Source organism: Mesorhizobium sp. RCAM 05104, assembly GCF_059683645.1.
In genome coordinates, this window is record NZ_CM185033.1 from 7,135,663 (window position 1) to 7,191,911 (window position 56,249).

Sequence of the window (56,249 nt, forward strand, 5' to 3'; positions counted from 1 at the left end):
TCGCTGGGGTCGCAAGGGCCTGATCGTCGCCGGAATGTGGACCCAGGCCGCCGGCCTGTTTCTTACCGCCGCCACGAGCCGGTTCGAATGGTGGCTTATCGGCAGTCTTCTTCTCGGCCTTGGAACCGCAATGGTCTATCCAAGTCTGATCGCGGCCGTTTCCGACGCCTCGCATCCAACCTGGCGCGCCCGCTCGCTCAGCGTTTATCGATTCTGGCGCGATCTCGGCTACGCGATCGGCGCGCTCTCCGCAGGTCTCATCGCCGATCGCTTCGGGCTCTCATGGGCGATCACATCGATCGCCGCATTGACGTTTGTCTCTGGAGCCATCGTCGCGCTCGTCATGCGCGAGCGTTCGGGTGGCCTTTCTTGATCTCGCGCAAAATACCGAGCCGCCAAGCGGAGTAGCATAACTGAGGAAGCAATCCGCCGGTGTCGGTCGTCACGGAGCAAGCTGATGGAAAAAATTCTGACCAAGAATTTCGCCGCGGCGATCGCGGTTCTGGTCCTCTTGCCTGGTCCAACATGGGCACAGGCACCGGCAGACACGGATAGATACGCTTATGGCCCGCACATGATGTGGTGGGGTGGAGGCTGGTACGCCATGATTTTCGGTCCGCTGTTCATGATCCTGATGCTTGCGGTGCTGATTGCCGCCGTAGTCGTTCTCCTGCGTTGGATAGGCGGTCCATGGCAGGCAGTGCTCCCACATCACACGCCCCCGGGCCGCACATCGCTCGACATTCTCAAAGAACGCTTTGCGCGCGGGGAGATCGACAAGGACGAGTTCGAAGAGCGCCGACGCGTGCTCGGTGAATAGGCCACCTTCGCCGAATGGTTGAAGGCTGCAGAAGTCGCTATTCGACGGAAGTGCTTTCGACTAGCCGAAGAAAGGACGCTTGTGCAGATATTGCTCATCCTTAATGACCGCCTTACGGTACCGAACGTTGCTACAATGGTCTTCGGCTTGCTCTTGCTCTCATCAAGAGCGAGCCTGAAACCATGATCACCGTGTTTCTGATGGCCGATGCCGTGGCGGCCGCGAAAGCGGGCCAGAAGACTCCCGACGGCAACTACAATGTTGAACGCATGCTAAAGGGGTGGTTGTCGGCAAGGGACAGGTTCTGCTGTGTGGCACCTGCATGGAAGCGCGCGGCCTCGCAGACACCGAGATGGTGCTAGGCGCGCAACGCAGCAGTATGGCGGAACTCGCTGCCGCCACGCTCGCCGCCGACAAGGTTCTGGTATTCTGAATAGCTGCCGAGGAGTCACCGGACATGGCTTTGAACTAACTCGACTATAACGCCAGCACGCCAATCAATCCGGCGGTTGCGGCAGCCGCCTCAAAAAGCCGATTGCATGAGTCCGGCGCGGGTGACGGATTCAGACCTCGCTCGATGGAGCGATACCTCACCGGCGCAGCGCGCTTCGAGTGTTCGTTCACGTGTCTTGGGGCAAGGACGCGCGAGGCTGGTGTCGTGGCTCAGCGGCGAGATGCCCAATGGATGCTCTACCGCATCGCCGATCTCCCCGACTGGGCACGAACAGTTGTAAATGGCGCGCTTGACGGGATCGAGTTGGAGCCCGAGCACCAGAATGATCTTAATCGGATGGCCGGAGCCCCGGACGGGACCTAGCCGTCGAACAGGAGTCCGGGTCACCATCGGCAATTACCTGTCTTGGCAGGCGAACGCGGCTGACGGGTCTGGTAGCGCATCGAAACTGGCGTTCCTGTGGTCAGTTGCCGGGGCGCGCCCAACTGTCGCCACGCTGTCGTTTATCGATTAAGATCGTGCTGGCGACTAAACGGCCGTCATTGGGAGGAATACTTGACTCATGATGCGCGGCATTGCGTGCGGCAAGGCAATGCACCGAGCCGGCGTGCCCTTTTGAAGGGGACGCTAGCGGGGGCGGCCTCGCTCGCTTTCCGTTCAAGCGCTTCGGCAGAGGACGTTGCGTTCAAGTTTGGCCTCACGCCAGTCTTCCTGTCGAACGATCTCGAACTTCTCGGCCATTTGCAAACGTTCCTGTCGTCCAAACTCGGTGGCCCTGTCGAACTTGTGACGCGTCGCACTTATCAGGAAATCACCGCGCTGCTCGTGTCGGGCGAGATCCATTCAGCCTGGATTTGCGGCTATCCCTACGTCCAATTCAAGGCCGACCTCGATCTGGTCGCAACGCCGGTCTGGCTTGGCAGACCCCTATACCAATCCTACCTGGTTGCATCTGCCGACCGCGTCGTCGAAGACTGGACCGGGCTTAAGGGCGATGTCCATGCGTTTTCCGACCCGGATCCGAACTCAGGCTTTCTGGTCACCCGGACGCTTCTCGCGAAGAACAAGCTCTTGCCCGAGGCTTTCTTTTCGCGGAACTTTTTTACTTACGGGCACCGCAACGTCGTTCGCGCGGTGGCAGCTGGCCTGGCGCAATCGGGCAGTGTCGACGGCTACGTCTACGAGGTGATGCGCCAGACGGAGCCTGACCTGATCAAGCAAACCAGAATTGTCAGGCAATCGGAATGGCTCGGCTTCCCGCCAGTGGCATCGCCAAAATCCCTTGCGAGCGATGCCCGGGTGAAGGCCCTGCAGCAGGCCCTTGTTTCCATGAAAGACGATGCCGAAGGCAAGAAAGTCCTCGACCTTCTTAGACTGGACGGCTTTCTGGCAACTGACCCATCGCTCTTCGACACGATTGCGGCCGAGGTCGAAATCGTGAGGCAATTCGGATGACCATGATCCGCCGCTTCAGGTCGATCCCGGTCACCTATCGCGTGCCGGCAATCGTTGCGTTGCTGATGGTTGTGATCAGCGCGGTGATTTCGGAACACGTTCTAGACCGCCTCTCGCGCACGCAAGAGGGCTCCCTGAACGGCCTTGCTGAAACATACCTCGACGGCCTCTCGTCCGCTGTCATCCCTTCGGTCCTGAGAGGAGATGTTTGGGAGGTGTTCGACGCACTTGACAGGTCCAAGTCGTCTTACGCGGCTCTGTCTCCGATCGAAACGGTCGTGACCGGGTCGGATGGTCGGATCCTGGCAGCGACGGACCCCACTCGAATGGCGACGTACTCGCAACTTCCGGACAGTTATCTGAGCCGCTATGGTCCTGGTGTCGTGACGATCGACGAATCCGCTCTGACCGGCTTCGCCAAGCGCGATCTCATCTATCAAGGACAGCCTGTCGGGACCATCCACGCCACTTTCGACGTCTCGCGCCTGTTCGCCGAGCGTCGCGAAATCTTGTTCACCCTGCTGGTCACCAATGGCTTGCTGGCTGTGCTTTTTTCGCTCGGCGGCTTTCTCATCGTCCGGCAGATGATCGCACCGATGCGCGTCCTCGAAAACCACATGCGATCCGCCGCGCATGGTGCGGCCGAGCCAATTTCACCGGGCGAAATTCCAGCAGGAGACTCGGAGGTGGCGGGGCTTTTCCGCGGCTACAACACCCTCGTCCATGCCGAGCGTGAGCGCGCGAATTTTGCCATGCAACTGGCCGAGGAAGAAAAGCTGTCCAGCCTGGGTCGGCTGGCATCCGGAATGGCCCACGAAATCAACAATCCCTTGGGGGGCCTCTTCAACGCCCTGGATACATTGAAGAGGCATGGCGAAACCCCAGGTGTTCGCGATACATCGATCAGCCTGATCGAGCGCGGCCTCACTGGAATTCGCGACGTCGTCGAGGCCGCGCTTGCGACCTACCGTCCAGAGCGGTCGCAACGGCTTCTCACTGCGGAAGACTTCGATGACGTCCGCCTTTTGCTCAAGCCTGAACTGCGCCGCCGACGGCAGAGCCTGGATTGGGACATGGCATGGAACGGCGCCGGGGAGCTTCCGATCAAAGGAGGTCCCGTGCGCCAGGCCGTGCTCAACCTGCTGCTCAATGCGAGTACCGTAACGCCGGAGGGAGGGGTAGTCTCATTGAAGGCAGGGAGCCGGGGCGACCGATTGCACATAGAGATCGGCGACCAAGGCCCTGGAATGCCGGCGGACATTGCCGCAATACTCACGCACGATGACCCTGGCCCTGCGGTCCGGGCTGGCCGGGGTCTCGGCCTGTGGATGGTCCGCCGTGTCGTTGACGATCTTGGCGGCAGTGCCAATATCACTGCCAAACAAGACGGAGGGACGGCGGTCACGCTCGAAATTCCCTTCGGTGGGGAGACCGTCAAAGCCAATGCTGCCTGACCGCCCACGGATAGGACTTGTCGAGGACGATCCCGTCATGGGTGGATCGATCCTTCAGCGCCTGGAGCTCGAAGGTTGGCAGGTGACGTGGTGGCAGTCGGGAGGTGAGGCGATCAACGGCATACCTGTGCTTGCGGATACGCTCGATCTCCTCATCTGCGATATCCGGTTGCCCGACATTTCCGGCGAGTTGGTCTTCAACGCCGTGGCCAAGATCCCGAACGCGCCGCCGTTCATGTTCGTCACCGGGTTCGGCGAGGTCGACCAGGCGGTGCGGCTGATGCGGTCGGGGGCGGTCGATTTCATGACCAAGCCCTTCGCCATGGACGAGTTCCTGCGGCGCATCGAGGCGGGGCGCAGCACGACCAACGCGGAGCTTCGGCTGAAAGGCTATTTTCTCGGCGAGTCGCGCGGCATCCAGTCCGTGGAAGACCTCCTGCATCGTTATGCGCGACACGACATGCCGGTCCTGATTACTGGTGAAACCGGAGCTGGCAAGGAGGTAGCGGCCCGGCTGCTGCACCAGATATCGCCGCGAAGCGCCGAACCGTTCGTGTCCGTGAACTGCGCGGCCATTCCTGCAGAGCTACTCGAAAGTGAGATTTTCGGTCACGAGAAGGGCGCCTTTACGGGGGCGCAGCGACGCCACCTCGGTTATGCGGAACGCGCCGGCAAAGGCACGCTGTTTCTTGATGAGATCGGCGACATGCCGCTGTTGCTTCAGGCAAAGATGCTTCGGCTGATCGAGGAAGGGAGCTTCCATCGCGTCGGCGGCGAAGCGCCGGTTACTCTTGGCGCGCGCATCGTGACCGCGACCCATCGCGATCTTGCAATTCGCGGCGGAGCGACGGGCTTTCGCGAGGACCTGTATTTCCGGCTGGCGGTCCTGCCGGTGGAGATCCCGCCGCTCAGACAGCGACCGGAAGACATCGACTGGCTCATGGACCGGTTCCTGGAAAATGCCGTGAGCCGTTCGGACATGCGCATTCGCGGGTTCAGCGCGCTGGCAGAGGAGGCCGCCCTTGCCCATCCCTGGCCAGGCAATGTCCGGGAACTCAGAAACCGCGTCGAACGCGCCGTGGCCCTCTCGACCAGCGAATGGATCATGCCCTGCGACCTGTTCCCCGACAGCGCGGCCAGGACCGTCAGCGCTTCGTTCGCGCCGCTCGCCGATGTCCGCGACGCCGCCGAGCGCCGCCAGATCGAGCGCGCGCTCGAAGAGACTGGCGGACAGATCGCCAAGGCGGCCAGCCTTCTTGCCATATCCAGGACGACGCTGTGGGAAAAGATGACCCGCTTTGGCCTGACAGAAGGGCCACGTTCGGAAAGCTGAACCTTCGGCGCTGCAACATGTTCGGAATTTCGAACGTCGCGTCCGGTCCAGCCGGATGGTTCAATGCACTTTCCCTAATGAAATGAGAGACCTGCTCGCTTGGCACAGGTGTTGCACGGCTCCTGGCGGAGAAGACTTCGCCAATGGGAGGAATGCATGGATCGCTGCAACAAGCTGGTCGACGTCGGCCGCCGTCAATTTCTGAGGGGAGGGGCATTTGCCGCCGCAGGGATGGCCACGGCAGTGGCCTTGCCGGCGCAATCTCAGGCCAAGGCCGCACCGGGTCTCGCTCTGGTCGAATACCCTTCGAACAAGTTGGCCAACGTTGCCGACCTGAAGGTCAACGAACCCCTGGAGGTCAACTATCCAGACGAGAACGCGCCCGGCGTGTTGCTGAAGCTTGGAACCAAAGTGGAAGGCGGCGCCGGCGCTGAAGGCGACATCGTCGGGTTCTCGACCGTATGCCCACACAAGGGATTCCCGCTCAACTACAACGCCCAGGATCACTCCTTCAACTGTCCTGGCCACTATTCGCGTTTCGACGCGGATGCCGGAGGGCAGCAGATTTGGGGCCAGTCGACGGCGAACCTTCCTCAATACGCGCTGCGCATCGACGCCAAGGGCGACATCTATGCCGAGGGAGTCGACGAACTCCTCTATGGCCGCCTGAGCAACGTACTTTAAGGGAGGATCGGATCAATGGCTTACAAACGTCACATCGACCGTCTGCCGATCATTCCGGCCGACGCCAAGAAGCACAACGTCACCTGCCACTATTGCATCGTCGGCTGCGGCTATCACGCCTATACCTGGCCGACCAATAAGCAGGGTGGCACCGATGCCGCCTCCAACGCTTTCGGGGTCGATCTTTCTCAGCAGCAAGCCGCCGAGACCGACGCCTGGTACGCGCCCGCCATGTACAATGTGGTCAAGCAGAACGGCCAGGATGTCCACATCGTCATCAAGCCGGACAAGGACTGCGAGGTGAATTCCGGACTGGGATCGATCCGTGGCGCCCGCATGGCTGAAAATCGCTTCAGCGCCACGCGCGGAACACAGCAGCAGCGCCTGACCTCGCCGATGGTCTGGCGATATGGCCAGATGCAGCCGACCTCCTGGGACGACGCGCTCGACCTCGTCGCAAGGGTGACGGCCGCCGTGGTCAAGGAGCAGGGTGAAGATGGGCTGTTCGTCTCCATGTTCGATCATGGTGGCTCAGCCGGCGGCTACGAGAACACCTGGGGCACTGGAAAGCTCTATTTCGGCTCGATGAAGGTCAAGAATGTCCGCATCCACAACCGCCCGGCCTACAACTCCGAAGTTCACGCCACACGCGACATGGGCGTCGGGGAACTGAACAATTGCTACGAGGATGCCGAACTGGCCGATACGATCATGGCTGTTGGCACCAACCCGCTCGAGACCCAGACCAACTATTTTCTCAATCACTGGATACCCAATCTGCGGGGTGCGACGCTCGACAAAAAGAAGGCGCAAATGCCCGACGAGCCGCACGCAGCGGCGAGGATCATCATCGTCGACCCTCGTCGCACGGTCACGGTAAACGCTTGCGAGGCGGAAGCCGGGAAGGACAATGTCCTCCATCTCGCTCTCAATTCGGGAACGGACCTTGCGCTCTTCAACGCGCTGTTCACCTACATCTCCGACAAGGGATGGACTGACAACGACTTCATCAAGAACAGCACGGTCCAGGAAGGCAAGCCACGGCCAGCGCTCTACCCGGCACGCGGCGAGGCTGACGGCAAGCCCGGTCACCTGACAAACTATTCAGGCGCGGTGGAAGGCTGCAAACTCTCGATCGACGAGGCTGCCAAGATCACGGGCCTGAAGGCAGAGGATATCGTCAAGGCGGCCGAATGGATTGCCATGCCCAAGGAGGGCGGCAAGCGGCGGCGCACCATGATCGGCTACGAAAAGGGCCTGATCTGGGGCAATGACAACTATCGCACCAACGGCGCCCTTGTGAACATCGCGCTGGCGACAGGCAACATCGGACGCGAAGGCGGTGGCGTAGTTCGCCTGGGCGGACACCAGGAAGGTTACGTGCGTCCGTCCGACGCGCATGTCGGAAGGCCAGCGGCTTATGTCGACAAGCTCCTGATCGAAGGCAAGGGCGGCGTTCACCACATCTGGGCCTGCGACCACTACAAGACCACGCTGAATGCCCATCAGTTCAACATGGTCTACAAGAAGCGCACCGACATCGTGAAGGATGCGATGAACGCCGTGCCCTATGGCGACCGCGATGGAATGGTCAAGGCAATCACGGCTGCGATCAAGGCCGGAGGTCTGTTCTCGGTCGACGTCGACATCATTCCCTCGAAGATCGGCGCGGCGAGCCATGTTTGGCTGCCGGCCGCGGAGTCCGGTGAGATGAACCTCACTTCCATGAACGGCGAGCGCCGTATGAGGCTTGTCGAGCGCTATATGGACCCGCCTGGCAACGCCAAACCCGACTGCCTGATCGCGGCCGGAATCGCCCAGCACCTGGAGAAGGTGCTACGCGACATGGGCGACATCAAGTATGCCGACCAGTTCAAGGGCTTTGACTGGAAGACCGAAGAAGACGCCTTCATGGACGGCTATCATCAGAATGCTGGCGGCGGCAAGCACGTCACCTACGAGCGGTTGAAAGCCATGGGCAACAACGGCTTCCAGGAACCGGCCACGGCCTTTACGGACGGCAAGATCGTCGGCACGAAGCGTCTTTACGCCGATGGCGTGTTTTCCGGGGAGGGCGGCAAGGCCCACTTCATGGATGCTCCATGGCGCGGCTTCCAGGCGCCCGGCAAGGACGCGCAGAAGGCGAAGTTCAAATATCTGATCAACAACGGGCGGGCCAATCTCATTTGGCAAAATGCCTTCCTCGATCAGGCCAACGACTTCGTCATGGACCGCATGCCGTTCCCCTACATCCAGGTGAACCCGGACGACATGGCCGAACTGGGGGTCAAGCCCGGTGATCTGGTTGAGGTCTTCAACGACGATGGCTCGACCCAGGCTATGGTCTATCCGACGCCGACGGCCAGGAAAGGCGAGACCTTCATGCTGTTCGGATTCCCGACCGGCGTGATGGGCAACGTCATCAACGACGGCGTCAACGAGTTGGTGATTCCCAACTACAAGCAGACTTGGGCGGACATCCGAAAGATCTCGGACGCGCCGGAAGGCGTGAAGCATTTGACGTTCAAGTCGTTGGAGTATCGGGCGTCATAGAGTTCTGCACTCGCTCCGCCGCGGGCCTGGCGTTCGCAAGCCCGCGGTGGAAATTCCTTGGACCTCGTCGACTTCCAAAAGGGAGAAATGGAGTGAAGTTCGAAAGCATTTTCGTTGCCGTCTCCGTTCTGACTGCGTGTGTCACCGCGGCCAACGCGCAGGACGTTGAAGCAGGCAAAACGGTTTTCAAGAAATGCGCGGTCTGCCACGCGGCCGACAGCACGACCAACAAGGTGGGCCCCCATCTCGGCGGTCTGATCGGCCGCACGGCGGGAACCGTCACAGGATTCAACTATTCGAAGGCGATGACCACAGCGGGAGCAGGAGGCCTGGTTTGGAACGAGGAGACGCTGGCCAAGTATCTCGTTGAGCCAAAGGCGATTGTCCCGGGCACGAAAATGGCGTTCGCCGGGTTGAAAAAACCCGAGGACATTCAGAACGTCATTGCATACCTGAAGAGCATTCCCAATTAGAGGCCACATGGAACCAGCCATCGCTTTGACAAACGAGACCTGCCAGGCGGGTGCCGACGGCAGGGTTATCTCTGTCGATATCGCCGCCGCCAAGGCAGTCGCGGTCGCCAGGACCGTGCGCGAAACGGAGCATGTGTCGCTGATGGCGGCGAGGGGCCGAATCCTCGCCCACGACCTCTTCGGATCGATCGACCTGCCGCCGTTCGATAATTCGGCGATGGACGGCTACGCGGTAAGGCTGGCTGATTTTGTCGGGGCTGGTCCCTGGAGGCTCTCGGTCAGCGGCAGGATCGCGGCAGGTGAGTGCTCGCCCGGACAGCCATCCGCTTCGAAAGAAGCGCTGAGCATATTCACTGGTGCACCCGTGCCCGGAGGGTTCGACGCCGTCGTCATGCAGGAGCACTGCGAACGCACGAACGATGCCGTCGTCATCACAAGGCTCCCGCGGCGCGGAGAAAACATTCGTAACGCGGGCGAGGATGTGCGGGTGGGGAAGCGCCTGATGGGCGCTGGAGACCAACTGTCGCCTCAACGGCTTGCGCTTTTGGCGGGTCAGGGAATGGCCGAGGTGGAGGTGCTCCGGAAGGTTCGCATCGGCCTGATCTCCACGGGGACCGAACTTAAGGAACCCGGTGAGATCCTCGATCCCGGACAGATCTACAATTCCAACCGCGTCATGATCCGGGCTATGCTGTCGGCAGCTTCCTGGGCCGAGATCATTGACTTCGGCATCGTTCCCGATCGGCGCGACGCGCTGGCTGCGACATTCGGCGAAGCGGCGTCGCGTTGCGACGTACTCGTCACCACAGGTGGCGTTTCCGCAGGCGAAGAGGATCACGTCGTGTCGGCGCTCGGACAGCGCGGTGGCACGCTGGATATTCTCAAGGTGGCAATGCGGCCGGGAAAGCCCGTGAAGATCGGAATGATCGGGACAATGCTGTTCGCTGGACTCCCCGGCAATCCTAACGCTGCTCTGGTGACCTTTCGCCAGATCGCGCTGCCAGCGATCCGGGCGATCGCAGGACTGCGCAGCGTGGAAGCTGACTGGTCACCGGCGGTGGCAGGATTTGCCTATGAGAAACGGCTCGGGCGGACCGAGTTCGTTCCTGTCCGGGTCACGGGCCGTGACGAATTCGGACGTCCCGTTTTGGATATGCTTGGTCGTGGCTCGTCGGCAAGTCTGATGGCGATGGCTCTCGCTGATGGCATCGCCATGCTTCCGCCTGACGTCGGCTCGATCGAGCGCGGCATGCCGCTGCGCTTTGAATCCTTCTGTTGCCAGTAGGTTTCGACGGCGATGGCCGGAGAGAATCCCATCATCAATGCAATTCTTGCGCGGCGTTCGATTTCGCCGCGAAGATTGACGTTGCCTGGTCCGGACGAACACCAGATCGGGCTTATGGTGGAGGCCGCCGTTGCCGCGCCGGATCACGGCCGGCTGCGACCGTGGCGGTTCATCTTGATCCACGACGAGGACCGCGAAGCTTTGGCTTCGGCCTTCCGCGATGCGGCGCTCGAACTCGACCCGAACAATTTCGGCGACTCCGCAAAGCGCGAGGCGGAAAAGGCCTACAACGCGCCCTGCCTGATCGCGGTCGTCGGCCGCGTCGAGACAGCACATCCGGTGATACCCGAAAGCGAACAATGGATTTCGATCGGAGCCGCAATCCAGAACATGCTGCTCGCGGCCGAGGATCTCGGCTTCAGCGCCATGATCGTCAGCGGCAAGAAGGTCGACACCAGCGCCCTTTCCCGATCGTTCGGGCTCGGAACCGAGGAGAATTTGGTGGGATTCATTGCGGTCGGTTCCTACGTGGGGCCGCGTCCCTCACATGAACGTACAGCTGCCGAAAGCGCCATTGCTGACTGGCTTCCTGACGGGCAGCCCGGTCACGAGTAGCGAGATGATTGGCCAACGCTGAAGTGAGATAATGAGGCGCGGGTTTCCGGAGCCGACTGATCGGCAAATCGCCACGTTGTTCCCACGAGGGAGCCGCCGACAGCCCTATTGGGACGCTCTTTTGCCGACGATATTGACCGCTCCATTGCGAACGTTCGCTGCGATATCCGTGACCCTTATTGTCCGATGCGGCGTCCAATTTGCCTGGGGTTCTTGGAAGCTTTTCGAACTTTCTGTCATGCGCCTCCAGCTGAATTGCGCGCGCTTGTGGATGAGATTGAGTATCAGGACACGCCATGAGGCAAGCTTGATCGAGCATTACGATACTCGCGCGCGGCCTTCGATTGATCCATCCCGCTTAGCAAGAGCATCTGACCCAAAAACCGGGCTGGCAGAGCCAACCCGGCCTTTTGTTTTGCAAGCCTACTTGGCCTGATGAATACTCGAAACCGAAAGCTTGCCGGCCTTGGTGGTGTAAGTGACACTCACCTTTTCACCGACTTTCAGCGTCTCGGCTTCGATGCCTTCCGGGAGGGTGAAGGTCTGCCCGTCGGACAACGTGATCGAGTCACCATTCTTGTCGACGCTGGTGATCGTGCCCGTGGTTGCTTTGGCAAAGGCTCCCGTGGAGGTGGCGACTGCCAGGATCATAGCGGTAGCGATGACTGACTTCTTCATTTTCTTCCTTGTTGGGTTGTGATGCTGCAACGGGCCTCGAGCCCAGAGCGGCAGCCAGGGCGATCCGGAGTAGCTCGGCTCCCGGATCATCTCTCTCACCTCGAGAGGATGGAGTGAGCATAGGCTTGAGAGTTTTCACGGTGTGTTTCGGCGTGGAATAAGGACCCCGTTTCAGGGGTGATCGGCGTCCAAAAAGGACCCCTGTAACGCGGGGTTGTCACACTGCCTCCGGGTTCATCGGAGGCATTTGTTTTGGATGTTGGTTGTGGAGACGATTGCGAAGATACGCCGGCTGTCGCTGGTTCATGGGAAGTCGATCAAGGAGATTTGCCGCGAGTTGCGGATCTCCCGGAAGGTCGTCCGCAAGGTTCTGCGATCTGATGCGACTGAGTTCCGTTACGAGCGCGAGCGGCAGCCGATGCCGAAGATCGGTCCCTGGCAGGGTCAGCTCGATGGATTTTTGAACGGCAATCACAGCAAGGTTGGGCGCGAGCGGCTAACGCTGATCCGGATCTTTGAGGAGCTTCGCGGTCTCGGATACGACGGCAGCTACGATGCGGTTCGCCGATACGCCAAGAGCTGGTCGAAGGCGCAGGGATCAGCGACGGCGGAAGCCTATGTGCCGTTGTTCTTCCCGCCGGGCGAGGCCTACCAGTTCGACTGGAGCCACGAGATCGTCCTGATCAATGGCGTGACTGTGACCGTGAAGGTCGCCCATGTCCGGCTCTGCCACAGCCGCATGATGTTCGTCAGGGCCTATCCGCGCGAGACGCAGGAGATGGTGTTCGACGCGCACGACCGCGCTTTTGCCTTCTTCGGTGGTGCCTGCACGCGCGGCATCTACGACAACATGAAGACCGCGGTGGAGACGGTGTTCGTCGGCAAGGACCGCCAATACAATCGCCGCTTCCTGCAGATGTGCAGCCATTATCTGGTGCAGCCGGTCGCCTGCACGCCGGCGTCGGGCTGGGAGAAGGGTCAGGTCGAGAATCAGGTCGGGCTGGTGCGCGAGCGCTTCTTCACGCCGCGGCTACGCTTCAAATCCTATGACGAACTCAACGCCTGGCTGCTCGACAAATGCATCGCCTACACCAAGGCGCACCGTCATATTGACCAGCCGGAGCGCACGATCTGGAACGTGTTCGAGGAAGAGCGCGGCAAGCTTGTCGAGTATCGTGGGCCCTTCGATGGATTCCACACGGTCCCCGCCTCGGTGTCGAAGACCTGCACGGTGCGCTTCGACAACAACAAATACTCGGTGCTCTCGACGGCCGTCGGCCGCCCCGTCGAGGTCCAGGCCTATGCCGATCGCATCGTCATCCGTCAGGACGGCAGCCTCGTCGCCGAACATGTCCGCTCGTTCGGGCGCGGCGAGACGATCTACGACCCCTGGCACTATGTCCCAGTGCTTGCCCGCAAGCCCGGAGCGTTGCGCAATGGCGCGCCGTTCCAGGGCTGGGTTCTGCCATCGGCAATGGAGCGGGTCCGGCGCAGATTGAAGTCCGCGGACGACGGCGATCGGCAGATGGTGGCGATCCTGGCTACCGTTCTCAGTGACGGTCTCGACGCGGTCGAGGCGGCCTGCCAAGAGGCACTCGACCAGAACGTCTGCTCGTCAGCCGTCATCATCAACATCCTGGCACGGCAGCGCGATCCGGCGCCGGCAATCACCGTTCTTACTCCGGACGCGCTCCGCCTGCAGCATGAGCCGCAGGCCGACTGCGCCCGCTACGACAGCCTCAGGAGGGCAAGCTGATGGAACGCACCCAGGTTCTGGATCTTATGGGGACGCTGAAGCTCTATGGCATGCGCAGCGCCTACGACGAGGTCATGGCGACAGGCATCAAGCGCCAGCACGAGCCGCCGAGGATCGTCGGCGATCTGCTGTCGGCCGAGATCGCCGAGAAGCAGGCCCGCTCCATCAAATACCAGCTCACTGTCGCCAAGCTGCCGATCGCCAAGGACATCGATGAGTTCGACTTTGACGGCACGCCAGTCAACGAGGTGCTGGTCCGGGACCTTGCCAACGGCACCTTCGTTGCCGATCAGCGCAATGCCGTTCTCATCGGCGGCACCGGAACCGGCAAGTCGCATCTGGCAATCGCCATTGCCCGCGCCCTGATCCGCAACGGCTCACGTGGCCGCTTCTTCAACGTCGTCGATCTCGTCAACCGGCTCGAGATCGAGCACCGTGGCGGCAAGCAAGGCCGCATCGCCGACTACCTCACCCGGCTCGACTTCGTCGTGCTCGACGAGCTCGGCTATCTCCCGTTCGCCCAGGCCGGTGGGCAGTTGCTCTTCCATCTGATCAGCCGGCTCTACGAGCGCACATCGATCATCGTCACCACCAACCTGGCATTCGGCGAATGGCCCGCCGTCTTCGGCGACCCCAAGATGACCACCGCGCTGCTCGACCGTCTCACCCATCACTGCGAGATCATCGAGACCGGAAACGAATCCTGGCGCTTCAAGAACCGCGCCTGATCACCCCATCACGCCGATCCGCACTCGCCGGGCTGCGCAACCCAGACCAGCTCCGCCCGGCGAGCGCTGACCATTGTGCCTCAAAAAAGGGGTCCCTTTTGCGAGCCGATCCAGGGTCCCAATTGCGGGCCGATTGACACCTACTGCCTGATCAGAGTTATGCGACCCGGGAATGAACCCGCCCCGAGGACTTTGATACTTGCGCGACTGCTAAAATAGTGAAAATTTCGCCTGGAACCCGTTGGGGAATGGGAACCGGATTGGGGCGATGTATTTTCCGCAGTTTCTGGTGGGGATGTTCACCACGTCTGCCCTCGTTGGGGCTTGGGCCTATGTGGCCACGGGATCTATCTGGAAGGCTGTTGCCTGGGGCATCATCACTGCGATTCTGTTGCAGGTCGGGTACTTCGCGCTTGTGTTCAGGCTTGTCTACGTGCGGCGAGCCACCGAGCAGGAGGTGGAGGAAAATCCGGGCGCCACCAAACAGCCGGTCGTTCCGAGTCAGCCACTTCACGGAGACGGTCGCTAAAAAAGGCCTGAAGCTCCACGACCGCTTCGGCCCGGATGCTCCGGCAATGGAATGGGGCATTCGGCCGAAGCTGCGGTGCGCCAAGTGCGGCGGGAAGAAAGTCGGGCTGGTCTACGCGCCCGATACCAGCCCGAACGCTTATGGCAAGACTGAGGGCGGCCGATATCGGATGGAACATTAGAGGCTGCTAAGAGTTCGTGCTGGGCGGCAGATAACGATCCGTCGGAATCTGCTGAAGATCGGACAACAAAACCTCATCGGCCTGCGCTCTCCGCCACGAGGCGCGGGCTTTCAGACTGGCCAGGGAAAAAAAGTGCTGCCTCATAAACGAATGTATTAGCAGGGTCTAATGTGCTATATTTGCGCATGTGAGGGCTTTGCAATGACAGTTTCGCAAAGGTATATTGTCTCCCTGATAGGGCTAGTTTTGTCTTTTGATGCGGACGCTCACGATTGGTATTCCGACAAAACGGACCCGGTCCTTCATTTTAAGTGCTGCGGCAACCGTGACTGTCACCCGCTCGCTTCCAGCGACGTCAGGACGACCAAAGACGGCTATTTTGTAAGACAGCCTCAACCCTATGCTCGGAACGACCCGCCGACGGGGGAGTGGTTCATTCCCCGAGACCGCGTCCAAGCGGCGCCAGATGAGCGTTTTCATATCTGCGAGCCTTTGATTCCAACGTTCCGTGTCGGCAGATACCGGATGCGGTGGACGTGCTTCTTCGCTCCGATGAGCACAGGTTCAATCGCGCCACGCCGCTAAAGCCAATTTGGCCATGCTCTGGTGCAAGATGTTAGGAATGATTTGTCGCAACGAGACAATAAAGGAGGAAAGACCATGTCGGGCAAAATTCTGCAAATAAACTACAAACTTAACAGCCCAAGGGCTGAGTATGAGAAAGAAAACTTGCCATATGCACAACCCATCGCGGATATACCTGGCCTGCGCTGGAAGGTCTGGATTATAAACGAGAGCCAAAGCGAAGCCGGCGGGATTTACCTGTTCGACGATGATGCCGCCGCGCAGTCCTTCGTGGACGGGCCAATTATTGCGGAGATGAAAGGTGACCCGACGTTGAGCATCAAGGCGTTTGATGTGATCGCGGAATTGACGACCATCACCCATGGCCCGGTGATGTAGTAGTATCATCTTCGACGTGACCTGAGACCCTTGTTCCCTCCATTTCAATGGAGAGTCCGGCGCTTCATTTCTGGCCTCATGCGGCCTGTTTTTCCAGCGCCATTTTTATGGCGAATTCGATGGGCGTGATGTTGCCCAGGGCTGAGTGTGGGCCGAGATCGCCCGTGGTGGCTATGTGGCCCAGGCGTTTGCCTCACCCGGACAGCGTATGATCGAGATCGATGGTGCGCCCACGCCGCGCAACATGGACGTGCGGCTTTATACTTATGATGGCCAGGTGTTGCTCGCGGCCGCGCGCTTATACCAGGGCCAGACAACCAATTTCCGGACACCCGGCAGCGGGTTTGCCCCGGTGCTAGTGATCTAAGGATGCAGGGATCGGGAAGCCCACCATTGCGCATCATCGTTGTGGCGGCCGCGATCTTTCCTGATCGGTGCTCCAAATTCGGTCAAGCAGTGTAGGATGGGGGCTATGGCCAGTGCTGCAGGGCTTCACAACCCTTGTGATGCGGTCAATCGGCGATCGTAACCCTTACAACGGCTGCGGCAGCGGCCGTAGTAGGTTCCAACTGTTTACTTATAAGCAGATTAAGGAGTGCCAACATGATACCTCAGTTCTCGAGTATGAGCAGATACGTTGCGGTTCTCTGCGGCCTCGTCTTCACGCTTAGTGCAGGGGAGGCGCGATCTGACGTAAAACTCGACGTCACCTATTCGACCTATCAATTGCGGGGCCTTAGCCGGCAGGCGATCCATGACGACCTGCACCGTGTGGCCAAGAGGGACGGAGACGGTATTATTGAAGGCGAGGTCGCAGATCTCTGGGATTGGAATTTCAGGTTTGCGGCGACCGGAAACTCCTGCCGGGTCACGTCGGATGAAATCGTACTCAAGCTCAGAATTCTACTTCCGACCTGGGTAGACGATGCGCGCGCCGATCCAACCACGCGCACGGCCTGGAACAATTACTTTCAGGAGCTGAAGGCCCATGAGGATGGCCACAAAGCGATTGCGCTGGAGGCAGCTAAACAGGTTAGCAAGTTGACCCACGGCGCCACGGCCCCGGGAGCATGTACAGCTCTGGAGCGGTCACTAAATCGCGCTGCCAAACAGATTGTCGAGAATTCAGAAAAGGCGCAGGATCAGCATGAGGCCAGCCTCCCGTCGTATACGCTCGAATAAATCGACGTTCGATTTCCAAGGAAGGGTCGTCCAGTAGGGAAAGATAACTGCGGACACCTTGGCGGCCATCGAGACACCCCCCATTGCTGTGGTTCTTGGCTGCATGATCCCTTGCTTGCAAGTTTTCGCGTTTCTGCCTCTATCTCAATCTCGACGCAACCGGTCTGGCTTACAAGGGATACGCATATGGCTACTGGCACCGTGAAGTGGTTCAACAGCACCAAGGGCTTTGGATTCATTCAGCCCGACGACGGCGGTCAAGATGTGTTCGTTCATATTTCCGCAGTCGAACGCGCGGGCCTCTCAACCCTGGTTGATGGCCAGAAGATTAACTATGAGGTCGAGCAGGATCGCCGTACCGGTAAATCTTCTGCTGGCAGTCTCAGCAAAGCAGGCTGATTTTCTGTCTGGGCAGAAGCCTGAGCCCCGCGAAGAGCGTCGGTAGCTGGGTTCGGTCGACATTGATTGGGGTTCGTTTCCTCCGCTAGATCGGTTGACTGCCTGCGGCGGCGATACATCGTGCTGAGCTAAAGTGGCCTCGATGTGATGTAAGCTCACACACGGAAGGTCTGATGCAGGATGCAACGCCGCAACGGCTACTGATGCCACGCGCGGCCAGCTTCTTTCACCCGGTTCATCCGTGATAGTCGTCCTGCCCGAGTTGAACCAGATCGCGAGACCATGAGCATCCTTAAGCGGACCGCATCCGTTCGAGATCAATCGAAGCGAATCGTCGCCATCGACGTCCTGCGCGGCATCGCGTTCATCGCCATGGCGAGCTACCATTTCACCTGGGATCTGGAATTCTTCGGCTACACTGATCCGGGCCTGACCGCCTTCGGCTGGTGGAAGATCTACGCGCGCTGCATCGCCTCGACCTTCCTGTTCCTGGTCGGCGTCAGCCTGTACCTCGCCCATGGCCAGCAAATAGGCTGGAGCGGCTTCTGGAAGCGTTTCGCCATGGTTGCCGGAGCCGCGATCGCCGTCTCGGTCGTCACCCGCATCGCCATACCGGACGGCTTCATCTTCTTTGGCATACTGCATGAGATCGCGCTGGCAAGCCTGCTGGGTCTCGCCTTCCTACGCCTTCCGGCGCTACTGACGCTTGCCGTTGCCGCGCTTGTCATCGCGGCGCCCGTCTATCTGCGCTTCGAGGCCTTCGACCGTCCCTGGCTATGGTGGGTCGGCCTTTCCCGCCACAGCCTCGCCTTCTACTTGATCCACCAGCCGCTGCTGATCGGCTGTGTCTGGCTGTTTTCGCAAGTGATGCCGGCCAAGGTTGAAACGCCACAGGTTAACTTCCAGAAAACCTGCCAGCTATCGTGCGAACAGTCGCGCGGCAGCAAATTCTGCTCCAGCTATTGTGGCTGCATGCTCGATACGCTGGAGGGCGAGGCCTCGCTTGATCGGCTCTACAACAACAACGATCAGACTGCGGAATGGAGGGCGCACCTGGGTGACCTCGTCCGCATGTGCACCGCCAGCACAGACATCAAAATGGAGGAAGGCGCCAAATGACCGACAGGCCACTGACCAGGGCTCGTACGTTGGCCCGCGCCTTGCCCTGCATGATCTCGCGGATGAGATGCCGGTCCGAGGCGAAAGAGCCGGGTAAGGTGGGCTCACCGCTGCACGACGTCGTCATCCTCGTTAGAGGGCAGCATCTCCGTCGTGGCCCACAATTACGCATTGAAACATCATCGGTGTGTCTCATATGTGCGCCGTGTCGGATATCTCCTCCCATTCGTTCCGGCGCGTTCCCCACTGGAGGTTCCAAACCTTCATAGTTGGCCGGGCTCTGACAGTTCGACTTTTTTATTGGCAAACGAGCCTGTCACCACATCGGACTGATGCGACGCGTCGGTGCATTCTCATGTCAAGCATGAGTGGCTATTCGCGGCTATGTCTGGTTGCACTGCAACAAATTGACGGCAATTGGTCTTGACAAATCTAGCGAACACTTGTCCCAAGGGGGCTTGATGAGAAACCTCGGCCGAACCTCGATTGCAGGAATTGCGCCCCTCCGCGCGGTGCTGGCGGTCGTGTTTCTGGTTATGTCTTCTCTCCAGCCAGGGCTTTTCGCTAACGCGAACGCCACCGGTTTTCACAGCGACTCCGGGCTGACGCTTCAGGTCGAGAAATCTCCGCACGACACCGGCGACCACGTTGGCCACCACGATGCGGCGGCGGCGGCCGAAACGGATGTGGACGAGAAACATCCCGGTGGTGAGAAATCGTCAGATGAGAGCTGCGAAGTCCACTGCGCGCCGCTGCATGCCGTGCCGGTCGACTGTCCTGACCTGGACCGCGCTGTCTCCCGCTGCTTTGCGGCCGTCGTTACCGAAGCGTCGGCGGGCGGCGAGTATACGGCGCATATAAGGCCTCCCAGACACCTGAACTGACGCCGCCCCATCGAGGGCGTTCGCGCGCAGCGTGCGGAATCCGTTCCGGCGCGGCCTAACGCACACGTTTAGCTTCAGGTCTACAATGAAATTCGCAAGCCTCGCGATGCTCGCATCGTTTTTGGTTGCCGGATGCGCGGCAACCACTCCACCGGACGTACTTCCGGCTTTCAATCCTTCTGATCCAGTGATGGGCATCCGTGATGCGCACTATCACCCGGTCGTCGCCAATTATCACCAACGGGAGCCCGTCGATCCGCAGAACTGGCGGCGTCTCAATGAAAAGCGCTCCCCTGCAAAAACGGGAGCCGGATCATGAAGCGCCGGTTCCTGAACATAGCTACGGTCATCGCCATCCCGCTGATCGCTGCCGGATGCACGACCACCGAGGCCCTTGACGGCGTTTCCGACCCCGTGGCTGGCTTCACGACTGTCGCGGCACGAGCCGGAGCGGTGACCGGCAAAAGAACGGCTTGGGTGCAGTCACGCGAGGACGCGCAGGCGCTCTCCGCGCAGGTAAAGAGCCTGGTTCAGAAGAAGACCATTGGTCCGGACGTCGCGGTGCAAGTTGCCCTGCTCAACAACAAGGGTCTGCAGGCCGCCTACGCCGACGTCGGCATGTCGGCGGCCGATGTCTGGCAGGAAACGATGCTCGTCAATCCGACAATCTCGGTCGGCATGATAGGCATCGATCCGGTACGTACGATCGAAGGGGCGGTGGTCAGCAACATCCTTGCGCTAGCGACTCATCGGCGGCGCGTCGCAGTCGCGGATGCGCGTTTCCGTCAGGCCCAGCTCCGCGCCGCCGAAGAAACGCTACGGCTCGCCGCCGACACGCGGCGGGCCTGGATCAACGCTGTATCGGCTTGGGAAAGCGTTTCCTATTTGAATAAGGCGCAAGCCGCCGCCGACGCTGCCTCCGAACTCGCTCAAAAACTTGGGGAGACGGGTGCCTTCACAAAGACCGGCCAGGCTCGCGAACACGTCTTTTATGCCGAGATCGTCGGTCAGGCAGCGGAGGCGCGGCTCGCCGCCAGGACTGCCAAGGAAGAACTCACCCGCCTCATGGGTCTATGGGGGCCTGACCTCGATTACTCGGTCCCCAACATGCTTCCAGCCCTGCCGAAGGGTACCAAGGCCAAACGCGCGATCGAGGCGGAGGCGCTAGGAAATCGTGTCGACCTCGAGATCGCGAAGCTTGAGCTTGAGGCGTTGGCGAAATCCTATGGTCTCACCGAAGCGACGCGCTACGTCACCGATCTCGAACTTCTCTCCGGGGTGGAAGTGGAACGGGAGGAGTCGGAGGAGGGCGGAACGGAGACGAGCGTCTCTCCCACTCTGGAACTCGAGTTTGTGATACCGATTTTCGACACCGGCAAGGCCCGCATGCGCAAGGCCGAACTCGCCTACATGCAAGCCGCAAACCGGATGGCGGAAAAGGCGGTCAACATCCGCTCCGAGGCCAGGACCGCCTATGACGCCTACCGTTCGACCTATGACATTGCTCGGCATTATCGGAACAGTGTCGTGCCGCTGCGAACAAAGATCGAGGCGGAGTCGGTCCTCACCTACAACGGCATGATCACCAACACGTTCGAGCTGCTGGCGGACACCCGCGCGAAGATCAGCTCGATCATGCTTTCCCTCAACGCCAAGCGCAACTTCTGGCTGGCCGACGTCAATCTCGGAACCGCCATCCACGGTGGCGGCGCAAGCGCGCCCGGGGGCGGCGACGCACCGGCCGCAGCCGAAGCGGGCGCCGAAGGCCACTGAACTCAAGGAGAAGAAAATGCTTTCAAGACGTCAATTACTCGGCGCGGGAGCCTTGCTCGCCGGCGCCACGGCATGGACCAAGACCTCTGCGATGGGCTTGCCGGATGCCGCTGTCATGGAATCGCCGGACATGCAGCCACCGATATTTCCGACGAGCGGGCCGGACTACCAGCCGGTGGTGACGCTCAACGGTTGGACGCTGCCCCACCGCATGAACAATGGTGTGAAGGAATTCCACCTCGTCGCCGAGGCGGTTGAGCGGGAGTTGGCGCCCGGCATGACCGCCTATCTCTGGGGTTATAACGGCCAGTCTCCCGGTCCCACCATCGAGGCAGTCGAGGGCGATCGGGTCCGTATCTTCGTGACCAACAAGCTGCCGGAGCACACCACCGTGCACTGGCACGGCATGATCCTGCCCTCGGGCATGGACGGCGTGACCGGCCTAACCCAACCCGGCATCCCGCCCGGCAAGACGTTCGTCTACGAGTTCGATCTCGTGAAGAGCGGCACCTTCATGTACCACCCGCACGCCGATGAAATGGTGCAGATGGCGATGGGTATGATGGGCTTCTTCGTCATCCATCCGAAAGACCCGAAGTTCATGCGGGTGGACCGCGACTTCGTGTTTCTGCTCAACGCCTACGACATCGAGCCCGGATCGTACGTCCCGAAAATCATGACCATGACTGATTTCAACCTGTGGTGTTGGAACAGTCGCCTGTTCCCCGGCATCAGCCACCTTGTCGTGTCCAAGAACGACAAGGTGCGGGTCCGGGTCGGCAACCTGACCATGACCAATCATCCGATCCACATGCATGGCTACGATTTCGAGGTGACCTGCACCGACGGCGGCTGGACCCGCCCTGAGGCTCGCTGGCCCGAAGTATCGATCGACATTCCGGTCGGCGCGATGCGGGCCTACGAGTTCGATGCCAAGTACCTGGGCGACTGGGCGATCCACTGCCACAAGTCGCATCACACGATGAACGCCATGGGTCATGACGTGCCCACGTTTATCGGTGTCGACAACTCGAAGGTCACCGACAAGATCCGACGCGTTCTGCCGGACTACATGGCGATGGGAGACAAGGGCATGGCTGACATGGGCGAGATGGAAATGCCGCTTCCTGACAACACCATTCCAATGATGACCGGTTGGGGTCAGTTCGGCGCTATCGAAATGGGAAGCATGTTCTCGGTCGTGAAGGTCCGTGAGGGCCTGTCTGCGAACGATTACGCTGATCCCGGATGGTACAAACATCCGGAAGGAACCGTGGCCTACGAGTGGACCGGTGATGTTCCAGCCCCCACAAAATCAGGCGACGCAAAAACGATGGCTCCGGCAGTGCACGGCGGTCACGGCAAACAGGGATGAGAAACCGAAACCCCTCAACCTCAACAATGAGAGAATATGCAGCATGAAACGTATATTAGCAGCGGCCGTTTTGATGGCGGTCAGTTCCGGAGCAGCTCTTGCCAGTGGAACCCACGCCGGAGGACATGGCGACAAAGCCGCCACGATGGCGATCGGCAACCCCGGCGAAGCTGGCATGGCAAAGCGTACCATCAACATCTCCATGTCGGAGAAGGACGACGGGACGATGTTGTTCCAGCCGGCCGTGCTCAAGGTGAAGAAGGGCGAGACCGTTCGCCTGAAGTTCGTCAACAAAGGGCAAGTCGACCACGAATTCGTCATGGATGTTCATGAGGGGATCATGGACCACAAGGCGCTGATGGAAAAATTCCCAGAGATGGAACACGCCGATCCCAACTCGATCCGGCTGGCGCCCGGCGCCAGGGGCGAGATCATCTGGACCTTCGCCAATGCCGGCGAATTCGGTTTCGCCTGCCTGGTCCCGGGGCACTACGATTCCGGCATGAAGGGCGACATCAGCGTCGCCAAGTGACTATCAAAACCGCAAAGGAAGACACCATGAGACTATTGGCAAAAGCACTCTCGACACTCGCGCTGATGTTCGTCATTGGCGGCATCGCGCTTGCGCAGGAATATGTGAAAGGCGAGGTCATCAAGGTCGACGCCAAACAGAAAAAGCTGACGATCAAACATGAGCCGCTGACGAATCTCGACATGCCCGCGATGACGATGGTGTTCGTCGTGGCGGAGGAGGGCCTGCTTGAGAAAGTCAAAACGGGTCAGGCGATAGAGTTCACAGCCGATCGCGTCAACGGACGCATCACGGTTACCGGTATCAAGTGATCCGGGACTGGCGCCGCGGGTTGATTTTCAACCCGCGGCCGCGGTCTGATCGGCCCATGAGCATAGGAGTCAGGATGACGGAGCCGCGCAGAATGTGACCCAAAGATTTTCTTTCCAGTCGTCATGCGCGGAGTGGTTCAGCAGAGGCATCTCGATCGCATATCTTCGCGTGCCGACGCTCACATACGCCGGATAATTACAGCGAACGCGGGCACGATGCCTGCCGGTATCTTCATACCTGATGGCACCACTCGCATCGGTCTCGATTAAGCCAATAGCGACATCAAAGTCATAGTCCCCATCTCGCGACACACTATTGTTCAGGACGCTGAGCTGGACCGACGTGGCATCTGGAAAGTTGGCAGCGTAAAAGATCAGTTGCTCCGCCGCCATCGAGGGCGTAGCCACCAACACGCCGGCAAATAGTGCAATGGCGCGCATTTCCTCCTCCCGAGGATCCGAGACGATGCTATCACCTATAGCATCCATGTTCGAATCGAATCTCTGTTTCGGTAGCGGGCCGCACCAAAAGGCTCGGCGATTGACCGTATTGCCTGACGGAAACGTGAGCGCTCATGGCTCTTTTCTTGCACTGCACCATATGCCATACAGCTTGTGTGAAGTTCTGGACCGTCTTCCCCCGTTTGCTTACGATTCTCGCTGTCGTGAGCCTTCTGACCGCGCCGATGGTGACACCGTCTGCTGCCGCCATGATGGTTGTCGATCCTATGGCGGCGTCGAAAGGCCCTCTCGCTGCTGGTCGGTGAGCAGGGAGCGCAAATGCTTATCCAGACCGCGCCGCTTCAGATCGTCCTTGCTTGTCGATCGATCGTTCCTTTTGCCATGTCCGGCTCTATTCAAAGAAATTTCAGGTCGAGTGTTCATTTCCGGACGTTCACAGCATCCTGTTTGTTGACAGAATTCCGCACACTGTGTCCGATATCGAACGCCATGTCACGTTAATGAGCGATGACTTCGGAGGCAAGCCTGCTGCCGGCCCTGATAGCTCAGAGGACACAATGGACCACGAACGTTATCGTCGCATGCATGGCGGCTCGGGCGCTTCGATGAAGAAGGCTTCATTCGAAGTGGCTTTGAAGGGCAAGACGCAGATCGCGCGAGACAGCTGGGCTTTCGTGTTCGAGAGACCGGACGGCTTGCGCTTCAAGGCCGGCCAGCATGTGCGGATGACGCTCATTGATCCTCCCGAAACGGACCGCGAGGGCGATAGCCGGTTTTTCTCGCTCGCCAGCACACCTCAGGAGCCCGATTTGGTTATCGCCATGAGAATGCGCGACACGGCATTCAAGCGCGTTTTGGGTCGCCTGCAATTCGGGGACAAGGTTCTCATGCAGATGCTGCTGGACGTGCCGCACAGGGCGTTTGCCTTGCACGAGGATCCTTCACGGCCAGCCGTTTTTCTTGTCGGGGGCATCGGCATCGTTCCGGCGTTCTCGATGATAAAGGACGCGATCGAGCGAAAGCTGTCGCACAGATTGTTTCTGTTCTACTCGAACCGGCGCCCGGAGGACGCGGCCTATCTGGAGGAGTTGCAGAGGCTGGCGGAGCAAAACCCGTCTTTCAAACTGATTGCGACGATGACTGAAGCGGCGCGGTCGGTCCTTGCATGGACCGGCGAAACGGAGCGCATAACCCACTAGATGCTTGCAAAGCATGTCGATGACCTGCTGCTTCCCGTCTACTACATTTCCGGGTTGCCGGAGATGGTCAGCGGCATGAAGACGATGCTCGGCGGTTCAGGAGTGCACGAGGCCAGCATACAGGCCGGGACGTTCACCGGATTCGATCTCAACATAATCGGCGGTGTCCCTGTTCGCAGGTGGAGGCGGTTCATTCCGGTGGCCGCAGCGGTTCTGACCGTAACCGTGCTGGTGATCCTGCACGTCGGCGCCGCCGTCTCGATATTTCGCAATGGCCTCGGTGGAATCTCCGGGGCGAGCCTGATCTGGTATCTAACGATCGGGATTGTTCTTGTACTTGCGCTGCTCAAGATCAGGTATTTTGCCGGTCGCCATCTTTCTGGCAGGGACAATGTTGGCAACGTTTTCCTGGGGCAGGGCGATCATACAAAACATCGGCAGGATGGCCCTACGGGACCTTTGTAGACTGTTGCAACACAGCACTTGGCCATATTGGAAGTCATCTCACGAATGCCGCCAGGCTACCGCCGCAACGGAGTCAAGCGAGCTAGGTCGTTTCGGATTGTAACGGCGACGACACCGCCTTGTCCCATGGCATAGGAGAGCTGATCGAGCCCGCGCACCACGTCGCCCGCCGCATATAGACCCGCTACCGAGGTTCTCTGGTGGTTATCGACGATAAGACATCCGTCGCGCGAGACTTCGGCGTCCAGCCGAGCCGCAAGTTCCGAACGGATATGGGACCCTAACGCTGGATAGACCGTTGCGAACGAGCGGCGGCCAGTCGGTGTTGCTATCGCGATGCCATCCTGCATCAGTTCAAAGCCGAGACATGGACCATCAACCGTTTGAATGGCACCGTTCTTGAGGCGCGATCTTTGCGCTGCGTCGAGCTCATGACTGCCCGTCGGTGCGATCAAAGTCACATCGGCGGTGTAACTGCGCAAGAACTCCGCTTCGTTCGTTCCGTGTTCGCCGGTTCCGATGACCGCGACCGCACTATCGGTCACCTCATACCCATCGCAAATCGGACAATAACGCAATAACCCACGCGCCAAAGCCTCATCGTGGACATTGGCAGGCATGCTCGGTCTCCGGTTGAAGACGCCCGTTGCCATCAGCACGGTGCGTGCTTGAAACACCCCTTCCATTGCGTGGGCCGCAAACATGCCAGGCCCTCCCTGCAAGGAGACCACCTTTCCAGCCCAATGGCGTGCCCCGTAGCGCTGTCCCTGTTCCCGCATGCGCGTGAGAAGGGCGGATCCCGAGATCCCATTGGGAAAACCAGCAAGGTTGCGGGTAAGCGGAATCAGGTCGGCCCGGCTCTCACCACTATCGGCCACCAGGACCGAGAGATGGAAACGAGCAAGGTATATGGCCGCCGTCAAACCGGCCGGTCCTCCTCCAACGATCAGACAATCAAGCAGCTCGGCCGCGTCGGCTGGAACGCCGGTGATTGGGGGCATCGATCAAAAACCTCGGCCGCCGCTACTTGACATCGATGACCATTGTGAGGCCGCCGCCGCCCTTCTCTTCGACATTGTTGTTTGTCGTGTGATGCGGGATGTGGCAATGCAACAGCCACTTGCCTGGCCGAAGCGCCCGCCACAGGACGTCGAACCTCTGCCCAGGCCCGACATTGACGGTGTCGGCCGTATACCGGGCGTTTTGGGGCAGCGTCGCGCCATCGATGGCGGCGACCTCGAACGGGCCGCCGTGAATATGCATCGGATGGATGGCCGTGGTGTTCGATCCCACGAAACGGATCTTGAGCAACTGACCCACCTTCATGTTGATCGTCTCAGTCGCAGGGTAAGACTTGCCGTTGATCGTGAAGAAATTAGGGAAGCCGCCGTCCATCGGCATGGACGGAAAGGTCAGCCCTTCCCGTTTCAGCCATTCCTGGAGTTGAACGGTGTATTCCAGGTCGGCGGTGATTGCGTCGGCTGGATTTTTCGGGTCGATGATCAGCGCGCCATAGAGGCCGAGCGCCTGCTGACGGTCGACATGATCATGGGTGTGATAGAAATATGTGCCGGATTGTTCAACGGTGTATTCGTAGGAAAAGGTTTCACCCGGCTCGATCGGCCTCTGCGTCACGTAAGCCGGGCCATCCATCGCATTGGGTACGTCGAGGCCATGCCAGTGCACGGTCGTGCTTTCGGGCAGCCGGTTGGTGACGTTGATGCGAACGCGATCGCCTTGGGTAACGCGCAGCGTCGGCCCGGGAACCTGCTTGTTGTAGGCAAAGGCCTCGACAGTCACTCCGGGAAGAATCGTCCACTGGATAACCGAAGCTTCTAGATCGAATACTTTAACGCCGTTGTCGATTCGCGGTTCGAGGACCGCGCCTCCCTGTGCCGCGGGATCAGCCTTGAAACTCACCAGCCTAGGGTCGACAGCCGCCATATCGCGCATGGCAGCGGCGGGCGTGTCGCGATCCATGATCATGCCGGGGGGCATAATGGCTCCGCCAACCTCGCGGGCCGACAGCGTCAGGTTCAGCCAGTTCGCCGGCGCCATCATGCCGATCGCCAGCGCAATTAGGGAAACTGCACTGAGCGCAGCAATCTGAGGCGTCGTGGCGTCCGTCTCCATTTGGTGGCCGCCGCTCTTTCTGCCCTTGTGGGAGGCCATGTCATGGCCTGTCTGAGCATGATCGTCAGTGTCGGCATGATGCATTTGCATCTGCGCGTGTTGGCCTTTGGTGGGTTGAGCCTGTGCTGCATGAGAAGCACCATGGTCGTGCGGCCGCATGCCGACAACATGCCCGAAAACCATCTCGCCGCCGTGCCAGCCGGTGTAGCCGAGCAGCACAACGACCGCGGCCGACATTATCAGCCCCCATGGCAACACGGCATCTGTCGGACCGAGGGAAAGGCGCACGGCCACGCTGATTGCCGCGATGGCCAGCAGGATGAGGTTGCCGACGAGGTGATAGCGGGCATGGTAGAGCTTGCGAATTGGCGGACTGCCGAGGAAATCCGTCAAGCCGGCCGCGGCGGCGGCGAGGCCGCCCACCAATCCCGCCGCGATGAGCCAAATGGAGGCGGTCGCCCAGAAAGGATTGCCATTGATCCAGAAAGCCAGATCGGACAGAAGGCCTCCGACGAACAGCCCGATCGGCAGCGGAACCAGCATCGGATGAATGGGATGGCGGCCGATCGTGGCCACGGCGGGAATTTCCGGGTGGCCCTGCATCGGCTCTCCGGTGTTGCCGCCGTGAACATAAGAATGATCCGCCGCCACTTCCGCCGGTGCCTTCGCCTGTGCTGATGCCTTCACCTGTGCAAGTGCCCTTGCTTTCGCCGGAGCTTTCGCAGGCGCGGTCTTCCCGGTATGTCCGGCATGGCCTTCTTCCGCCTTGTCGGATTCCCCGCCATGCGCGTGCTTTGTCTCCGGATCGGGTTCGGCGGTTTGCGGGCGCTGCGTCATCAGCCCATGCTTCAGCTTGCGTGCGACCAGCCAGACATTGGCAGGGTAGGCGAGCGCAAAGCCGGCAATGACGCCGATCGACATCACGCCCCAGAACAAAAGCTCCGTCGGCTCCATCGCGCGCATGTCGCGGCCCATCATCAGAAAGCTCATGACCGGGGCCATGCCGGCCATCATGAAATTCATGGAGATGAACTCGGGCAGGAAGCTTTTACGGACGTTTTCCCAATAGGTGCCGCCCATCATCGATTTCATGAACAGCGACTGGAATATGAACAGCCCGAAGGCGAAACCGGCCAGATATTCGACGATGAGATCGAGCCACATCGGCAGACCGAGCGTCGCCGTGATGACGGCGGCGAGGATGATGCCGGTCGCATCCCCGGCAACGCAGTGGATCGTCGAGCCGACGCCCTGCTTCCACAGCGGTCTTGTGAAATCCTCATGCTCGCCCGGGCGGGGTTCCTTGTCTGCAAGCACATAAAGCAGCAGTCCAAGCGGACCCATATAGAGGGTCACCAGGATGAAACCCCATTTCATCACCACAGGTTCAGGATTGTTGCGGTACTGATCTAAACCGACATAGAGCGTCGAGGCGGCGGCAATCGCGAACCAGGCAACGAGAAAATAATCAATGGGTTGGATGAGCATGAGGGTCCGCCCTTGGTTTCTCGCCGCATTCTATCAGACGGCCCAGCGTACCAAGCCTCAGTGGAATTGAACGCGGCCGGCGCGTTTATGATCCGCACCGACCGCGCCTGATATCTTCAGGCCGCCAATTTCTCGTTGTCGTAGCCGGCAGACTTGATGACGTCGCGGATAGCGTCGTCGTTCGCCCTGGTTTCCACGGCGACCGTCGATGCGCCGAGGTCGACTATGACCTTAGCTGCAGGGTCGACACTTCTTACGGCTTTTTCGATCGTGCCGGCACAATGGCCGCAACTCATATCCGGAACTTTCAATTTCAACACGGCAGCTCTCCTTCTATTGCTGATATACACTTTATGGGGCTTCCCATCATTGGAAGGTCAAGGGCCTATTTTTTCGTCGTGCAATCGTCGCGGTTGCGCTCTGGTGCTGATTGAAATTTGCCCCTTGACCTTCCTATCATGGGAACCTTTATATGATGTGGCAGCCAACCGGAATGGAGTTGCAATGCCATGAACGCCGTTACCCCGCACACGCCAGCCGGACCCGTTTCGGTTTCCGGTTCCACAATTCAGATTGGCATCGAGGGCATGACGTGCGCCTCGTGCGTGCGGCGCGTCGAAAAGGCGATCGCCTCCGCGCCGGGTGTCGTCGGGACATCGGTCAATCTGGCGACCGAACGTGCCCAGGTGACCTTTGCCGGCAAGCCGGACCTCGCTCCCGTCATCGCGGCGGTGTCGGCCGTTGGGTACGAGACGCGCGCGGATACGATTGAGCTCGCCCTCGAAGGAATGACCTGCGCCTCCTGCGTCGCACGCATCGAAAAGGCGCTCAAGGCCGTACCGGGCGTAACCGAAGCCAGCGTCAATCTGGCAACGGAGCGTGCCACCGTCCGCATCATCGCGGGCACCATCGAGGCTGCCTCGCTTGAAAGAGCGGTGGCGACCGCCGGCTACGAGGCGCGCCAGATCTTGCCGGACACAGACAAGGACCACGACCGCGACGGACGCGAAGCTGAGATTCGGACGCTCCGTCGTTTGCTTGCGTTGGCCGCGCTTCTGACGCTGCCTGTCTTCATTCTCGAAATGGGCTCCCATCTCGTGCCCGCATTCCATCACTGGGTGATGACGCTTGGCGACTGGAACTGGCGCCTGCAATTCGTCCTGACCACGATTGTTCTGTTTGGTCCGGGCTTGCGTTTCTTCAAGAAGGGAATGCCGGCGCTGCTCAGGGGCGCACCAGACATGAACGCGCTGGTCGCGCTTGGGTCCGGTGCTGCCTGGGCCTACTCGCTCGTCGCGACTTTCCTTCCCGGTGTTCTGCCGGCAGGCACAGCCAACGTCTATTATGAAGCAGCGGCCGTGATCGTGACGCTGATCCTGCTTGGACGCTATCTCGAAGCGCGGGCCAAGGGCCGGACCAGCGAGGCTATCAAGAAACTCGTCGGACTGCAGCCCAAGACGGCGCGCGTCGTCAAGAACGGCATCACGGTAGAGGTGCCGCTCGCCGAAGTGCGGGTCGGTGACATGGTCATGGTTCGGCCGGGTGAAAAGATCGCGGTCGATGGCGAGATCGTCGGAGGATCATCCTTTGTCGACGAGTCCATGATGACTGGCGAACCGCTACCCGTCGCCAAGGATATCGGCTCAGAAGTAGTCGGCGGCACCATCAACAAGGCCGGCAGTTTTTACTTCCGAGCCACCAAGGTGGGTTCGGCGACGCTGCTCGCCCAGATCATCCGCATGGTTGAATCTGCGCAAGGCTCGAAGCTGCCGATCCAGGCGCTGGTTGATAAGGTGACTGCGTGGTTCGTGCCGGCTGTCATCGTGGCCGCCTTGCTCACCTTCGGAGCCTGGCTTGTGCTGGGTCCGGAGCCGGCCCTGTCCTTCGCGCTGGTCAACGCCGTTGCCGTGCTCATCATCGCCTGCCCGTGCGCCATGGGCCTCGCCACGCCGACCTCGATCATGGTTGGCACGGGGCGGGCGGCGGAACTCGGCGTGCTCTTTCGTAAGGGCGAGGCGCTGCAGACACTGCGTGATGCTACAGTCATTGCTCTCGACAAGACCGGAACGCTCACCGAGGGCCGGCCCGAATTGACCGATTTCGTCGTGACAGACGGATTTGTCGAAGCCGACGTGCTGCGGCTCGTCGGCTCGGTGGAGGTGCGCTCCGAGCATCCGGTGGCCGAGGCGATCGTGCGGGCGGCCGAACGGCGCGGCCTTGTGCTTACAGACACCCAGAACTTCGAGGCTGTTCCGGGCTTTGGCGTCAACGCAACCGTCGAAAACAGCAAGGTCGAGATCGGCGCTGATCGCCTGATGACCCGGCTCGGCCTGGACATTTCAAACTTTGCGTCGGCGTCAGCGAGACTCGCCGACGAGGGCAAGACCCCGCTCTACGCGGCCGTCGATGGCAAGCTTGCCGCAATCATCGCGGTCGCCGATCCGATCAAGGCATCGACGCCCGCGGCCGTTGCCGCCCTGCATGCGCTCGGTCTCAAAGTGGCCATGGTGACCGGCGACAACCGGCGCACGGCTGAGGCGATCGGGCGGCGGATCGGCATCGACGAAATCGTCGCCGAGGTGTTGCCCGACGGCAAGGTCGAGGCCGTGAAGCGGCTCGCCGCACATGGGGCTCGTGTTGCCTTTGTCGGCGACGGCATCAACGATGCGCCGGCGCTGGCAGCAGCGGATGTCGGCATCGCGATTGGCACCGGCACAGATATCGCCATCGAAAGTGCCGACGTCGTTTTGATGTCGGGTGATCTGCGCGGAGTGGCAAATGCCATCGCGCTCTCCAAGGCGACGATCCGCAACATCGGCCAGAACCTGTTCTGGGCCTTTGCGTACAACATCGCGCTTATACCCGTCGCCGCCGGGGCGCTCTACCCGATCTCGGGCACGCTTCTTTCGCCGATGCTGGCGGCTGGTGCGATGGCAATGTCCAGCGTCTTCGTTCTGACCAATGCCTTGCGCCTCAGGCGTTTCCGGGCACCGATCGACGAGAGGACACAGGCCGATCAATTCTCCGTTCAGGTCGTATGACAGATTTGATGCCGATATGTTTTATCCTAAGCTCCGGATGTGATGTCGCCGGGACTGCCAACCTGCAGGAATGCAATTATGAACATAGGTGAAGCTGCCGGGGAATCAGGCGTCTCGGCCAAGATGATCCGCTACTACGAGTCGATCGGGTTGATCTCGAACGTTGCCCGAACCGACGCTGGCTACCGGGTCTATTCCGGCGACGACGTTCATACGCTCCGCTTCATTCGCCGGGCGCGTGATCTTGGCTTTTCGGTCGACCAGATGACCGCTCTGCTTGCTCTATGGAGCGATCGCTCGCGGGCGAGCGCCGATGTCAAGCGGATTGCGATGGAACATGTCGCGGAACTCGAGCGGAAAATGCGCGAACTCCGCGATATGTCAAAGACGCTGCGTCATCTGGCGGAGCACTGCCAGGGGGATGGTAGGCCGCACTGCCCGATCATCGAGAACCTTTCCAGCGGTCACGAGGCCGGACCAGCCAAGTCGTCCAAGCGCCCGAAGCTCGGCGGCGAGATCGCCAGGCAACGGCAGGCTTTCTGAATCATACCGCGCGCCGACGCGCGCCAGTCTTTGACCTAGGAGACAACAGATGCATCGACGGGCTTTTCTGGCGGCAGGTCTTGTGACGGTTTTTGCGAGCCCACGCGCCATCGCTCAAATGAAGATGGATGACATGCCCGGCATGGATATGGGCGGTCACGCTGGTCACGATATGGCCGCAGCGCCGCAAGGCGCGGCCGTGCTGCCCGAAGGCGAGGCGCTGCGCGAACTGCCCCAACTCGCCAACGAAGCCGGCACGCCTGGCCTGTTCAGGGCGAAGCTGACCGCCGAGCCGGCCACGGTGCGTTTCGCGGAAGGGCTCGACACGCCGATCCTTGGGTACAACGGTGTGAGTCCAGGGCCATTGATCGAAGCGACCGAGGGCGACCGCGTCGAGATCACATTCGCCAACCGAATTCCTGAAGAGACGAGCACCATCCATTGGCATGGCATGCCCGTTCCGGCTGACCAGGACGGCAATCCGATGGATCCTGTCGCAACGGGCACTGAGCGAACCTACAGCTTCGAACTGCCCGAAGGCAGCGCCGGCTCCTACTGGTACCATCCGCATCCGCACGGCAAGACGGCCGAGCAAGTCTATCGCGGCCTTGCCGGCGCGTTCGTGGTCAAGCCGAAGGTCGATCCAATTCCGACCGAATATGGCGATACCGTGCTGGTGTTCACCGACCTTCGCCTTGCTGCCGATGGCACGATGCCGGACAACACGATGGTCGACCTGATGAACGGACGCGTCGGCGATCATGTGCTCGTCAATGGACAGAAGAATCCTGCGCTAACGGTCCCCTTTGGCACGAGGCGGCGCTTCCGGCTCTACAACGCGACAAACGCGCGGTTCCTTCGGCTGTCGTTTGAAGCGTCAATGACAGTGATCGGAACGGACGGTGGCCTGTTGGAGGCACCGATCGCTGCCGACGAAATCTTTCTTAGCCCGGCGGAACGCCTTGAGCTGATTGTCACCTTCGATAAGCCCGGCCCAGCCACACTGTACACACTCGATTACGATCGCGGCTGGATGGGTGCAGGCCGTCCTGTGGATGCCGGGCTGACGCTGCTCACAGTCAATGTTTCGGAGGCGCCGGCCGACCCGGTCCCGCCATTGCCCGACAGGCTGCGGCCGATCGCACAGCTCGGCGCCCCTGTCGTCAGTCGGCGCTTCATCTTCACCGAAACCATGGCCATGAACGCAAAAGGCATGGAGATGGGGTTCCTGATAAACGGCGCCGCCTTTGATATGGGCCGTATCGATGTCGTCTCGAAAGCAGGACAGGTCGAGCTTTGGGAAATCGTCAACAAGGCTGATATGGACCATCCGTTCCATGTGCATGGGACACAGTTTCAGGTGGTAGAGCACGAACGTGACGGCAAGGTCTCGAAGCCAGCGTACCTGGCGTGGAAGGACACCGTCAACGTCGCGCGCGGCGAGACGGTGCGGTTGCTGCTGCGTCAGGACCGTCCGGGGCCACGGATGTATCACTGCCACATCCTCGAGCACGAGCAGCTTGGCATGATGGGCATTGTCGACGTGCAGGCATAGCCGGCGTTCGACGTGGCAGCACTGGCAATCTATGGCGGTCTGTTCATCAGCGCATTCCTCGCCGCAACCATCCTGCCGGTCTCATCGGAGGTGGTGCTCGCCGGCCTGATCGTCTCGGGCCCTGGTGATCCGGCACTGCTTCTTGCGGTCGCCACGATCGGCAACACGCTCGGCTCGGTGGTGAACTGGATTCTGGGGCGTGGCATCGACTCACTCCGGACCAGGCGCTGGTTCCCTGTAACTCCCGAGCGCTATGAGCAGGCAAGCCGGACGTTCCGACGCTTTGGCGAATGGACGCTGCTGTTTGGCTGGCTGCCGGTTGTCGGAGATGCTTTCACCATTGCGGCAGGCGCGGCACGTGTGAATCTCGGCGTGTTCGTTGCTCTCGTCGCATTGGGCAAGGCGGCGCGGTACGCGGTGATCATTGCGGGAGGATTATGGGCGATCGGGTGAGCAGCCGGCTTCATCGCCGGCCGCAAACTGCGCTTGCTCTTGCCGCGAAGCGATGTCCGGCCGCCCAAAAAACATGGTGCGCATAACACCATCGCGAAGCACTAGGAAATGCACAAGCGCAGCCAGGACGTGAACACCGACAAATCCAAGCAATATCCAGACCAGCTTTGCGTGGATGATCGCGAAAGCTCTTGCCGATAGCGCGCCGACCGATGGTGCCAACGGCACATGCAGGCTTCCGAAAAGCCGTGCGGGAGGCATGAAAGGCATTGGCCGGTAGCCGAGCCATCCCGTTATCAGGACGGCAAGGATCATGACGTAGAGAAACACGTGGAAGAAAGCGGTCGCAAACCGCACGGAGCGTGAGGTTTGCCTGATAGGGGGCCGGGTAAAGATGCGCCAGCAAAGCCTGAGGACAATGATGGCAAGGATCGTCACGCCGATCGACATGTGGAGCGGAAGCCAGTTCATCGTCGCCATCCCCGGCCCGTTCATCGGTCCGAAGGCAATGGCGATTTGCGCCGCGAGCGCGATCACGGTCAGCCAATGCAGCAGACGAATGCCGAAATGCCATCGCATGCGAGGACTCTCTCTCACCTCTGAGGCCCGCCGGTTATCAAATTCGCGCGTGAGGGCGTGATGTTTTTCGTCACCTCCAAGCTCATCGAGTTTTTCCTGCTCCCTTCCAATCTTGTCGCGCTCCTCGGCCTGATCGGCATTCTTGCCGTGCTCCTCGGCAGATCTCGCTTGGGACGGGGGTGCATCATAGCGTCGGTTCTCTTGCTGGCCATCTGCGGTTGGAGCCCTCTGGGACCGGCTGCGTTGATGGTGCTCGAGAACCGCTTCCCCCAACCGGTTATCGATGGGCCCGTCACCGGCATCATCCTGCTTGGTGGAGCCGTCGACACCCATATCAGCAGCGACCGCGACACCTTGGCGATGAATGAGGCGGGAGAACGGCTGACGGCGACTGTCGATCTCAGCAGGCGCTTTCCGGATGCCAGAATTTTTCTCTCCGGAGGGTCAGGTCATATTCACGGCGCCAGTACACTGACCGAATCCCAGGTCGCTCGCGATATCTTGGTGTCGCTCGGCGTGTCGCCGCAGCGCATCGAGATGGAGGAACGATCGCGAAATACCTGCGAAAACGGCAGGGAAAGCGCCGCCTCGGTTCGACCCAAGCCAGGCGAGATCTGGCTTCTTGTGACATCCGCTAGCCACATGCCCAGGGCGATCGGATGTTTTCGGGCCGCAGGATTTGACGTGACCCCTTATCCGGTCGACTATCGAACGCGCGGCATAGCAGATCTCAAGCGCCCGACTGGTTCGATCGCCGTCGGTCTTGCTGCGACCGATCTCGCCGCGCATGAATGGTTCGGATTGCTGACCTACAGGATTGCCGGCATGACGGCTGAGGTATTTCCTTCGCCCTGGGCGGAGCGCTTGTGACGATGCCGGTGGCGCAACTTCCGGTTTGGTTCATCTCCCTCGCGGCCTTCCTTCCGCAGCCAACCCCCCGCAGTTGTCTAGGTAGGTGACCACACAGATGTGTTCAGGTAGTTCGCAAGGATGTATGTACCTGGTGACTTCGCGGCAGTGGCAAGAAGGGGCGCTGTAATTCAGCGCCCCTTCTTTAAGTTGTGGCTAACCAGCCATCGTGCGGCAGGCTTCTGCGCATTGCCGGCAAGCGTCGACACACTCCTGCATGTCGCCGAGGCGCTCGCAATCATCCGCGCATTGGCCACAGATCTCCGCGCATTCACCGCAGACATGCTTATGATGCTTCGAGCCGAGCAGCATGAAATGCGCCGATGTTCGGCAGATCTCGGCGCAGGCCATCATCAAGGTGAAATGGTTCCTCTCGGTGTGCTTTCCGCCCATTTCCAGACAATGGCCCATCGCGGTCGAAAGGCATGTTGAATAGCAGCGCAAGCATTCTTCGATGCAGGCCCTCATTTTCGGGCTGAGTTGGTGCATTGCAATTCTCCTATGAACGTTGGTATCCAATGCGGTCGCGCTTGATTATTTTGCATTGGTCTTGAGCCACTTTGTGTAGTCCTTGATTTCCTTCTTTTGGGCATCAATGACCATCTGCGCCTTTTTCTTGGCGTCGGCGTTGTCGCCGTATTTAAGTTCGACTTCCGCCATATCGATCGCGCCCTGGTGATGGGCGATCATCCCGCAGATGAAGGCCACGTCAGCATCCTTGGCCTTGATACCCTCCATCATGGCCGGGTCCATCTTCTCCATCGCCGTCATGTATGCCTGATGCGCGTCGTCCATGTCAGCCTTCGACATTTCCATTCCTGGCATTGGCGCCATCTGATCGGCCTGGCGGCATTGCTCCGGCAACGGGGATGCCATTTCTTGGCCAAGAGCGAGCGAACCTGCTCCGGCCAAAAACGTCGCCGTGGCAAGGGCGAGTTTGATATTGTTCATGGTATTTCTCCTATCTCTTACGTTGATCGTGGACTGCAGCGCGGCTGTTATCCAACGAGTGGGACGAGCCGCCGGACGTGGAAAACAGTCCGCTTTGGCGGTCGGTCTAATCGACCCGTTACCTGAGACGGAGGAAGAGCGCTGGTGTCGCCAGCCCCGTTTGATCTTTGCTGACCAAAAGTTGGCGTCAAGCCGCTCGGGGGAATGCCTGCCGTGCAGTGGAGAGATGCACAACAATTGGCGCCGCCAAAAATGTCTTGATGGCAATTGATGGCGGGATTGGCCTCAGACGCCTGGATGTGGGTTGTGACCAATCTGGTCTGCAGCTGACCTGAACTGCCGGGCACGAAACCAGCGGCCGCAAACACCACCACAGTGATGCAAATTGCCATAAAGAGTGGGTGTATCTGCTGGGGCTTCGGCACGGTCGGCAAACGGGCAGTTGTCAGTTTGGTTCCCAGGGAAGGGCGGTGAAAGCCCAGCAGTTCTCATCGCCCAACCTAGCTAGGCTTGAAGGACCGGAGTGAGACGATGTCGCGCCGCCATAGCGACCACCCTATTTTGATGCAGCGTACGCGAACTCTTCAGTGTCGGCGGAAGCACGCAATGCTTACTGTTCCCGTCAAAGGCGGTATAGATGCCCTGCCAAAACACCCGGACCCGAAGCGATGCCCGCGAAGCTTTCCGTCAACCTCAACGCCATCGCCATGCTGCGCAATCGCCGCGACCTGCCGTGGCCGAGCGTCACCGGGCTCGGCCGTCTTGCCCTTGCCGCCGGGGCGCACGGGCTGACCGTGCATCCGCGGCCCGACGAGCGCCACACCAGGCATTCCGATCTGCCGGAGATCCGGGCGCTGATCGACGACGAGTTTCCCAAGGCGGAATTCAACATCGAGGGTTATCCGACCGAGGATTTTCTGGCGCTTGTGGAAAAGCACCAGCCGAAACAGGTGACGCTGGTGCCCGACGATCCGGCGCAGGCGACCTCCGACCATGGCTGGAACTTTGCCGCCGAGGCCGCGTTTCCTTAACCCGATCGTCAAACGCCTGAAAAAGGGGGGCTTTCGCGTGTCGCTGTTGTCCGACCCAAATCCGGCAGGCGTCAATGCCGCGCGCGACACCGGCGCCGACCGGATCGAGCTCTATACGGGCCATACGGCAGCTATCATCTGGTGGTGAACAACCTTCCGGCATTGGCAAAACGCATTCCGGCATTGGCCGAAGTGTCTATCGGACATGGGTTGATAGCCGATGCGTTGGAGTATGGCATGGCCGGTATTGTCGGGCGGTTTCTGAAGGCCTGCGGGTGGTAGGGCGCTTGCCCAAGGGCAAAGGACTGGGGCCCCAGTTAATCGATTACTGATCCGCGGCGTCGCGTTCATGTCAGAGCGCTGGTTATGACATGCGAAACCAGCTAGCCCTTTGCGCTACAGGACAATTCAAGCTTCGTCGCGAATATCTTGCTCATGTCAGTCCCGGCGGGATCGTTGAAAAACGCGTCCGTGAGTGTTTTCTGATTCTGCGAAATGGCTTCGTCGGCATTCGGCCTTATGACAGTGCGCGTACACGTCCCCGGCAACCGGTCGACCACCAAATTGTCATCCGTCAGAAAATCGATGGCAGTGTAGAAGCTCGGATCGTAAACCCCGAAATCGATTTTTCCGGTAAGCATCAAGGGCTTTTTGGGCCTTGATTCTGAATGAGATAATCAACTGGTCATTCTCGAATTTTGTCGTGAGCGATGGTGGAGGATCCATCAAAACATCCTTTCCATCGACCGTTACCAGCTGAAAATATTTGTAATCAGCAAGCGATGCATAGACCGTTTCGGAAACAAGAGTCATCTCTGATTTGTCGAGCTTGAGATCGAGATTCTTGTCGAACTCCATCATCACCGTGCTGGAGAATATTTCGTCGAATCGCCACAAATGCTGCAGTGAGTCTATAGACGACTGGTCAGGGGAAAGGGTGATACTGAGGCTTGCTTCCGCAAAAACGTGTGGGTGCGCGCTTGCCTGGCCCGTCAGGCAAAAGGCTATCATCGGCGCGATTGATGCGATGCTAGATGCCGCTTTGCGATTCATCGGCACACCTCCAAGACGGGAGAGCAAATCTTGGGGCGGATGCGACAAAAGTTTCAACACAAGCTCCCAAGTGAATGGCTCGATTCAAACCTAACAAACTGGGCGTTGGCCGGAGTGTTGGACCTGTCGCAGAATCTTAGCAAATTGTTGCACAGTCATCACCCTTGACGCTCGCTATCCTCAAGTGGTCGCTGTCTTGCTGCTTGAGCAGGTCGTCGATGCGCTGGCGCTCGCGGTTGAAGGCGACAAGATCATCGCCCTTCAGCACTTTGCCGACTGGCAGGCGAACGCGCATCGCATCGACCTTGGTGCCGTTGACGATCAACTCGTAATGGAGATGAGGACCGGTGGAAAGACCGGTCGAGCCAAGATAGCCGATGACCTGTCCTTGCCTCACTCGTGCGCCTGGCACGATGCCTTCGGCAAAGGCGTTCTGGTGATTGTAAGACGTCTCATAGCCGTTAGCGTGGCGCAGTATGGTCTGCTTGCCATAGCCGCTTGCCCATCCGGCCTTCTCGACGACGCCGTTTCCGGCGGCAATGATCGGCGTTCCGATTGGAGCTGCCCAATCTGTTCCGGTATGCATTTTGACGTAACCTAGGATCGGGTGACGCCTAAGTCCAAAACCAGAGGTAAATCTGCCATTGGGAACCGGGTTGCGCAGCAGGAACTGCTTGGCGCTGCTGCCGTTCTCGTCGTAATAGTCGGTGCTACCGTCCTGCATCTGGAAGCGGTAGAAATTGTGGACGGTGCCACCAAAGGTCGACGAAACATAAAGCAGTTCGGACTCGTCGGACGCATGGTCGTCGCTGTCCGGTTGCGAGAACAGCACATCAAGGCGGTCCGACGGATTGAGCCGCGACTGGAAGTCGACATCAGACGCCAGCAGCTTGACCAGTTGCTGCGTCATCTTTTTCGACATGCCGTAGGAATAGGCGGCGCGGTAGATGCCATCATAAATGTTCGGCAAATTGCCACGCACCACCACCGGCGGTGAGTCGTCGAACGCCGTCAGCAATTCGGGATTGGGTTCCGGCTCCTGCGCAGGCACATACTGGCCATGATCGTCGAGCGCGATGGTGACGATGTGCTGGGTCTTGTCGTAGACGCTGGTGCGAACGACCTTGGCGGCGTCGCCATGCACCTCAAGCCCGACGCGCAACACTGTTCCCGCCTTGAGCGCCGGCGCATTGAGCAGTTTGGCGATCGCCTCGGCCATGCCGGTGGCGTCCTGGCCCGTGTAGCCCGAATCAGCGAAGGCCTCGGTAATGTCGAGGTCCTTGGTGAAGGGAATGATCTCCTCGGCGAAAGCCGGCGTCTGATCGTCGGCAACGGCCCGCGGCGACACCGAAACGTTTTCCGGCACTACCTTGACGTCGTAGGAGCCGGCCATGCTTTCGGCAAAGGCCTCGCCGAATCGCTGCGGGTCGACATAATGCAGCGACGCCACTTGAACCGCGCCCTCGCTCAGACCTGCGCCGGCGCCGCGCACCACCTTTTCCACCTCGTCGGCTGACAGGTCGCTCTTTTCATCGAAGGACGCCGTTTCGATCGGGAAATCGACGGTCTTCAAGCTCATCTCGCTTTCGACCTTGGCACCATAGATCTGGCTGACGCCAGCGTCGGTGGGTGGCGGCTGCGCGGCGCCGTCGTCAGCAAACACCTGCATCGGGTCAAAGGGCGGGTAGGGGCGGTTGGTCGTGTGTCCGGCGGCAAGCGACATCTTGATCTGCACGAAGGGCATGGTGTGGATGACGTCGCGGTCGCCAACCTTGGTCACCATCGACACTTCCATGCGCCGGCGGTCCTTTGCCTTGGCGATCTGCCTTAGCGCCACCAGCCTGGTCGTCTTGGCGACTTCACCGGAATCGCCGCCGTTTTCGACGTGGGCCAACTCGGCGATTTCGGGCGGGGTCGCCAGTTGCTGGCGGCCATCAACCGCTGCGAACAGTGCCACGCCCATCAGCACACTCGAGGTCACGCCAGTAAGAAAAGTGCCCGACAGCCAGCGCGCCGAAATCTCGCGCCGGTCAGGGGGCGGCTGCGGCCACCCGCGACCAGCGGCGGCTCATTGCCGAGCGCAGCGATGACATCGACCGTGTCGTGCATTCAGAAAGGCGCTTCTTCCCCGGGCGGAACGGCTTTTTGCCGTGTTTGAGCCGAAACAAGTGCCTGTCACGGCTGGCAAAGTCAACGACGCGGCTGACCAAAGCAGGACTCTGTTGGTTAGGCCTCATCGTCTAGATCGGTTTCCGATGGCAATGAGGCGGCAGGCTAGGTCCAAACGTGGCGATCCACATGGTGGCGCGATGCTGTCGAGCAAAGTGCTATGGATGCCTCGCTGCTGAGAGGAGGGCAGCCGGAGCCTCTCTAGTGCCCGGCGCGCTGTCGCCGCCCCGTCGCATGTGAGTAACCATGTCGCCGATCTGACTGGCCCCATCATTGACACGCAGTGTGAATGGCCGTTAACATTTCGTTAACAATCAGGGACGGGCGGGGCAATGTTTTCCTTTTCGACGGCGCGGATCGTGCGCATGGCTGCCGGGATTGCAGCCGGACTGGCTGTTTCGGCATGGGCTGCGGTGCCAGCGGGTGCTGCCCATCCGATGGCAACGGGCGGCCCCACCTCGCAGCCGAGCGGACACCACGATTTCTGCAAGACCAATCCGGCCGAATGCTCGATCCGCCCAACCAATCTCGCACCGGCAACCATGACCGACGCGCTGTGGCGCAAGCTGACCAGCGTGACCGCCAAGGTCAACGCCGCCGTCAAGCCGAGGAGCGACTATGACATTTACGGCAAGGATGAAGTCTGGGCCTATCCCAACAGGGGCGTCGGCGACTGCGAAGACTACGTCCTCGAGAAGCGCCGTGAACTGAACCGCATGGGAATGTCGCTGGCCGATCTTCTGATCACTGTCCTGCGCAAGCCGGACGGCGAAGGCCATGCGGTGCTGACGGTCCGCACCGACAAAGGCGACTATATTTTGGACAACCTGACTGACAAGGTCCGCCAGTGGGATCAAACAGATTATCAGTTTTTGAAGCGTCAGGCCGTCGGCAACACCGGACACTGGGTCTCGATCCGGGACGGCCAGCCAATGCTCGTCGGAGCGGTGCAGTAGAACATCCTGATTTGTATTCGGCTCCGCCGGTTCTTAGATATTCAATGCGCCTGGGCCGGTCACCCGTACGCCTTAGAACCCAGATCCATTCGTCATTCACTCGGACTATGCGGGTCCGCCAAGGCGGCCTCCGGCCGGCTAATCGGCACGTCGTCCAACGACGTTTTCTTGGCAAGGGCCGCGGCGCCACGGCTTTGGAGAAGTTTCCGGAAGCTTGGGTGCATGCCTCCATCTGAATAGGCGTGAGCTTCGATGGTTGCGCCGGAAGCGAGAAGGGCTGCCGTCTTGCGTGCATCGGCATCGTCTCGAGCGGCCACAGCACCATTTTCCGAATTTAGCAGAGGTGGACAGGAAGCGAGCGGATCGCGTGGATCGCCACCTTCAAACTCCGCGTCGAAAACATACCGTCTATCGCAGTAAGAGACCTTCGGCGGACGGCGTGTCACTTCAAAATTGTCGTAACCCTGCTTGAGGTTCGTCCAGAAATCAAAATTGGGATCATTGCGGTTCTTCGCCATGTTTTCCGGGGTCATCCGGAATGGAAAAGCCTGTACCTGAAATGATGACTGACCGCCCCTTATGGCCTCCCGGACGACCGAGTAGATTTCCGCAACCCCGGCATCAGTGAGCGCGAAACAACCCGACGATGAGCATGCACCGTGAACCATCAACGCTTCGCCGCGATAGCCAAGGGCGCTTTCCAGCTTGTTGGGGTAACCGAGGTTGAATGACAGATAATATTGAGAATTCGGATTCAGCATGCCCGCGGACACCTGATAGAACCCTTCTGGAGCCTGACGGTCACCATTCCTGGTTTTGGGTCCAAGTTTGCCGGACCAGCGGCACATCGGAAAGGTCTTCAGAAGCGCGTATCGCCCAGAGCGATCACGTTTCCAGATCTCCAGCTCACTCTCATCCTTGAAGATCCGGATCAGAATCGGATCGGCCGGCGTCATTTTCCGCCTGCTCATATCGCTGACGAGGCTTGCATTGATCGGCTGGTTTGCTTTGTCAGCGACTTCGAGAACAGTCGACACGCACCCCGACACAAAAATTGCAAGCGCGGACAAAATCAAGAATCTGGACAGTTTCTGACTCACTGTATTCTCGTCATCATTAGGATCCAGCTTCCGGTGCGGCTCCACCATGGGTGAGTCCGATTCCGCAGAAGATTCACATAGCAGTGGCAGCATTGTCCGTCAGCAGGGTTAACGAAATTCGACTGCGCTTGCTGGTGTGAAATGGACGGCCCAGTGGCGTTCATCGGACGATCGACAGTGGATGAGTGCGGCTCCTCAAGCCTGAACAATCCGTCACTTGGTCTGAAAGCGTGCCACCGACAGGAACTTGACGGCGTTGCCGGTGAACCGGTTGGCGTCGGCCATCTGGTTGTCCGGCAGGAAGCCGGCGGTATACACCTCGCTCGGCGGCGTATGCACGATATTGTAGGCATAGCGCGGCGCTGTCGTTGCGCTGGAAACCGTGGCGACATTCTCGCCGCTGTTCAGCGCCCAGCGCGCGGCCTGAGGCGCGGCGGCAAGCACAACGGCTGCCCTGTGACCATGCTGTGGGTCACCGGCAGTGGCCCTGGATTCCTTGCCCGTGGTCTTCACGCCTGTGCTGATTGCCAGAACCGGATCAGAACCCGCCGTACGGGCAGCGATGGCGTTGCGAGGCGATGCGGCACCGACGCCTGAGGGCTCGTTGAACGCCGACAGAGAGGCGACCTGATATCCGTCGGTCGCGCTGGCTTGATCGACAACGGCCTTATCTGGCCGCTCGCGCGGCTGCACCGGGAGGGCGTCGGCGGCAGTCGGGTTGTGTGATGCCGCATCGCTCTGCACCAGCGCGTCGTTATCTTCTTGAGGCGTAAGGTCAGCATGGTCTGGACGCCAACTTGGCATCGGAACGCTGCTGAGCGCGACCTGCGCCGAATAGCCGACATCCGGGGCTTGCGATGTCGCCAGCATCCGCTCGGTGGCGGCCGTGGAGTCCGCCGTGCCGGACGGAACATTCTGCGGCGTCTGAGAGCTAACATCGGCCTTCGGACGCGGTGCGAAATCAGGCAGTGGAATGCTGCGCGCCGGCAGTGCCGCGATGATCGTCTCCGGCGTGTCCTTCTGCGGCTCCGGAGCGGCGGCATTATCGTCGGCAACCTGCGGAATCTCGGCACGCTGTGCATCTTTCGGCGCCACGATCGCAATGCCAGGCAGGTTGCTGCTCTTGGCGGCCACCGCCGGCTTCACGCTCTTTGGCTTGGGCGCGGGTGCGGCCGAAGCCGTCTGGACATCGGCGCTGTCGTCGGCTTCGTCGTCGCCGCCGCCAAAGAAAGCAGAGAGGAACCCACCGGATTTCTTAGTGCTGCCGCCGGCACTTGCCAGTTCGATGGCCGGAGCACCCGAGCCCTTGCGCGCCTTGTAGGAGGCGAGCGCCTGTGCATAACCGGGCAGCGGCTTACCGTCGCTTGGCACATGCAGCGTCTTGCCGTTGGGGAACAGGCTGACCAGTTCCTGGCGGCTGATGCCGGGCCAATGACGCACATTGCCGACATCCATATGGACGAAGGGCGAACCCGACGACGGATAGTAGCCGACGCCGCCGCCCTGCATCTTCAGGCCAATGTTGCGCAGCTTCTTCAGCGGTACGCCCGGAATGTAGAAGTCCATCGCCTTGCCCAGCATGTGCTGGCTTTCCTTGGCGACACCGCGGCTGCGGCTGCGCAGCATCGAATTGGTCGCCGGCGAGCGATAGCCGCAGACGACCTGGATGTAGTCTGTGGCACCGCTGGCGCGATACGCTTCCCAGACCAGATCCAGCAGGCGCGGATCCATCTTGGTCGGCTCGTTGCGGCGCCAGTCGCGCAGGATGATGTTGATCTTCCTGAGACCCTCCGGAACGTAGCGGCCATTGCGCTTGTAGACGATCTCGGCCTTTTCCTGGGTGTGGAGATGATAGAGCTTCAGCGATCGCACCTCGGCGCTGGCGCCGGTCGCGGCCGCTGCAAGGAACCCGAACGCAACAATCACCGCTGCCAGCCATCTCGGCCAGACGCTCATGTGATAGTGCCGCCCGTCTTTGTGTCGTTCGACTTGGTTCAAATCAAAAGGCCTTGCAGGCTGCCGTTTGTCCCCGGATTTGCCCAAACGGATGCGTCGTTCTCACATCCGATATCGATCCAAAATGGTTAATCACCGCTTACCTGAAGCCGAAATGCGGTAACACCGTGGCGATATCCCGTCAAAAATGTTGTGTACGTTGCTGACAAACCGCTGGACGAAGCGCCTCCGAGATCCCACGGAGATATTCTGCGAAACCGATCAGCGACGCGGCGTGATCTCGGCAGGGTCATCCCCGTCACCCCTCTACATGCCGCCGCCACAGCCGTCGGACAGGTTCCATACATCGACGATCTGCTTGCCGGTGAAATCGTGCTCGTGAATCAGGTATTTCGCCAGACCGCCATACACCTTCCAGCGCCAGCATTGGCAACAGCACGGACCCTTCTCCTCGGAATTTGCCATCGCATGGTCGTAGGTCTGCTGTTCGGCGCTGGTGAGTTTCACATCGTAGTAAGGCATCATCTTCTGCGCGACGCCCGCCGGGATATCGTACGGATCGCTCGGGATCATCGCGATGTCTCGGTATCTGGCCAAGCCGTTGACCTGCTCGACGTAGCGCTTCATTTCCATCGGGCTGCAACACGAGCCCTTTATCCGCGACGTCGGCGGCATGGTGGCGATCGACTCCGTATATTTGGCGGAGCACGTGCTGTTGCCGTTCTGGCTGAGGTCTTTGAAGCGGCTCACAAGGCCGGATCATCCGCGGCGATTGCCGTATCCGATTCCCTAAGAAAGCCCGCAATCGTCGCGGCGCCAACGACACCCAGAATAACTGTCCGTCGGCTTGGGTGCGATATCCCTGTCATTTGCCTGCCCTCGCTTGTTCAATCAGTTTCTTCATCGTCGCAAGGTCGGTCGCGCCGGGAAAGATCTGGTTGCCGACGACGAACCCCGGCGTTCCCGTGATCTTCAGCGCCTGGGCCAGTTCCATGTTGCGGTCGATCAGTGCCTGGATATCCGGCTGCTGCATGTCGGCCTTCAGGCGCGGCACGTCGAGGCCGGCCTCCGCCGCGACCCTGAGCACCACGGCCTCGGTCACCCTTGTCCTGGCGCCGAACAGCGCCTTGTGGAACGCGCCATATTTGCCTTGTCGCTCGGCGGCGAGCGCCGCCTTGGCCGCGAACACCGAATCCGGGCCGAGGATAGGGAATTCCTTGTAGACGATCCGGAGCTGCGGATCGTCGGCCGCCGCTTGCGCCATGATCGGCGCCACCTGGCGGCAATAGGGGCAGTTGTAGTCGAAGAACTCGACCATGGTGACGTTGCCCTCGGCATTGCCGCCAACCGGGCTTTGTTTGTCGCGGAAGATGTCGTCGGCGCGGGATGTGAGAACAGCCTTGGCCGCGGCCGCATCGGCCTCGCGCTGGCGCGCTTCCAATCCTTGGATCGACTCCATGATGACCTCGGGATGCGCGATGATGTAGTCGTGCATGCGCTGGTCGAACTGATCCTGGGACATTTCGCCGGCCGCCATCGCCGGTCGCTCCATGCCTTGCAGGCCGAGCAGGAGCCATGCTGCCAAGCCGATAAGCCTAAGGGCGCTGACAATTGCGCCGCCATCTCGTCTTGCGTCGTTCGGGTTGGTGATCATATGCGTCTCCTTTTCCCTGTGGTTTAGCCACGTCGGTGAAGCTGCGTCAGAAGAGGTTCTTCAATTTAGCCAGCCAGCCTTCGTCCGGTTCATCGTGAGGACGCTCGATGTTGTTGGTGAGCGCATTGACGAAAGTGACGAGATTGACCGAAGCGAAATTCAGGCCGTGGAAATTCGCCCGCCAGTGGCCTTGCCTGTCGATCACATGCGTGACCGTGCCGTGCATCTGATAGCCGTCATCGGTGAGGGTGAACTTGTGGCCGAAGGCCTCCGCCAGCTTGCGGGTCGTGTCCTCCGGCTGATCCTGGGTCATGGTCAGGAACAGCCAGTTGGCCGGGTCGAGCCCGTGCGCCGGCCCATATTTGCGCAGCACGTCCGGCGTGTCCCTCGTCGGATCGGTGGTAATGGTCACGAAGGTGACCTGATCCTTCATCGGCGTGCCGTTCACCATCGCCTGGATCTCGGCGATTTTTTCGGCATGCAGGGACAGACATCCGGGCACGATGTGTAGATGAAATGAAGGACGACGACCTTGCCGCGCAGATCGGCCATTCGCACGATGCGTCCATTGGCGGTGCGCAGTGTGAAGTCGGGCGCCGGCTTGTCGATCGGCTGGAAATACTTCTCGTCGCCCTCGAGCAGGGCGTTGACGTCATCCAGCGAGTGGGCTTGCGCGTTATGCGCGAAACCCACGATCAGCGCCGCCAGTGCGATCAGGCGGCGCAGCAGGCGCACGCTCAAAGCCAGGGAAAGCGCCTGCGGCTCGTCTGGAACCCGGACAAGCATCAACCACCGCCTTTCATGGGGCCATCGCCGTCCCCGTCCGCTTTTGCCGAAACGTTCCCGGTCGGACAGCCACTGCCGGTCATCCGGCTCATGCACAGGCCTAGCGCGCACATGGCGACGCAAGGCAGCACGCTGAGCAGCAGGGGCGCAATTTCCCGCGGCTCCCAACCAGGTCCAGTTGAAGGCGAGGCCGGCGATGGCGATGGCGCCGCCGGCGGCGATCTGGCCGCGCCGACCGCCGAGATAATGGCGGATGGTCGAGGAGCTATCGGGCGAGGCCTGCCTGGTTTGGGTGAGTTCTGTCGTGGCCATTTGTCGATTTCTTCTCATTTGGCCTTCATTTGGCGGCGAAATGGCTGCGGATGAACGCGACCATGTCGGGCGCATCCCACTCGGCCGGACCAATCAGCCGGCCGATTTCCTTGCCTTCGCCGTCGATCAGCAATGTCATGGGAAGGCCGGGGGCGCCGAGTGTGAACATCGCCTTGGCCGATGTGTCGATGCTGAGCGCGAGATGCTCGATGCCGATCTCTGTGAAGAACTTTTTCACCTTGTCGGGGCCGCCGCGATCCATCGACAGCGCAACGACCTCGAAGTCCGGCCCACCGAGCTCTGTCTGCAGGCGGTCGAGCGTCGGCATTTCCTTGCGGCACGGCGCGCACCATGTCGCCCAGATGTTGAGCAGGATGACCCTGCCGGAAAAATTGGCAAGCGTTCTCGGCTGGCCGGCGCCGTCCGCGAAGCGGATTTCCGGCACCGGGGCAGGAGCCTCGTGAACGGCAAAATTCTGCGGCGGTTCGGTGGCCGATGCAGGCCACGGAACCGCCAACAGTACGCCAACCAGGACCACAGCCAGTTTGCTCATGATCGCAGCCGGTTTCATTCTGATGCGTAGACGGTCGGTGCCTTGCCGTCCTTGGTGAAGGCGTAGATCGTCCAGGTCTCGGCTTTCTCACCGCCCATGCCAGGCGCGCCCGTCGGCATGCCGGCGAGTGTGATGCCTGATATAGCTGGCCGCTCCGTCAAAAGCTTCTTGACGATGTCGACTGGCACCAGGCCATCGACGACATAGCCGTCGACCATCAGCGTATGGCAGCCTTCGAGATTGGCGGGCACGCCGGCATCGCTGCTGATCTGCGAGAGATTGTTGACCGGCTTGATGTCGACCTTAAAGCCGTTGTGCTCCAGATAGTTGGCGTAGGATTCGCAGCAACTGCATTGCGGGTTCTTGTACATCACCGCGTTGATGGTTGCCGCGACAGCGGGCAGCGGCGTTGCGATTAGCAAAGCAAGGGCGGCGAGGCGATAGGTCAGTTTCATTGCGGTTCTCCTTTGGTTGAATGAAAAGGTTCAGGTCACACGGAAGACGGTCATCAGGCCGGTCATCTGGTGGTCGGCGACATGGCAGTGCAGCATCCAGTCACCGGGATTGTCGGCGACGAAAGCGCATTCGATCGTATCCTTGGGGGCAAGCAGCAGCGTGTCCTGCCATGTCCGGTTCGGCACCGGCGAACCGTTGCGGGAAAGTACGGACATGCTGAAACCGTGGATGTGCATTGGATGCCACCACGCGGTTTCGTTGCGCATGGTGAGATGGCAGGTGGCACCACGTGTCAGCGTGAACTGTGGCGCCATGCCGGCGTGGCCGTCACCGGTCATCGACATGCCGTTGATCGCCCAGGCAGCGCCGCTGTTCATGCCGGGCGTTGCCATGCCCATCATGCCGCCGATGCCGGCGAGCTTGCCGCCACCCATCATGCCGCCCTGCAGCACGATCTCCCGGTGCTCGGCCTTGGTGAGGTCGGGTTCGGGCAAGGGATTGCGCGGCAGGCCAACAGGCGCGTCGAGCGGATGGGTCCGCAGCGGCGGCGCATTGTCATAGGCAAACGTGGTCAGCGTGTAGGCGAGGCCGTCATAGAAATCGTCGATCACGGCATGGCGGCTGCCGGGGTCGCCCTGCATGTCGAGCACGATATCGATGCGCATGGCCGGCGTCAGCACCAGGCGGCCGTCCGCCGGATCATGCGGGTCGCAGGGCTGGCCATCGATCGCGACGACAACCGGACGGTGGCCTTCGAAGCGCAGCGCCATCATGCGGGCAAGTGAAGCATTGGCTAAGCGCAGCCTGATGCGCTCGCCAGCATGCACCGCCTGATCAGCCAGAGGCGCTCCGTTGATCGTGATGACATTGCCTACCCGGCCCGACATCGCCGCGTCCATCGCGCTGCCGAAGCCGGCGGCGATCTGCCCATCGGCGGCAAGCCGCCAGTCCTGCAGCAGCCATAAGAGGTCGCGGTCGACGGCAAGGGGTTCGCGCTCCTCGACAACGAGGGCACCGGCAAGCCCACGCCCGAGCTGCACGAGACTGTCGGCATGCGGGTGGTACCAGAAGGTGCCGGCATCGGGCGGAGTGAATTCGTAGATAAAGCTCTCGCCCGGTTTGATCGTTGGCTGGGTGAGGCCCGGCACGCCGTCCATGGCGTTTTGCAGGCGGATACCGTGCCAATGAACTGTGGTGTCCTCATCCAGTCCGTTCTCGACGGTGATGCGAACCGGTTCGCCCTGCCGCAGGCGCAGCATCGGGCCGGGAACGGTGCCGTCATAGGCCCAGACCGGCGTAGACGGACCGTCAGGGCCGATGAACCGGGCCTGGCCCGGCGCGACCCTGATCCGGCGTTCGTCGGGAGCGGATGCCCGCACGGGGCGCATCGATGCGGATAAGGCAACGCCCGCCGCCGCAATGAGAAACCTGCGGCGCGAAACAGCAAAACTGAAATCGGTATTCACGTTTGAACCCTTTGGACCCACGAGGCCAATGACGCGTAGCGGCATCGGGTCTCGTCATTGCTATGTGCGAATTGATCTCGGCACGCGGAACGCGCGCAAAGACGACCAGACGCAGAAGTCAACTGCCAGGGGCAGGAGACTTGGGCGTCAGATCAGGTCGCTGGGTCGTGGAGGGGATGGGTCGGGCAGGGAACTTCGCCCATGCAGGAGCGGAGTTGGCAGCGCCGATGGTTGTTGCGCCTGCGGAACCACGGTGAGGGCGAGGTCTTCCGGCAGCACAGCGAGCACAGGAGCGATGCACGTCGGCGGACAGTGCATCGGGTTGCCGTTGTCGCCTGCGCCATTGAGGCAGGCCTTGCATTCACCATTCATGGCATTATCGGCCATTTTGACCATGCCGGTATCTGGAGCCATCGCCATGCCGCTCTCGGCCGTCATCGTCATCTTGGCCGACATGACGCTCGCTTGGGCGCCAGCAAGACTGAACCCAGCGGTCAGGAAGACCGCAAGGAGCAAGACGAGGATATGCTTTGGCGACCAGTGTGCCATCATCTGTTCAAGCTGGCCTCAAAAGGCGGCATTTGCAAGCCCTCGACGCTGCGACTTCGGGACAATGAACACGCCTCGGTCGCCGATGCGGTCGTGTCTCAGTTTGAAATTTGACGGGCGCTCTTTTTGTAAAGGCCGCGCTTGCCTGGCTTAAATTCGGCGCGCGACTGTTGCAGGACGACGATCGCGCCCTGGAGAGCTAACCCCGCCATGATGGCTGCGACGATGATGTCCGGCCAGCCTGCGCCAGTACCGAAAACACCCAGCGCGGCCAACAGCACCGCCAGGTTGCCGAGGACATCGTTGCGGGTGCAAATCCATGCCGAGCGCATGTTTGCGTCGCCGCCTCTGTAGGCCCACAGCAGCCCGAACGAGGCGGCGTTGGCTAGCAGCGCAGCAAGCCCGACCGCACCCATTGTCGACGCTTCTGGAAGGGTTGCATGCGTTGCGTGCCAAACGGTTACACCGATCACCCAGAGGCCGAAAACACCCATAGTTGCGCCTTTGGCAAACGCCGCCATGGCACGGTGCCGCAAAGCCATGCCGACCACAAACAGGCTGATGGCGTAGTTGCCGGCGTCGCCAAGGAAGTCGAGTGCATCAGCCTGGAGCGAGGCAGACCCTGCCGCGACGCCAGCGCCGATTTGAACCGCAAACATTGCCGCGTTGATACCCAGTACCGCCCAAAGAATGCGCCTATACGACGCGTCTTCCTGCTTCGACGGTTCGTGGTCATGTCCGCAGCATTCTGCGCCCATTGCGACCTCCATGCCTTCCACCAAGCATATAGGAGTTCCAGGCCGGATGCGACGGAACGTGCAAGCCAATGATGGTTTCGGCCGCGTGAGACCGCTTGCGATCTTTGACCGAGAGTTCTGCGAAGCAGACGTCCGAGCGAAAGCAGAACGTCGGTTACGATGAGCGAGACAAATTCGTTGGGTCAGGACGCTCGCATAGTCGCTAAAAAGGCGGCTATCCGAGTATCCGATCGTCGGCCCGCACAATCCCGTCGTCAACGTTTTGTATGAGCGTGGGAATAGTTCCGCCTGTTGGCGCCCAGCCTGACGGTCCGAGCCGGAAGCTTTTGCTCGTCGATCTGACGAATCTCACCTCGTCGAGGTCCCACGCCCGGCACTCGAGATGGATCTCTGGCCGCTCGATCCGAATAAGGTTGAAAGAATTGGCTTCTTGCCGGCGGCGCGAAGAAATCGCCGTGCCTGCTTGGATCAGCAAGGCGGAGTAGCCCTCGATATCGTATCGGACCGCACTCGAATCCATGCGGTTCAGATGCAGATGTCCGGACAGGATCACATCGACGCGGCTTTGTGAGAATACTCCCATCGCCATCCTCGCCCGCCCGACGATACCGTCGTCGTCATTCGCGCTGGCGCCTTCGAAGGGATGGTGTGTCACCACGATCCGTGTCGTCTCATCCGACTGATCGGCAAAACTTCGTCTCGCCCACGCGAGCTGCTCGCTGTTGATACGGCCTCCCTTGATCGTTAACGACCGAGCGGTGTTTATCCCAGCGATGGCCAGCTCCGGATCGGCATAGAACGGGTCGGTATCCGCCGTTATATAGCGCTTGTAACGCGTCAACGGCGTGAAGAAGCGCGCGAACAGGTTGTAGAGCGGGACATCATGGTTACCCGGCACGACGAGTTTCGGGTATGGCAACGTGTCGAGAAATGCCCGTGCCTGCGTGAATTCTTCCTTGCGCGCGCGCTGCGTCATGTCTCCCGAGACGACAACAATGTCAGGGTTGGCTGCGCAAACGTCGGCAGCGAGTGCATCGGATACTGTCTGGTCAATTCTGCCAAAATGCAGGTCGGAAAGATGGGCAATCGTCTTCATCAAGCCCATACCTCACCAGAATCATGGGTCTCGAGGGGTGGCCTTCGTCAACACGGGTGCGAGAACCCGCAGTGCACCAGGCCGTATCCGATAACGCAACGGAGTTGTCGCCTCGACGGTTTCACCGTCCATCGCAATTCGCATGCGTTGTCGGCGCGCCCTGATCTCAAGACTTTGCACCCGGAATAGTTCCACATCGCGGACTGGGTCGATCAAACCGAAGGCGACCTTGAAGGGTAGCAGCGCAAGTCCGAGCCAGGACTGCTGCTTCACGACATAGACGCACAGTTCCGCAGCGGTAAGGCTGCTGCGGTGGCCGAGCTTGCTCAAATCGTAGAAATTGTTGCCAACGAACACGCAGAGGGTCCGCTGTTCTCGCCCCTTGTCGTCGATTGAGATTCTGACCCGCTGCCAGGATGATGCCTTGAGCATCAGGAGAAGCGCCGGGCCGAGAGCGGCAAGCTTTCCTACCCCTAGCCGCTTCTGCTCTGCGGACCGTTCGGCGACAAGAAACGGATAGATGCCGACGGACGAGTTGTTGAGGAAGACCCGGCTGTTCACCTCCGCAACATCGATTTTCTGCACGTGGCCCGCCGCGATGACGTCCATGGCCGCTTCCAGATCTTTCGGCAAACCCAGATCCCTGGCGAAATGATTGAGGGTGCCCAGCGGCAGGACACCAAGCACGACATTTGTTCCCGCCGTTGCCGACGCTACGGAACCAATAGTGCCATCGCCGCCGCCGACCACGAGGGTCGGCGGCTTACCGCCGGGCGATTTCGCCAGGACGAACTTGTGCGCCATCTCGGCGATCTCGCGGCCTTCTGCAAGTCGCACCTCGGTTTCGATCCCTCGTGCGTGAAGCCCACCTCGAATAAGCTTTTCGAAGTCCTCGCCTTTGTTGCGCTGAATGGTGCCTGCGCTCGCATTGAGGAGGACCAAAACTGTCATCTTTGCGCCATTTGCACGGTTGGGGTGAGAGTCCAAACGCCTTCCAAAGGGGACGAATTGCTGTATGTTGCCTTTGACTTGTAACGGCCGTTGCATTAACATGTTGCGATGGTTGAAATCAACTGGCTTCTCCTCACCTACAAAGTACCTCCGGAGCCCGCCACGAAGCGCGTTGCTTTGTGGCGGCGGCTGAAGGGAATGGGGGCCGTCTATCTGCAAAATGGCGTTTGTCTGCTGCCCAAGACCGACGACCATGTGCGGCGACTGAAGATGTTGGACAATGACATCACCGAAATGGGCGGCGAGGCCGTGCTTCTCGAAACAGTGGCCCTCGACAACGCCCAGGAGGAGAAAGTTGTCGCACGGTTCAAGGCCGATCGCGATGACCAGTATCGGGAGTTTCTGCGACGTTGCGACGACTACGAGGCCGAAATTGCCAAGGAGATCTCAATCAACAAATTCACCTATGCCGAACTTGAAGAGGAAGATACCGACCTGAAGAAGCTTCAGGGCTGGCTGGATAAGATCAAGAAGATCGATTTCTACGGTGCGGCGCTGGCCGAAGAGGCAACCCAGCGCCTGCGCGGCTGCGAAAAGCTGCTCGACGGCTACGCCCAGCGTGTTTTCGATGCTCATGCCGAGAACCGGTGAGGGCAGACGTCAAAGATGACGAAGCAAGCGCGATGACGACCGAGGTGATCTATCCCTCTGCTGCCCGGCAAGGCATCCCGACCGGCGTATGGATCCTTGGCTTCGTGTCGATGCTCATGGACATCTCGTCAGAGATGATCCACGCGCTGCTGCCCGTCTATATGGTGATGGCACTCGGCACCTCGGCCCTCACAGTCGGCATCATCGAGGGCATCGCCGAGGCGACGGCCTCAATCACGAAGGTTTTTTCGGGCGCGCTAAGCGACTGGCTCGGAAAGCGCAAACTCCTCGCCGCGCTCGGCTACGGTCTCGCCGCTTTCACCAAGCCAATCTTTCCCTTGGCGTCTTCGATCCAATGGCTCATCGCCGCACGCTTCATCGACCGTATCGGCAAGGGCATTCGCGGCGCGCCACGCGATGCGCTTGTCGCCGACATCGCCCCGCCGCATTTGCGCGGCGCAAGTTTTGGTCTTCGCCAGTCGCTCGACACGATCGGCTCCTTTCTCGGGCCGCTCATCGCCATCGGCCTGATGTGGTGGACCGCCAATCATTTTCAGACGGTGTTCTGGATCGCTGTCATTCCGGCATTCCTGTCCGTTGGGCTGATCCTCGTCGCCGTTAAAGAACCGGAGCGCCCGCAGAAGTGGCGCCGCGTCCGGATGCCGCTGCATCGCGACGAACTACGCCGACTTGGGGCGACCTATTGGTGGGTCGTGGCGGTCGCTGCAGTCTTTGCGCTCGCGCGGTTCAGCGAAGCCTTCCTCATCTTGCGCGCGCAATCGATAGGTCTGCCGCTAGCGCTGATCCCGATCGTGCTGGTGATCATGAGCCTTGCCTATTCCCTGTCAGCCTATCCCATCGGGGTGCTATCCGATCGCGTCAACCGCCTGACCCTTCTGGCCGCTGGCCTTGTCCTACTTTTGCTGGCCGATCTCGCTCTCGCCTTTGCGACAGGCATCGTGTGGGTTGGGATGGGCGTCGTGTTCTGGGGCCTCCATATGGGCTTCACGCAAGGCTTGCTGGCAACCTTGATTGCCGAGACGGGGCCAGCGGAGCTACGCGGAACCGCCTTCGGCATGTTCAATCTTGTGACCGGTGTCGCGCTGCTTTTCGCCAGCGTCGTCGCCGGTGCGCTTTGGGATCAAACGGGGCCGCAAGGGACTTTCCTGGCGGGAGCCGCTTTCACCGTGCTGACGCTCGCAGGATTGTTTGTCATCCGCGGTCGGCTGAGAGGGCGGGCCAATGCCTGAATACAGTCGGCGCCACCCGTGGCACTCCCCCCATCAATTGCCCCCAAGCGCGAAAACCTACCACCGAACCTAGGAGCTGCCTGCCTATGTATGAACTCGACGCCGCGGTAACACATGCAATCAATGGGCTGGCAGGGCGAAGCGCGGCCGTCGATTTTCTGATGATCTGGATTTCCGCGATTGGTGTG

The 56,249-nt window shown here is 60.3% G+C and carries 58 protein-coding genes and 4 pseudogenes (2 of these 62 only partly in view); 39 read left to right on the forward strand and 23 right to left on the reverse strand.

Annotated elements, in window-relative coordinates; all coding sequences use genetic code 11:
- The 12 genes from AC56QP_RS34840 to AC56QP_RS34895 form a co-directional block, all read left to right on the forward strand.
- Positions 1–373, forward strand: the 3' portion of a protein-coding gene (locus tag AC56QP_RS34840) for an MFS transporter (protein ID WP_489863444.1). 803 nt of this gene lie to the left of the window's left edge; only the last 373 of its 1,176 coding nucleotides appear in the window; its start codon lies off the left edge, out of view; its stop codon occupies positions 371–373.
- An 84-nt stretch (positions 374–457) separates the two neighbouring features.
- Entirely contained in the window at positions 458–820 is a 363-nt protein-coding gene (locus tag AC56QP_RS34845; protein WP_497100884.1) for an SHOCT domain-containing protein, read from the forward strand.
- 161 nt (positions 821–981) lie between these two features.
- Complete coding sequence (locus tag AC56QP_RS34850) at positions 982–1,182, forward strand: hypothetical protein (RefSeq protein WP_489863442.1); 201 nt, start codon at positions 982–984, stop codon at positions 1,180–1,182.
- Entirely contained in the window at positions 1,143–1,253 is a 111-nt protein-coding gene (locus tag AC56QP_RS34855) for a hypothetical protein (protein WP_489861454.1), read from the forward strand. Before AC56QP_RS34850 ends, AC56QP_RS34855 begins: the two co-directional genes overlap by 40 nt.
- Before the next feature lie 600 nt (positions 1,254–1,853).
- Positions 1,854–2,729 (forward strand): substrate-binding domain-containing protein, encoded by an 876-nt coding sequence (locus tag AC56QP_RS34860; RefSeq protein ID WP_497109060.1) that lies wholly within the window; start codon positions 1,854–1,856, stop codon positions 2,727–2,729.
- Positions 2,726–4,183 carry a sensor histidine kinase gene (locus AC56QP_RS34865; RefSeq protein WP_497100883.1) on the forward strand — a complete coding sequence of 486 codons (1,458 nt, stop codon included), beginning with the start codon at positions 2,726–2,728 and terminating at the stop codon, positions 4,181–4,183. Before AC56QP_RS34860 ends, AC56QP_RS34865 begins: the two co-directional genes overlap by 4 nt.
- Positions 4,173–5,516: a sigma-54-dependent transcriptional regulator gene (locus AC56QP_RS34870; protein WP_489861450.1), complete on the forward strand. Its 1,344-nt coding sequence runs from the start codon at positions 4,173–4,175 to the stop codon at positions 5,514–5,516. Before AC56QP_RS34865 ends, AC56QP_RS34870 begins: the two co-directional genes overlap by 11 nt.
- Before the next feature lie 156 nt (positions 5,517–5,672).
- Positions 5,673–6,200 (forward strand): arsenate reductase (azurin) small subunit, encoded by a 528-nt coding sequence (locus tag AC56QP_RS34875; protein WP_489861449.1) that lies wholly within the window; start codon positions 5,673–5,675, stop codon positions 6,198–6,200.
- Between the two features lie 15 nt (positions 6,201–6,215).
- Positions 6,216–8,753, forward strand: coding sequence for an arsenate reductase (azurin) large subunit (locus AC56QP_RS34880; RefSeq protein ID WP_489861448.1), 2,538 nt, complete (start codon positions 6,216–6,218; stop codon positions 8,751–8,753).
- A 92-nt stretch (positions 8,754–8,845) separates the two neighbouring features.
- Positions 8,846–9,226: a c-type cytochrome gene (locus tag AC56QP_RS34885; protein ID WP_489861447.1), complete on the forward strand. Its 381-nt coding sequence runs from the start codon at positions 8,846–8,848 to the stop codon at positions 9,224–9,226.
- 7 nt (positions 9,227–9,233) lie between these two features.
- The gene (locus tag AC56QP_RS34890; protein WP_497100882.1) at positions 9,234–10,511 is read left to right on the forward strand and encodes a molybdopterin molybdotransferase MoeA; all 1,278 of its coding nucleotides are present in this window, start codon (positions 9,234–9,236) and stop codon (positions 10,509–10,511) included.
- A gap of 12 nt (positions 10,512–10,523) precedes the next feature.
- The gene (locus AC56QP_RS34895) at positions 10,524–11,126 is read left to right on the forward strand and encodes a nitroreductase family protein (RefSeq protein WP_489861445.1); all 603 of its coding nucleotides are present in this window, start codon (positions 10,524–10,526) and stop codon (positions 11,124–11,126) included.
- 423 nt (positions 11,127–11,549) lie between these two features.
- Here AC56QP_RS34895 and AC56QP_RS34900 read toward each other — a convergent pair whose 3' ends face one another.
- Entirely contained in the window at positions 11,550–11,804 is a 255-nt protein-coding gene (locus AC56QP_RS34900; RefSeq protein WP_497100881.1) for a DUF1344 domain-containing protein, read from the reverse strand.
- Positions 11,805–12,060: 256 nt separating this feature from the next.
- Between AC56QP_RS34900 and istA the strand changes: the two are divergent.
- The 14 genes and pseudogenes from istA to AC56QP_RS34970 form a co-directional block, all read left to right on the forward strand.
- Positions 12,061–13,554, forward strand: a pseudogene (gene istA, locus AC56QP_RS34905) (IS21 family transposase); the annotation flags it as partial.
- 5 nt (positions 13,555–13,559) lie between these two features.
- A complete protein-coding gene (gene istB, locus AC56QP_RS34910) occupies positions 13,560–14,288 on the forward strand; it encodes an IS21-like element helper ATPase IstB (RefSeq protein WP_489858710.1) in 729 nt (242 codons plus the stop codon).
- A 268-nt stretch (positions 14,289–14,556) separates the two neighbouring features.
- Positions 14,557–14,817, forward strand: a complete 261-nt coding sequence (locus AC56QP_RS34915; RefSeq protein ID WP_489861443.1) for an exopolysaccharide production repressor protein — start codon at positions 14,557–14,559, stop codon at positions 14,815–14,817.
- An 841-nt stretch (positions 14,818–15,658) separates the two neighbouring features.
- Positions 15,659–15,961 (forward strand): YdhR family protein, encoded by a 303-nt coding sequence (locus AC56QP_RS34920; RefSeq protein ID WP_489861442.1) that lies wholly within the window; start codon positions 15,659–15,661, stop codon positions 15,959–15,961.
- Positions 15,962–16,169: 208 nt separating this feature from the next.
- The gene (locus AC56QP_RS34925; RefSeq protein WP_489861441.1) at positions 16,170–16,328 is read left to right on the forward strand and encodes a hypothetical protein; all 159 of its coding nucleotides are present in this window, start codon (positions 16,170–16,172) and stop codon (positions 16,326–16,328) included.
- A 236-nt stretch (positions 16,329–16,564) separates the two neighbouring features.
- Positions 16,565–17,143: a DUF922 domain-containing protein gene (locus AC56QP_RS34930; protein ID WP_489861440.1), complete on the forward strand. Its 579-nt coding sequence runs from the start codon at positions 16,565–16,567 to the stop codon at positions 17,141–17,143.
- Positions 17,144–17,329: 186 nt separating this feature from the next.
- Entirely contained in the window at positions 17,330–17,542 is a 213-nt protein-coding gene (locus tag AC56QP_RS34935; RefSeq protein ID WP_489861439.1) for a cold-shock protein, read from the forward strand.
- 282 nt (positions 17,543–17,824) lie between these two features.
- On the forward strand, positions 17,825–18,661 hold the full coding sequence (locus AC56QP_RS34940; protein ID WP_489861438.1) for a heparan-alpha-glucosaminide N-acetyltransferase: 837 nt from the start codon (positions 17,825–17,827) through the stop codon (positions 18,659–18,661).
- A 461-nt stretch (positions 18,662–19,122) separates the two neighbouring features.
- Positions 19,123–19,545 (forward strand): hypothetical protein, encoded by a 423-nt coding sequence (locus AC56QP_RS34945; protein WP_489861437.1) that lies wholly within the window; start codon positions 19,123–19,125, stop codon positions 19,543–19,545.
- A gap of 85 nt (positions 19,546–19,630) precedes the next feature.
- Positions 19,631–19,864, forward strand: a complete 234-nt coding sequence (locus tag AC56QP_RS34950; protein WP_489861436.1) for a hypothetical protein — start codon at positions 19,631–19,633, stop codon at positions 19,862–19,864.
- Positions 19,861–21,318, forward strand: a complete 1,458-nt coding sequence (locus AC56QP_RS34955) for a TolC family protein (RefSeq protein ID WP_489861435.1) — start codon at positions 19,861–19,863, stop codon at positions 21,316–21,318. Before AC56QP_RS34950 ends, AC56QP_RS34955 begins: the two co-directional genes overlap by 4 nt.
- 16 nt (positions 21,319–21,334) lie before the next feature.
- Complete coding sequence (locus tag AC56QP_RS34960) at positions 21,335–22,693, forward strand: multicopper oxidase family protein (RefSeq protein WP_489861434.1); 1,359 nt, start codon at positions 21,335–21,337, stop codon at positions 22,691–22,693.
- Positions 22,694–22,736: 43 nt separating this feature from the next.
- Positions 22,737–23,225 carry a cupredoxin domain-containing protein gene (locus tag AC56QP_RS34965; protein WP_489861433.1) on the forward strand — a complete coding sequence of 163 codons (489 nt, stop codon included), beginning with the start codon at positions 22,737–22,739 and terminating at the stop codon, positions 23,223–23,225.
- Positions 23,226–23,251: 26 nt separating this feature from the next.
- The gene (locus tag AC56QP_RS34970) at positions 23,252–23,536 is read left to right on the forward strand and encodes a copper-binding protein (RefSeq protein ID WP_489863441.1); all 285 of its coding nucleotides are present in this window, start codon (positions 23,252–23,254) and stop codon (positions 23,534–23,536) included.
- Between the two features lie 69 nt (positions 23,537–23,605).
- Here AC56QP_RS34970 and AC56QP_RS34975 read toward each other — a convergent pair whose 3' ends face one another.
- Positions 23,606–23,977, reverse strand: coding sequence for a hypothetical protein (locus AC56QP_RS34975; protein WP_489861432.1), 372 nt, complete (start codon positions 23,975–23,977; stop codon positions 23,606–23,608).
- 377 nt (positions 23,978–24,354) lie between these two features.
- Between AC56QP_RS34975 and AC56QP_RS34980 the strand changes: the two genes are divergently transcribed.
- The gene (locus tag AC56QP_RS34980; RefSeq protein WP_489861431.1) at positions 24,355–25,197 is read left to right on the forward strand and encodes an FAD-dependent oxidoreductase; all 843 of its coding nucleotides are present in this window, start codon (positions 24,355–24,357) and stop codon (positions 25,195–25,197) included.
- Positions 25,198–25,662 (forward strand): hypothetical protein, encoded by a 465-nt coding sequence (locus AC56QP_RS34985; RefSeq protein WP_489861430.1) that lies wholly within the window; start codon positions 25,198–25,200, stop codon positions 25,660–25,662. It abuts the gene before it with no gap.
- Positions 25,663–25,718: 56 nt separating this feature from the next.
- Here AC56QP_RS34985 and AC56QP_RS34990 read toward each other — a convergent pair whose 3' ends face one another.
- The 3 genes from AC56QP_RS34990 to AC56QP_RS35000 form a co-directional block, all read right to left on the reverse strand.
- Positions 25,719–26,663: an NAD(P)/FAD-dependent oxidoreductase gene (locus AC56QP_RS34990; RefSeq protein ID WP_489861429.1), complete on the reverse strand. Its 945-nt coding sequence runs from the start codon at positions 26,661–26,663 to the stop codon at positions 25,719–25,721.
- A gap of 22 nt (positions 26,664–26,685) precedes the next feature.
- On the reverse strand, positions 26,686–29,283 hold the full coding sequence (locus AC56QP_RS34995; RefSeq protein WP_489861428.1) for a multicopper oxidase domain-containing protein: 2,598 nt from the start codon (positions 29,281–29,283) through the stop codon (positions 26,686–26,688).
- Between the two features lie 116 nt (positions 29,284–29,399).
- Positions 29,400–29,603, reverse strand: coding sequence for a heavy-metal-associated domain-containing protein (locus tag AC56QP_RS35000; RefSeq protein WP_489861427.1), 204 nt, complete (start codon positions 29,601–29,603; stop codon positions 29,400–29,402).
- A 189-nt stretch (positions 29,604–29,792) separates the two neighbouring features.
- Between AC56QP_RS35000 and AC56QP_RS35005 the strand changes: the two genes are divergently transcribed.
- The 4 genes from AC56QP_RS35005 (at position 29,793) to AC56QP_RS35020 (ending at position 34,875) form a co-directional block, all read left to right on the forward strand.
- A complete protein-coding gene (locus AC56QP_RS35005; protein ID WP_489861426.1) occupies positions 29,793–32,324 on the forward strand; it encodes a heavy metal translocating P-type ATPase in 2,532 nt (843 codons plus the stop codon).
- Positions 32,325–32,402: 78 nt separating this feature from the next.
- Positions 32,403–32,867 carry a Cu(I)-responsive transcriptional regulator gene (cueR, locus tag AC56QP_RS35010; protein WP_489861425.1) on the forward strand — a complete coding sequence of 155 codons (465 nt, stop codon included), beginning with the start codon at positions 32,403–32,405 and terminating at the stop codon, positions 32,865–32,867.
- 49 nt (positions 32,868–32,916) lie between these two features.
- Positions 32,917–34,422, forward strand: a complete 1,506-nt coding sequence (locus tag AC56QP_RS35015; protein ID WP_489861424.1) for a multicopper oxidase family protein — start codon at positions 32,917–32,919, stop codon at positions 34,420–34,422.
- A 12-nt stretch (positions 34,423–34,434) separates the two neighbouring features.
- Positions 34,435–34,875: a YqaA family protein gene (locus AC56QP_RS35020; RefSeq protein ID WP_489861423.1), complete on the forward strand. Its 441-nt coding sequence runs from the start codon at positions 34,435–34,437 to the stop codon at positions 34,873–34,875.
- Here the strand turns inward: AC56QP_RS35020 and AC56QP_RS35025 are convergent.
- Positions 34,858–35,727, reverse strand: coding sequence for a cytochrome b (locus AC56QP_RS35025; protein ID WP_489861422.1), 870 nt, complete (start codon positions 35,725–35,727; stop codon positions 34,858–34,860). The two genes, AC56QP_RS35020 and AC56QP_RS35025, sit on opposite strands and share 18 nt — an antisense overlap.
- On the opposite strand from AC56QP_RS35025, the gene AC56QP_RS35030 reads away from it, so the two are divergent.
- Positions 35,701–36,324 carry a YdcF family protein gene (locus AC56QP_RS35030; RefSeq protein ID WP_489861421.1) on the forward strand — a complete coding sequence of 208 codons (624 nt, stop codon included), beginning with the start codon at positions 35,701–35,703 and terminating at the stop codon, positions 36,322–36,324. The genes AC56QP_RS35025 and AC56QP_RS35030 overlap by 27 nt on opposite strands.
- Before the next feature lie 195 nt (positions 36,325–36,519).
- On the opposite strand, the gene AC56QP_RS35035 is transcribed toward AC56QP_RS35030, so the two are convergent.
- Positions 36,520–36,852, reverse strand: a complete 333-nt coding sequence (locus AC56QP_RS35035) for a four-helix bundle copper-binding protein (protein ID WP_489863440.1) — start codon at positions 36,850–36,852, stop codon at positions 36,520–36,522.
- A 45-nt stretch (positions 36,853–36,897) separates the two neighbouring features.
- On the reverse strand, positions 36,898–37,314 hold the full coding sequence (gene copM / locus AC56QP_RS35040; RefSeq protein WP_183452409.1) for a CopM family metallochaperone: 417 nt from the start codon (positions 37,312–37,314) through the stop codon (positions 36,898–36,900).
- Between the two features lie 668 nt (positions 37,315–37,982).
- Here copM and AC56QP_RS35045 point away from each other — a divergent pair.
- Positions 37,983–38,627: pseudogene (locus tag AC56QP_RS35045) on the forward strand (pyridoxine 5'-phosphate synthase).
- A 101-nt stretch (positions 38,628–38,728) separates the two neighbouring features.
- Here the strand turns inward: AC56QP_RS35045 and AC56QP_RS35050 are convergent.
- A pseudogene (locus AC56QP_RS35050) lies at positions 38,729–39,398 on the reverse strand (DUF1007 family protein).
- A gap of 136 nt (positions 39,399–39,534) precedes the next feature.
- Positions 39,535–41,507: pseudogene (locus AC56QP_RS35055) on the reverse strand (peptidoglycan DD-metalloendopeptidase family protein).
- A gap of 392 nt (positions 41,508–41,899) precedes the next feature.
- On the opposite strand from AC56QP_RS35055, the gene AC56QP_RS35060 reads away from it, so the two are divergent.
- Positions 41,900–42,523, forward strand: coding sequence for a transglutaminase-like cysteine peptidase (locus AC56QP_RS35060; protein ID WP_489861419.1), 624 nt, complete (start codon positions 41,900–41,902; stop codon positions 42,521–42,523).
- Between the two features lie 92 nt (positions 42,524–42,615).
- Here AC56QP_RS35060 and AC56QP_RS35065 read toward each other — a convergent pair whose 3' ends face one another.
- The 10 genes from AC56QP_RS35065 to AC56QP_RS35110 form a co-directional block, all read right to left on the reverse strand.
- A complete protein-coding gene (locus tag AC56QP_RS35065) occupies positions 42,616–43,599 on the reverse strand; it encodes a L,D-transpeptidase family protein (protein ID WP_183454237.1) in 984 nt (327 codons plus the stop codon).
- A 237-nt stretch (positions 43,600–43,836) separates the two neighbouring features.
- Positions 43,837–45,579, reverse strand: a complete 1,743-nt coding sequence (mepK, locus tag AC56QP_RS35070; protein ID WP_489861418.1) for a peptidoglycan L,D-endopeptidase MepK — start codon at positions 45,577–45,579, stop codon at positions 43,837–43,839.
- 306 nt (positions 45,580–45,885) lie between these two features.
- Positions 45,886–46,329, reverse strand: a complete 444-nt coding sequence (locus AC56QP_RS35075) for a hypothetical protein (protein ID WP_489861417.1) — start codon at positions 46,327–46,329, stop codon at positions 45,886–45,888.
- Positions 46,330–46,444: 115 nt separating this feature from the next.
- On the reverse strand, positions 46,445–47,233 hold the full coding sequence (locus AC56QP_RS35080; RefSeq protein ID WP_489861416.1) for a DsbA family protein: 789 nt from the start codon (positions 47,231–47,233) through the stop codon (positions 46,445–46,447).
- Between the two features lie 46 nt (positions 47,234–47,279).
- Positions 47,280–47,684: an SCO family protein gene (locus AC56QP_RS35085; protein ID WP_489861415.1), complete on the reverse strand. Its 405-nt coding sequence runs from the start codon at positions 47,682–47,684 to the stop codon at positions 47,280–47,282.
- Positions 47,678–48,331, reverse strand: coding sequence for an SCO family protein (locus tag AC56QP_RS35090; protein WP_489861414.1), 654 nt, complete (start codon positions 48,329–48,331; stop codon positions 47,678–47,680). The genes AC56QP_RS35085 and AC56QP_RS35090 overlap by 7 nt, the downstream gene beginning before the upstream one ends.
- 25 nt (positions 48,332–48,356) lie before the next feature.
- Positions 48,357–48,884, reverse strand: a complete 528-nt coding sequence (locus AC56QP_RS35095) for a TlpA family protein disulfide reductase (RefSeq protein ID WP_489861413.1) — start codon at positions 48,882–48,884, stop codon at positions 48,357–48,359.
- A 14-nt stretch (positions 48,885–48,898) separates the two neighbouring features.
- Positions 48,899–49,339 (reverse strand): DUF411 domain-containing protein, encoded by a 441-nt coding sequence (locus AC56QP_RS35100; RefSeq protein ID WP_497100876.1) that lies wholly within the window; start codon positions 49,337–49,339, stop codon positions 48,899–48,901.
- A 30-nt stretch (positions 49,340–49,369) separates the two neighbouring features.
- Positions 49,370–50,728 (reverse strand): multicopper oxidase family protein, encoded by a 1,359-nt coding sequence (locus AC56QP_RS35105; protein WP_489863438.1) that lies wholly within the window; start codon positions 50,726–50,728, stop codon positions 49,370–49,372.
- Between the two features lie 225 nt (positions 50,729–50,953).
- The gene (locus AC56QP_RS35110) at positions 50,954–51,262 is read right to left on the reverse strand and encodes a hypothetical protein (protein ID WP_489861412.1); all 309 of its coding nucleotides are present in this window, start codon (positions 51,260–51,262) and stop codon (positions 50,954–50,956) included.
- A gap of 9 nt (positions 51,263–51,271) precedes the next feature.
- Between AC56QP_RS35110 and AC56QP_RS35115 the strand changes: the two genes are divergently transcribed.
- Positions 51,272–51,469 carry a hypothetical protein gene (locus AC56QP_RS35115; RefSeq protein WP_489861411.1) on the forward strand — a complete coding sequence of 66 codons (198 nt, stop codon included), beginning with the start codon at positions 51,272–51,274 and terminating at the stop codon, positions 51,467–51,469.
- Here the strand turns inward: AC56QP_RS35115 and AC56QP_RS35120 are convergent.
- The 3 genes from AC56QP_RS35120 to AC56QP_RS35130 form a co-directional block, all read right to left on the reverse strand.
- The gene (locus tag AC56QP_RS35120; protein WP_489861410.1) at positions 51,454–52,125 is read right to left on the reverse strand and encodes a cation efflux transmembrane domain-containing protein; all 672 of its coding nucleotides are present in this window, start codon (positions 52,123–52,125) and stop codon (positions 51,454–51,456) included. The genes AC56QP_RS35115 and AC56QP_RS35120 overlap by 16 nt on opposite strands.
- 202 nt (positions 52,126–52,327) lie before the next feature.
- A complete protein-coding gene (locus AC56QP_RS35125; protein WP_489861409.1) occupies positions 52,328–53,209 on the reverse strand; it encodes a metallophosphoesterase family protein in 882 nt (293 codons plus the stop codon).
- A gap of 21 nt (positions 53,210–53,230) precedes the next feature.
- Entirely contained in the window at positions 53,231–54,160 is a 930-nt protein-coding gene (locus tag AC56QP_RS35130; protein WP_489861408.1) for a diacylglycerol/lipid kinase family protein, read from the reverse strand.
- A gap of 108 nt (positions 54,161–54,268) precedes the next feature.
- On the opposite strand from AC56QP_RS35130, the gene AC56QP_RS35135 reads away from it, so the two are divergent.
- From AC56QP_RS35135 to AC56QP_RS35145, 3 genes are all read left to right on the forward strand, one after another.
- Positions 54,269–54,811 (forward strand): Chromate resistance protein ChrB, encoded by a 543-nt coding sequence (locus AC56QP_RS35135; protein ID WP_183452433.1) that lies wholly within the window; start codon positions 54,269–54,271, stop codon positions 54,809–54,811.
- Between the two features lie 32 nt (positions 54,812–54,843).
- Complete coding sequence (locus tag AC56QP_RS35140) at positions 54,844–56,061, forward strand: MFS transporter (protein ID WP_489861407.1); 1,218 nt, start codon at positions 54,844–54,846, stop codon at positions 56,059–56,061.
- A gap of 86 nt (positions 56,062–56,147) precedes the next feature.
- A protein-coding gene (locus tag AC56QP_RS35145; protein WP_489861406.1) for a phosphatase PAP2 family protein crosses the window boundary here: on the forward strand, positions 56,148–56,249 show its beginning. 450 nt of this gene lie beyond the right edge of the window; the window shows 102 of its 552 coding nt (coding positions 1–102); the start codon lies at positions 56,148–56,150; its stop codon lies beyond the right edge, outside the window.

What these genes read in the sequence shown, in the direction of transcription:
- AC56QP_RS34900 (WP_497100881.1), bottom strand. Translation starts at nt 11,804, where the DNA reads ATGAAGAAGTCAGTCATCGCTACCGCTATGATCCTGGCAGTCGCCACC.
- AC56QP_RS34950 (WP_489861436.1), top strand. Translation starts at nt 19,631, where the DNA reads ATGAAATTCGCAAGCCTCGCGATGCTCGCATCGTTTTTGGTTGCCGGA.
- AC56QP_RS35035 (WP_489863440.1), bottom strand. Translation starts at nt 36,852, where the DNA reads ATGCACCAACTCAGCCCGAAAATGAGGGCCTGCATCGAAGAATGCTTG.
- AC56QP_RS35140 (WP_489861407.1), top strand. Translation starts at nt 54,844, where the DNA reads ATGACGACCGAGGTGATCTATCCCTCTGCTGCCCGGCAAGGCATCCCG.
- AC56QP_RS34970 (WP_489863441.1), top strand. Translation starts at nt 23,252, where the DNA reads ATGAGACTATTGGCAAAAGCACTCTCGACACTCGCGCTGATGTTCGTC.
- AC56QP_RS34895 (WP_489861445.1), top strand. Translation starts at nt 10,524, where the DNA reads ATGGCCGGAGAGAATCCCATCATCAATGCAATTCTTGCGCGGCGTTCG.
- AC56QP_RS34930 (WP_489861440.1), top strand. Translation starts at nt 16,565, where the DNA reads ATGATACCTCAGTTCTCGAGTATGAGCAGATACGTTGCGGTTCTCTGC.
- AC56QP_RS34925 (WP_489861441.1), top strand. Translation starts at nt 16,170, where the DNA reads ATGATCGAGATCGATGGTGCGCCCACGCCGCGCAACATGGACGTGCGG.
- AC56QP_RS35085 (WP_489861415.1), bottom strand. Translation starts at nt 47,684, where the DNA reads ATGGTGAACGGCACGCCGATGAAGGATCAGGTCACCTTCGTGACCATT.
- AC56QP_RS35120 (WP_489861410.1), bottom strand. Translation starts at nt 52,125, where the DNA reads ATGGAGGTCGCAATGGGCGCAGAATGCTGCGGACATGACCACGAACCG.
- AC56QP_RS34990 (WP_489861429.1), bottom strand. Translation starts at nt 26,663, where the DNA reads ATGCCCCCAATCACCGGCGTTCCAGCCGACGCGGCCGAGCTGCTTGAT.
- AC56QP_RS34945 (WP_489861437.1), top strand. Translation starts at nt 19,123, where the DNA reads ATGAGAAACCTCGGCCGAACCTCGATTGCAGGAATTGCGCCCCTCCGC.
- AC56QP_RS34880 (WP_489861448.1), top strand. Translation starts at nt 6,216, where the DNA reads ATGGCTTACAAACGTCACATCGACCGTCTGCCGATCATTCCGGCCGAC.
- AC56QP_RS35125 (WP_489861409.1), bottom strand. Translation starts at nt 53,209, where the DNA reads ATGAAGACGATTGCCCATCTTTCCGACCTGCATTTTGGCAGAATTGAC.
- AC56QP_RS35105 (WP_489863438.1), bottom strand. Translation starts at nt 50,728, where the DNA reads ATGCGCCCCGTGCGGGCATCCGCTCCCGACGAACGCCGGATCAGGGTC.
- cueR (WP_489861425.1), top strand. Translation starts at nt 32,403, where the DNA reads ATGAACATAGGTGAAGCTGCCGGGGAATCAGGCGTCTCGGCCAAGATG.
- AC56QP_RS34995 (WP_489861428.1), bottom strand. Translation starts at nt 29,283, where the DNA reads ATGCTCATCCAACCCATTGATTATTTTCTCGTTGCCTGGTTCGCGATT.
- AC56QP_RS34985 (WP_489861430.1), top strand. Translation starts at nt 25,198, where the DNA reads ATGCTTGCAAAGCATGTCGATGACCTGCTGCTTCCCGTCTACTACATT.
- AC56QP_RS34965 (WP_489861433.1), top strand. Translation starts at nt 22,737, where the DNA reads ATGAAACGTATATTAGCAGCGGCCGTTTTGATGGCGGTCAGTTCCGGA.
- AC56QP_RS35135 (WP_183452433.1), top strand. Translation starts at nt 54,269, where the DNA reads ATGGTTGAAATCAACTGGCTTCTCCTCACCTACAAAGTACCTCCGGAG.
- AC56QP_RS35095 (WP_489861413.1), bottom strand. Translation starts at nt 48,884, where the DNA reads ATGAGCAAACTGGCTGTGGTCCTGGTTGGCGTACTGTTGGCGGTTCCG.
- AC56QP_RS34960 (WP_489861434.1), top strand. Translation starts at nt 21,335, where the DNA reads ATGCTTTCAAGACGTCAATTACTCGGCGCGGGAGCCTTGCTCGCCGGC.
- AC56QP_RS34915 (WP_489861443.1), top strand. Translation starts at nt 14,557, where the DNA reads ATGTATTTTCCGCAGTTTCTGGTGGGGATGTTCACCACGTCTGCCCTC.
- AC56QP_RS35080 (WP_489861416.1), bottom strand. Translation starts at nt 47,233, where the DNA reads ATGATCACCAACCCGAACGACGCAAGACGAGATGGCGGCGCAATTGTC.
- AC56QP_RS35005 (WP_489861426.1), top strand. Translation starts at nt 29,793, where the DNA reads ATGAACGCCGTTACCCCGCACACGCCAGCCGGACCCGTTTCGGTTTCC.
- mepK (WP_489861418.1), bottom strand. Translation starts at nt 45,579, where the DNA reads ATGAGCGTCTGGCCGAGATGGCTGGCAGCGGTGATTGTTGCGTTCGGG.
- AC56QP_RS34975 (WP_489861432.1), bottom strand. Translation starts at nt 23,977, where the DNA reads ATGCGCGCCATTGCACTATTTGCCGGCGTGTTGGTGGCTACGCCCTCG.
- AC56QP_RS35100 (WP_497100876.1), bottom strand. Translation starts at nt 49,339, where the DNA reads ATGAAACTGACCTATCGCCTCGCCGCCCTTGCTTTGCTAATCGCAACG.
- AC56QP_RS34865 (WP_497100883.1), top strand. Translation starts at nt 2,726, where the DNA reads ATGACCATGATCCGCCGCTTCAGGTCGATCCCGGTCACCTATCGCGTG.
- AC56QP_RS34940 (WP_489861438.1), top strand. Translation starts at nt 17,825, where the DNA reads ATGAGCATCCTTAAGCGGACCGCATCCGTTCGAGATCAATCGAAGCGA.
- AC56QP_RS35030 (WP_489861421.1), top strand. Translation starts at nt 35,701, where the DNA reads ATGGTGCTCGAGAACCGCTTCCCCCAACCGGTTATCGATGGGCCCGTC.
- AC56QP_RS34890 (WP_497100882.1), top strand. Translation starts at nt 9,234, where the DNA reads ATGGAACCAGCCATCGCTTTGACAAACGAGACCTGCCAGGCGGGTGCC.
- AC56QP_RS35110 (WP_489861412.1), bottom strand. Translation starts at nt 51,262, where the DNA reads ATGTCGGCCAAGATGACGATGACGGCCGAGAGCGGCATGGCGATGGCT.
- AC56QP_RS34875 (WP_489861449.1), top strand. Translation starts at nt 5,673, where the DNA reads ATGGATCGCTGCAACAAGCTGGTCGACGTCGGCCGCCGTCAATTTCTG.
- AC56QP_RS34870 (WP_489861450.1), top strand. Translation starts at nt 4,173, where the DNA reads ATGCTGCCTGACCGCCCACGGATAGGACTTGTCGAGGACGATCCCGTC.
- AC56QP_RS34935 (WP_489861439.1), top strand. Translation starts at nt 17,330, where the DNA reads ATGGCTACTGGCACCGTGAAGTGGTTCAACAGCACCAAGGGCTTTGGA.
- AC56QP_RS34855 (WP_489861454.1), top strand. Translation starts at nt 1,143, where the DNA reads ATGGAAGCGCGCGGCCTCGCAGACACCGAGATGGTGCTAGGCGCGCAA.
- AC56QP_RS34955 (WP_489861435.1), top strand. Translation starts at nt 19,861, where the DNA reads ATGAAGCGCCGGTTCCTGAACATAGCTACGGTCATCGCCATCCCGCTG.
- copM (WP_183452409.1), bottom strand. Translation starts at nt 37,314, where the DNA reads ATGAACAATATCAAACTCGCCCTTGCCACGGCGACGTTTTTGGCCGGA.
- AC56QP_RS35090 (WP_489861414.1), bottom strand. Translation starts at nt 48,331, where the DNA reads ATGGCCACGACAGAACTCACCCAAACCAGGCAGGCCTCGCCCGATAGC.
- AC56QP_RS34920 (WP_489861442.1), top strand. Translation starts at nt 15,659, where the DNA reads ATGTCGGGCAAAATTCTGCAAATAAACTACAAACTTAACAGCCCAAGG.
- AC56QP_RS34845 (WP_497100884.1), top strand. Translation starts at nt 458, where the DNA reads ATGGAAAAAATTCTGACCAAGAATTTCGCCGCGGCGATCGCGGTTCTG.
- AC56QP_RS35015 (WP_489861424.1), top strand. Translation starts at nt 32,917, where the DNA reads ATGCATCGACGGGCTTTTCTGGCGGCAGGTCTTGTGACGGTTTTTGCG.
- AC56QP_RS35060 (WP_489861419.1), top strand. Translation starts at nt 41,900, where the DNA reads ATGTTTTCCTTTTCGACGGCGCGGATCGTGCGCATGGCTGCCGGGATT.
- istB (WP_489858710.1), top strand. Translation starts at nt 13,560, where the DNA reads ATGGAACGCACCCAGGTTCTGGATCTTATGGGGACGCTGAAGCTCTAT.
- AC56QP_RS35130 (WP_489861408.1), bottom strand. Translation starts at nt 54,160, where the DNA reads ATGACAGTTTTGGTCCTCCTCAATGCGAGCGCAGGCACCATTCAGCGC.